Below are 50,191 nucleotides of genomic sequence, written 5' to 3' on the forward strand. Positions count from 1 at the left end.
CGGTCTGCCCCGGCGCCCCCGGCACCTGTCCGGGCGGACCCGGCGGGCCCGGCGGCGCTCCCCGGCCGAGCCCGCGGGCGGCGGCCCGGCCCTCCTCGACGCCGCGAGCGGCTACTGGGCCCGGCGCGGTCTGCCCGTGGAGCGCGAGCAGATCGCCGCCGCCCCCGGCGCACCGCCCCTGCTCCTCGCCCTCGCCGCGGCCGTCGGCGGCGACGTCCTGCTGCCCCGCCCCTGCCCCGCCTGGTGGGCGCCCCAGGCGCGGCTGCTCGGCAGCGGCGTCTACCACGTGCCGACACCCGCCGAGTGCGGCGGCGTCCCCGACCCGTACGCCCTCCTGGAGACCGTCCGCCGGGTCCGTGCCGAGGGCGGCAGACCCCGGCTCCTCGTGCTCTCCGTGGCCGACGACCCCACCGCCACCGTGCCGCCCCCCGACGTGCTGCACGAGGCCCTGGAGGCGGCCGCGGGCGAAGGCCTGCACATCGTCAGCGACGAGACCTGGCGCGACACCCTGCACCACCCCCGCGACACCGTCCTGGTCGGCCCCGCCGAGATGGACCACGAGCGGGTGACCGTCATCGGCGACCTGGCCGGGGCGCTCCTCCCGCCCGCACTGCCCGCCGCCGTCGCCCGCTTCCCCGCGACCGACGCGGGCGCCGCCCTGCGCGCCCGCACCCTGGACGTCCTCACCGCACTCGGCGCGACCCTCGCCGCCCCGGCCGCCGCCGCTGCCTCCTACGCACTCGGCGAACCGGACGAGATCACCGAACGGCTCGCCGCCGCCGTCCGCCTGCACGCGCGGGTGGCCGCCGCCGCGCACCGCGCCGTCCTCGCCGGGGGCGCCCTCGCCCGGCCCCCGCAGGCGGGCCGCCACCTCTACGCGGACCTGGGCCCCCTGCGGTCCGCGCTCGCCGCACGCGGCGTCGGGGACGCGCAGGACCTGGAGGACTTCCTCGCCGAACGGCTCGGCATGCCCGCACCGGGCGGCCACCGCTTCGGCGACGACATCGACGCCCTGCGCGTACGGCTGTCCACCGGGCCGCTGCTCGGCTCGACCCGGGCCGAACGCCTGGCAGCGCTCACCGCACCGGACCCGCTGGAACTGCCGCACGTGGAGCGGGCGTTGCGGACGTTCGGGGCGGCCTTCGACGATCTCCGCGCGGCAGACCGGCGATCGCAGCCCCCGCGGGCCCGGCCTGATCCAAACGAAAGGCTCTAGGTGTGCCGGACCCGGCGCCACACCGCGGGCGCCACGCTGAGCAGCACCGTCAGCGCGACCGCCACCACGACGCCCTCCCACGGCTCTCTGAAGAGGGACCCGCCCAGGATGCCGATCAGCTGGTACGTCACCGCCCACGCGAGGCACGCCGGAACGTCGCCGCGGGCGAACCGGCGCAGCGGCATGTCCGCCATCAGGCACGCCAGCATCACCGGAATCCGGCCCGCGGGCACGAGCCGCGACAGCACGAGGACCATCACACCGTGGTCCTCCAGCTTCGCCTGCGCCTGCGCGAGGCGCTCCTCGGGCGCCCGGTCACGGATCGCCGCGAGCCAGCGCGAACCGTTCTTCGACCGCATGCCGCGCCGCCCGAGCCAGTACAGGGCGACATCCCCGAGGAACGCGGCGAACGCCGCGACGCCGAAGACGACGAGCAGCGAGAACGGCGACGTCTGGTGGACGGCGACCACCGCCGCCGAACTGACCAGCGCGCCCGTCGGCACCACAGGCACCAGCGCGCCGATCACCACGAGGAGGAACAGCGACGGATAGGTGACCGCCTGCTGGGTGCTCTCCGGCGGCACCTGCGTCACCGCGGTGAGTATCACCGGGCCACCTCCGGCAGCACGCTCTCCCCGTGCCCGAGCCGGTGCACCGTCACCCCGGGGGCGAGCCGGGCCGCCTGCCGGACGAACTCGTGGCCCGGCGTGTGGAACTCGTGGGGGCGCACGGCGTCCATGCCGATCGGCCAGTACGTGCCGTAGTGCACCGGGATCGCGCTGCGCGGCGCGAGCCGGGCGAGCGCCTCGGCGGCACGGCCCGCGTCCAGGTGCCCCTGGCCCAGATAGGGGCCCCAGCCGCCCACCGGAAGCAGCGCCACGTCCACCTCGCCGACCTCGTCGGCCATTTCGTCGAACAGTCCGGTGTCCCCCGCGAAGTACGTGCGCGCCTCGCCGTCCACGACATACCCCAGAGCGGGCGAACGGTGCGGGCCGACCGGAAGGCGCCGCCCGTCGTGCCGCGCGGACACCACCCGTACGGCGACCTCGCCGACCGGGACCGTATCGCCCGGCACGACCTCGGTGAAGCGCAGGTGGGGCAGGCGCCGGGTCAGGCCGGGCAGCGCGCGGGCCGTCCCGCGCGGGACCAGCGCGCGGGTGCCGGGCGCGAGCCGGGCGAGCGAGGGCACGTGCAGGTGGTCGGCGTGCAGATGGGACAGGAGCACGACATCGGCGACCGCCGCGCCGGGTGGCGGCAGCGCGCCCCTGCGGCGCCGCAGATGCGCCAGGCGGCGGGCGAACAGGGGGTCGGTCAGTACGCGGACGCCCGAGTCCTCGACCGTGCAAGTGGCGTGACCCCACCATGTGACCTCGACGGGCACCCGGTTCCTCCTTCGTGCGACTGTCTCCGAGCCTACGGCCAGGAGTAGGGTCGGCGGCCTACGCCGAGGGTGAGGGGAGACTCCATGGGAGAGATCGTGCGCGCCGCGGCGATCGCCAGCCTGACGCCCCTGGAGGAGCTCGACGCCGACCCCTTCCTGGTCGACTCGCGCAGCCAGCACGCGATGTGCGCGCGGTGGGCGGCCGCGCACGGGTACGTGATCACTCGGGAGTTCGTCGTACGAGGCCTGCGCGCCGACCACGCGATGCTGTGGGGCGACGTCGAGGCGGGCCTGGTGGACCTCTTCGTGGTGCCGAGCCGCAGGGTTCTGGAGCGGGCGCTGCGGTCTGCCGACGAGTTCACCGCGGAGTGCGCGCGGCGGGGGGTGCGGGTGGAGACGGCCGGGCTCGCCGAACCGGCGTACGACTCGCAGATGAAGGCGCGGGTGCATCGGCGGCTTTCGATGCCGACCGCGGGGTACGACGGGCGCTGACGCCTGTCGGCGGGGGTGCGGGTGGGTGTGTGGGCCTGCACCTCTGAGGGGCCGGATGGCGGGGTGTGGCACGCTGGTGTCCGGTTCGGGGGGAAACGTGAAAGGTCTTGGCGTGGGGCAAGGGCGATGGCGGAGAGTCGGCAGCGCGCTGTGGCGGGTGGTCGCCGTATGGGCCGTCAGCACGCTGACGATGCTCGTCCTCGCCGGCATCCTGCCGGACTTCAAGCTCCAGTCGGACAACGGCGACAGCGCCACCCGTATCGCGATCACCGCCGCCCTCGGCGCCGGTGCCTTCGGTCTGCTCTCCGTACTGGTGTGGCCGCTGCTCGTGCGGGCGCTGCTGCTCGTGCCCGCTCTCGTGCTCGGGCTGCTCGCCTTCTTCCTCAACGGGTCGCTGCTCCTGCTCGCCCTGAGCCTCATCCCTGAGGGGCGCGGTGAGGCGGGGGCCGAGACCGCCGTCGTCGTCGCCGCGGTGATGTCCGCCGTCGCCTCGGCCACCGGCGGCGCCCTCGCCGTGCGGGACGACGACGCCTACCGCCGACGCCTCTACCGGCTCGCCGACCGCCGCCGTCGGCGCGGGCCGGACGGTGCCCCGGGGCCCACGACGCCCGGCACCGTGTTCATCCAGCTCGACGGCGTCGGGCACGACGTACTCACCTCCGCCGTCGGCAAGGGCCTCATGCCCACCGTCGCCCGCTGGCTGGGAGAGCTTCCCACGCACCGGCTCACCCCCTGGCGTACCGACTGGTCCAGCCAGACCGGCGCCAGCCAGCTCGGCATCCTGCACGGCTCCAACCACGACGTGCCCGCGTTCCGGTGGTACGAGAAGGACACCGGCGAGGTCATGGTCAGCAACCGGCCCGCCTCCGCCGCGGAGCTGCAGCGGCGGGCCGTCCGGCGCACCGGCGACGGCGGGCTGCTCACCGTCGACGGTGCCAGCCGCGGCAACCTCTTCAGCGGCGGCGCCGAGCAGCTCGCCCTCGTGCTGTCGATCGCGGCCCGCCGCGGCAAGGAGAACCGGTCACGGGCCGGGTACTTCGCGTACTTCTCCGACCCCGCCAACGCCGTCCGCACCGCCCTCTCCTTCGTCGCCGAGGTCTTCCGGGAGATCGGCGAGTCCACCCGCGCCCGGTTCAAGCGGCGCCGCCCGCGGATCGGCCGCGGCGGCCTGTACCCGTTCATCCGCGCCTTCGCGACCGTCGTCGAGCGCGACGTCGTGGTCGCCGCCGTCATCGGCGACATGCTCGCCGGGCGCAGCGCGGTCTACGCCGACCTCGTCGCGTACGACGAGGTGGCACACCACTCCGGGCCCACCGGCAAGGACGTCGAGAAGGTGCTGCGGCGCTTGGACCGCTCGCTCGCGCTGCTCGACCAGGTGGCCGAGCACGCGCCGCGCGCCTACCGGATCGTGGTGCTCTCGGACCACGGGCAGAGTCCGGGCGAGACGTTCCGCGCCCGGTACGGCCTGACCCTCGGCGATCTGGTCCGGGCGGGCTGCGGGCTGCCCGTGCCGCGCAAGGCGCAGCGCACCCACAGCGGCGCCGAGGCCCGTTCGGCGGTGCGGGCCGCGCTGCGCAGGCCCGTTGAGGAGGGCGCCGACCAGCACCGTCCGGCCCGCCGCGCCGAGCCGATCGTGCTCGCTTCGGGCAACCTCGGGCTCATCTCGTTCCCGGACGTGCCGCACCGGATGACGCGTGAGGAGATCGACCGCCGCCATCCGGCGCTGCTCGCCACCCTCGCCAACCACCCGGGGATCGGCTTCCTCCTCGTACGCAGCGCGGAGCGGGGCCCGCTGGTGCTCGGGGCGCGGGGCGCCGAGGTGTATCTGGACGAGGATCCAGGACCGGCCGGTCTCGGGCCGCTCACCGACTTCGGGCCCGGCGCCGCGGACGCCGTGCGGCGCACCGACGGCTTCCCGCACGTCGCCGACATCATGGTCAACTCCTGGTACGACCCGGAGGAGGGCGAGGTGCTCGCCTTCGAGGAGCAGATCGGCTCGCACGGCGGGCTCGGCGGGGCGCAGGCCCGTCCCTTCCTCCTTTCGCCGCTCGTGCTCGGCGACCCGGTGGCGGACGGGACGGAACTGGTGGGCGCCGAGCAGCTGCACCGCGTCCTGCGCCGCTGGCTGGGGGAGGACCTGGGGCCGCAGATTCCGCTGGCCGTTCCCGTGCACGATTCGTTGTTCGACTCCCCGGACAGCACAGCATTTACGGCTTCCGGCCGCGCCGCACAGGACAAAACACACTGATTTGGAGCGGCGCCCGCCGTGCCCGACCATGGCTTCCGCCCGGCGGTCCCGGGCGCCAGGGCACGACGAGAGGCGCACCACCCCATGCACGACACCGGAACCGTGGCACCGTCGGCTCCGGCCTCCGACCAGGGAGAATCGGCGCGGTCCGCCGACCCGGGCGCCCAGAGCGAGCACGCACAGAGCAAGCACGCGCGGAGCTTCGGGCTCCCCGTCGCCATGTGCCTCGTCATGGGGAACGTCATCGGCGGCGGCATCTTCCTGCTGCCCGCCTCGGTCGCCCCGTTCGGCACCATCAGCCTCGTCGCGTTCGCCGTCCTGACCGCCGGCGCCATCGCCCTCGCGCTCGTCTTCGGGCGGCTCGCGGAGCGTGATCCGCGCACGGGTGGCCCCTACGTCTACGCCCGCGCCGCCTTCGGTGACTTCGCCGGGTTCCTGGCCGCCTGGTCGTACTGGATCACCACCTGGGTGTCCAACGCGGCCCTGGCCGTCGCCGCCGTCGGCTATCTCGACGTCCTCATGCCGGTCAACGACCACAAGTGGACCGCCTGCCTGGCCGCCCTGGTCCTGCAACTCCTGCCCGCGCTCGCGAACCTCGCGGGCACGCGATACGTCGGCGCCGTCCAACTGGTCGCCACCGTACTGAAGTTCCTGCCGCTGCTGCTCGTCGCGGTCGGCGGTCTCTTCTTCTTCGACAGCGCCAACCTCGGGCCGTTCCAGGCGAGCGACGACAGCCCGACGGGGGCCGTCTCCGCGGCCGCCGCGATCCTGCTCTTCTCGTATCTGGGCGTCGAGTCCGCCGCCGTCAGTGCGGGCGAGGTGCGCGACCCGCGGCGCAACGTCGGGCGCGCCACCATCTACGGCACCCTCGGCGCCGCCCTCGTCTACCTGCTCGGCACGCTCGCCGTCTTCGGGACCGTCGCGCACGACAAGCTGGTGACCTCCACCGCGCCCTTCTCGGACGCCGTCGACGTGATGTTCGGTGGCTCCTGGGGCGGCACCGCGGTCGCCGTCGCCGCACTGATCTCGATGGTCGGCGCGCTCAACGGCTGGACGCTGCTCAGCGCCCAGACGCCGTACGCGGCGGCCCAGGACGGTCTCTTCCCGAGTGCGTTCGGCAGGAAGAAGCGCGGCGTGCCGACCGTCGGGGTCCTCGTCACCGTCGTCCTCGCCTCGCTGCTCACCGTCTACAACTACACGGCGGGTTCCGGCGGTGTCTTCGAGTCCCTGGTCCTGATCACGACGTTCACGGCCACCGTGCCCTACCTCCTGGCCACCGCCGCGCAGATCTACTTCCTGCTCTCCGGGCAGCGCGAGCGCGTCGTCCGCGGGCGGCTGGTGCGGGACGCGGTCCTCGCGGGTGCGGCGTTCGCGTTCTCGATGTGGCTGGTCGCGGGCTCCGGGTACGCGGCCGTCTACCAGGGCGTGCTCTTCCTCTTCGTGGGCGTGCTCTGCTACGCGTGGATGGCGGCCCGCAAGCAGCGGGCCGCCACCGTCGACGACCGGTCCGGTTCCGGCTCCTGACTACCGCGCGAGCGGTGCGACGACCCAGCGGCGGGTCTTGAACATGCTGCCCTGCGCGCCGATCTCGATCAGCTTGCGGGCCGCCGGGTAGGCCTCGTTGCCCTCCATCTCGTAGCCGACCTCGAACGTGCCGGGGACGTCCGAGACCTGGGGCGGACGCTGTGCCGCCGCGCCCGGCGCCGCCGCGTCGGCGGTCTCCGCCGCGAGGTGGGCGAGCAGCTTGCGCTGTGCCGCGTCGAGCGCCTTGCGCGGGTCGCGCTCCAGCGGCGCCGCCGTGGCCTTGCCGCCCTTGGGCGGCGGCGGCGACACCTCGGTGCTCGGCTCGCGGGTGACGCCGGTGGCCTGGCGGGTGGCGATCTGCGCCTGGACGGGGGTGCCGTCGTTGTCGAGGCCGACGCGGATGAGGCCGCGGCCCGGAGTGATGACGGGGACGCCGTCGAAGACCTGCCGGAACGTCACGTGGGTCTGCAGCGAGACCGGGCGCCCGATCTCCGAGCCGTCCTTCGTGCCGGAGTTCTGCATCAGGTCGTGCACGCTGTCGACGACGAGGTCGGCGCCCTCTGCGTAGCGCTCGGCGATGCCGCGTGCCGTCTCGACCGCGCGGTCGGTGGACAGCTGCTGGGTGTTGCGGTGGTTGGGCTCGGCGAGCCTGATCCAGCGGTTGCCCTGCGGGCCTGTGGAGATGACGCGGTCGCCGGAGGTCGCGCTCAGCACGCCGAGGCGCTCGACCGACACGTCCTGCAGCGCCGCCGACGGTATGTCGGCCAGCTCCCCGAGCCGGCTGAGTTCCGCGCTCGGGTCACGGGGCGCCAATTGGACGATCTTCTGCTGGCCGGGCAGTTGGGTGAGCAGTTCCCGGACGCCCTGGCGGGCGTAGTACCAGCGCCACGCGTACCAGTTGTCCGGCACGTGGTCGCGGTAGAAGTTGCGTTCGGTGTTGAGGCGGTTGGTGGCCTCGGCCTGGGTGGATCCGACGGCGCACACCGAGGGTGCCTGGCCGTGGTAGATGTCCCAGCTGGCGTTGAGCCACGCGTCGCAGTACGTCTGCCCGGCCCGCCACTTCTCCCAGAACTTCTTGCCGTAGTCGCCGCTGTCGATGGAGGTGGTCTCGAACCCGAAGATCATCCGGAAGCCGATGTTGGGTCCGGCCCAGGTGCGGATCGGGGAGTGGCCGCCGGTGACCTTCAGCGAGTCACAGGTCGACCAGAAGACGTAGTTGGCCTTCTCGTTGCCGAGCGCCATCCGGTTGGAGATGGCGTCGCTGCGGCCGTCCCAGGCGGCGCCGAGCGGCGCGAAGAAGACGCCGTTGCCGTCCATGCCGCCGTGGCCCGAGTGGTAGACGGCGACGACCGCGTCCATGCCGTAGCGGTCCTGCCAGTTGTCGTACGTCTCCTCGTACGCCCACACCTGCGCGCCGCCGTCGGCGAACCAGAAGTTGCGGTCGTAGAACTGCTGGAGGTACGCCAGCCAGCCGGTGGCGTCCTCGTGCGTGTGGTAGAGCGTCGCCTGGTTGACGAACTTCTGGATGCTGAAGGCACCCCACCAGCCGAAGGTCGAGTCCCGGTCGCCGGCCGCTCCGGGCTTCTCCGGTTCGAGTGGAGAGGGACCGCGGTCCGAGTAGTTGATGCGCATGGCCATACCCCCTGAGACGGTCTCCTCGCTCTGTGCGCGAGGGGGCCTCAAAGTGTCACCGCGGACGCGCCTTGCCCAGTTGTCATTCCGGCCATAGGCCCCCTGTCACGCGCCTGTTCCCGCACCTCACAGGCCCCTGTGGCGCGGCGGCGCACACAACTTGTTCGTATCGGCCGACGCGCACCTGCGGCCCCCGCTCGAACACCACCCGGGCCCCGCGCGGCCCGTTTCCACCCAAGTCCTCCAGACGGAGCCGGGGTGCGGGGCCCGCGGGTGAACGGCGTAGCGTCTGCACTTCAAAGTCGGTGGCGAGGAGCGGAGTTACCCATGAACAGCGCGGACGGTCGGATCGATACGTCGACCGCACACTCGGCCCGGGTGTACGACTACATCCTGGGAGGCAAGGACCACTACCTTGTCGACGTCGAGGCGGGCGACGCCATGTGCAGCCACTGGCCGGCGCTGCCCGTGCACATGCTGGAGAACAGGCGGTTCATGCACCGCGCCGGGCGGTACCTCGCCCAGGAGCAGGGCATCCGGCAGTTCCTCGACATCGGCACCGGGCTGCCCACCGCCCCCAACCTGCACGAGGTGGTGCAGGACGTGGCGCCGGAGTCCCGTGTGGTCTACGTCGACAACGACCCCATCGTGCTCGCCCACGCCCGTGCCCTGCTGCAGAGCTCCCCCGAGGGGGCGACCGCCTATGTCGACGCCGACATGCACGATCCCGACGCCATCCTGGACAGCCCCGAGTTCCGCGCGCTGATAGATCTGGACGAGCCGGTCGGCCTGATGGTCATCGGGATCCTGCACTTCATCCTGCCGCCGGACGACCAGAGCCTGGTGCGGCGGCTGCTCGAACCGCTGCCGTCGGGCAGCTTCCTGGCACTCACGATCGGCACCGCCGACTTCGCGCCCGAGGAGGTCGGCCGGGTGGCCGAGGAGTACGCGCAGCAGGGCATGCCCATGGTGCTGCGTGACCTGCCGACCGCCACGTCCTTCTTCGACGGCATGGATCTGGTCGACCCGGGCGTCACCCAGGTGCACACGTGGCGTCCGGGCCCCTTGCAGGACGGCGTCGACGACCGGGCGATCGCCATGTACGGGGCGGTGGCCCGCAAGCGCTGACGGGCGGCCGCCGGAAGTGATCGGCCTTTGGCCGGTCGGCGATCCACCCGTGCCCCGATTCCGCCCGGAGTGTGATCGGATGGCGGCATCGGGACCTCCGAACACACAACCGCACTGAAGGGAACTGCATCGTGGCAACCACGCGCTCCGCGCACACGGTCTGGGAAGGCTCTCTGGCAGAGGGCTCGGGCACCGTCACCTTCGACTCCTCCGGCATCGCGGAGCAGCCGGTGTCCTGGCCGTCGCGCGCCGAGGAGGCGAACGGCAAGACCAGCCCGGAGGAGCTCATCGCCGCCGCGCACGCCAGCTGCTTCGCCATGGCGCTGTCGCACACCCTGACCGGCGCGGGCAACCAGCCCACCCGCCTCGTCACCTCCGCCGACGTGACCTTGACGCCCGGTACCGGCATCACCGGCATCCACCTCACCGTCGAGGGCACCGTGCCCGGCATCGACGAGGCCGCCTTCGTCGAGGCGGCCGAGAAGGCCAAGGGCGGCTGCCCCGTGAGCCAGGCCCTCACGGGCACGACCATCACGCTTTCGGCCAAGCTGGCCTGAGCGCACGTGGGTTGACGATGCCGCCGCCCCGGTCGGGGTGGCGGCTTTGTCATGCGCGGCATTGACAAGAGCCCGCTCAAGTTTTGTGATGGAGAACGGAGTAGACCTGGAGACGGGGGACGTGAGCTCGCGGCGGAAGGGACTGGACCATGGCACGTGCGGTCGGAATCGATCTCGGTACGACGAACTCAGTGGTGGCCGTACTGGAGGGCGGTGAGCCCACCGTCGTCGCCAACGCGGAGGGCGCGCGCACCACGCCCTCGGTCGTCGCCTTCGCGAAGAGCGGCGACGTCCTGGTGGGCGAGGTCGCCAAGCGGCAGGCGGTCACCAACGTGGAGCGCACCGCGCGCTCCGTCAAACGCCATATGGGCGACGGTGGTTGGCGCTTCCCGGAAAGCGGCTCCGTGGACGGCACCCGCTACACCGCGCAGGAGCTGTCCGCGCGCGTCCTGCAGAAACTCAAGCGCGACGCCGAGTCCTACCTCGGCGAGGACGTCACCGACGCGGTGGTCACCGTGCCCGCGTACTTCGACGACACCCAGCGCCAGGCCACCAAGGAGGCCGGGGAGATCGCCGGGCTCAACGTCCTGCGCATCATCAACGAACCGACGGCGGCGGCCCTCGCGTACGGCCTCGACAAGGGCGACGACGAGACCGTCCTCGTCTTCGACCTCGGCGGCGGCACCTTCGACGTCTCGCTCCTGGAGATGGGCGAGGGCGTCATCGAGGTCAAGGCCACCAACGGTGACACACAGCTCGGCGGCGACGACTGGGACCAGCGGATCGTCGAACACCTGGTGCGCCAGTTCAAGAACGGGCACGGCGTCGACCTCGGCAAGGACAAGATGGCCCTCCAGCGGCTGCGCGAAGCGGCCGAGAAGGCGAAGATCGAGCTGTCCTCGTCGAGCGAGACCGACGTCAACCTGCCCTACATCACGGCCTCGGCGGCGGGCCCGCTGCACCTCGCGGAGAAGCTGACGCGGGCCCAGTTCCAGGAGCTCACCGCGGACCTCCTCGACCGCTGCAAGGAGCCCTTCCACCAGGCGGTGAAGGACGCGGGCGTCAAGCTGTCGGCCGTGGACCACGTGATCCTGGTGGGCGGCTCGACGCGGATGCCCGCGGTGACGGATCTGGTCAGGGAGCTCACCGGCAAGGACCCGCACAAGGGCGTCAACCCCGACGAGGTGGTCGCGCTCGGCGCCGCCCTGCAGGCCGGTGTGATCCGCGGCGACGTCAAGGACGTCCTCCTGCTCGACGTGACACCGCTGTCCCTGGGCATCGAGACCAAGGGCGGCATCATGACCAAGCTCATCGAACGCAACACCACGATCCCCACCCGCCGTTCGGAGACGTTCTCCACCGCCGAGGACAACCAGCCCTCCGTCGGCATCCAGGTCTTCCAGGGCGAGCGGGAGATCGCCGCGTACAACAAGAAGCTCGGCGTCTTCGATCTGACCGGCCTGCCGCCCGCCCCGCGCGGCGTCCCCAAGATCGAGGTCACCTTCGACATCGACGCCAACGGGATCATGCACGTCTCGGCGAAGGACGAGGCCACGGGCCGCGAGCAGCGCATGACGGTGACCGGCGGTTCCGCGCTGCCCAAGGACGACATCAACCGCATGGTGCGGGAGGCCGAGGAGCACGCGGAGGAGGACCGCAAGCGCCGCGAGGCGGCGGAGACCCGGAACCAGGCGGAGCAGCTCGTCTACCAGACGGAGCGGTTCCTGCGGGACAACGGCGACAAGGTGCCCGCCGACACCAAGGCCGAAGTGGAGTCCGCGGCCGAGGAGTTGAAGGGGCTGCTCAAGGACCGGGCCGACGACACGGCGGCCCTGCGCACCGGCGCCGAGAAGCTCGCCGCGGTGAGCCAGAAGATGGGCCAGGCGATGTACGCGGCCTCCGACGGGGCCGCCCAGGAGCAGACGTCCACCGAGGCCGCCCCCGAGGACGGCGTGGTGGACGCCGAGATCGTGGACGAGGACGACCGGAACAAGGGCGGTGATACGTAGGTGACATGGGGGCGGACGGGTTCAGGAACCCGTCCGCTCCCAGCCCCGCCGGTCGGGCCGTGCCCCTACCCGCTTCGGGTCCCGGGTGCGGTAGACCACGTACGGCCGGAACAGGTACTGCACCGGCGCGCTGAACATGTGGATGAGCCGGGTGAAGGGCAGCAGCGCGAAGAGCAGCATGCCGATGACCGCGTGGATCTGGAAGGTGAGCGGGACGCCCACCATGCGGTCCACGTCCGGCTGGAGGGTGAACAGGCTGCGGGACCAGGGGGCGATGGACTCGCGGTAGTTGTACCCCTCCTCCAGACCGGAGTTGGTGAGCTTGGCCCACATGCCCATCACGATCGCCGCGAGCAGCACGACGTACATCACCTTGTCGTTGGCGGTGGTCGCCCGGAACACCGGCGCGTTGGTGCGGCGGCGGTAGAGCAGCATCAGGATGCCGAGGACCGCGACCGCGCCCGCCGCGGTGCCGCCCCACAGCGACAGCTTGTGGTACGTGCTCTCGGTGAGGCCGACCTTGTCCGTCCAGGACTCCGGCACGAACAGGCCCATCAGATGGCCGACGAGCACGAAGAGGATGCCGTAGTGGAACATCGGCGACGCGATGTTGAGGAGCTTCGACTCGTAGACCTGTGAGGAGCGCGTGGTCCAGCCGAACTTGTCGTAGCGGTAGCGCCAGATGATGCCCGCGACGAGCAGGACGAAGGCGACGTAGGGAAGCACGCCCCACAGCAGCGTTTTCATGAGGGTCGCTCCCCGATGAGTGCGAAGGGTTGCAGTCCGACGTCCTCGCGCGGCGGACCGGAGCGGGCGAGGGCCAGCGCCTCCGCGCGGTCCTTGGGCGAGGGTCCTGGCAGCGTCGCGCAGACCGCCTCGACGACCGCCGCGTACGGCGTGCCGCAGTCGGCCAGCGCGATCCGCAGCAGTTCGAGGCCGCTGCGGTGCTCCGTGAGGAGTACCGGGCCCGCCTGCGCGGAGAACTCCAGGACGGCGGGCAGGAAGTCCGGCAGCTCCTCGCCGGTGAACTCCAGGCCGTGCTCCCGGTAGACCTCCTTGAAGCGCACCAGGGCCATGCCGCGCCGCCGCGTGTCGCCGTCCCGCCACCAGCTCAGATACAGGCTGTGGCGGTTCTTGAAGTCGAAGACCTGGACGTAGTGCGCGGCGAGTTCGCGGGGTTCGGCCGCCGTGGCGTACTCCAGGAAGCCGCGGAGCTCAGAGGGCGCCGCCGCCGTGAGCAGGGGCAGCCGCTCGCGGAACTCGTCGTCGGGGTAGGCCAGGCAGAGCGCGGCGGCCTGGTAGAGCAGGGCGTGCCGGGTCACGTCTCGTCCTCCTTGGGCGCGTGGGCCTTCTCGACGGCGCTGGGTTCCTCGTCGGCGGTCTGCCGGGCCCGCAGCGCGTGGAAGTTCTCGATGGTGACCAGCGGCAGCTGCCTGCGGCCCGAGTCCTGTCCGAACGGCCCGTCGTCGCCCATGCCGGGCCCGCCCTCGTAGTCGAGGCTGCAGGAGTCCGGGAGCGCCGACTCCTCCAGGCGCTGCGCGTCCGCGACGGCCGCGGTCGGGATGACGTACCGGTCCTCGTACTTCGCGATGGCGAGCAGCCGGTACATCTCCTCGATCTCGGACCCCGACATCCCCACCGCCTCCGCGGTCGAACCGTCCGGCCGGTCACCGAGGTTGATGGCCCGCATGTGGGCGCGCATCGCCGCCAGCTTCTCCAGGGAGGAGCGCACGGGCCCGACGTCGCCGGCCGTGAAGATCTCCGCGAGGTATTCGAGGGGGATGCGCAGCGTGTCGATCGCGCCGAACAGATTGCCCAGGTCCTCGCCGTCGTGGCCGGTCTCGGTCAGCGCGTCCACCACGGGGGAGAGCGGCGGGATGTACCAGACCATCGGCATGGTGCGGTACTCCGGGTGCAGCGGGAGCGCCACCTTGTACTTGCTGATCAGTGCGTGCACGGGGGAGCGGCGGGCCGCCTCCAGCCAGTCATGGCTGATCCCGGACCGCTCCGCGTCGCGGCGCACCTCGGGGTCGTCGGGGTCGAGGAAAACCCCCAACTGCGCCTCGTACAGCTTGTGTTCGTCGGGCTCGGAAGCCGCTTCCGTCACCTTGTCGGGGTCGTAGAGGATCACTCCGAGATAGCGCAGGCGTCCCACGCACGTCTCCGAGCAGACGGTGGGCAGGCCCACCTCGACGCGCGGGTAACACATCGTGCACTTCTCGGCCTTGCCGGTGCGGTGGTTGAAGTAGACCTTCTTGTACGGGCAGCCGGTCACGCACTTGCGCCAGCCGCGGCACTGGTCCTGGTCGACGAGGACGATGCCGTCCTCCGCGCGCTTGTACATCGCTCCGGACGGGCAGGACGCCACGCACGCCGGGTTCAGGCAGTGCTCGCAGATGCGCGGCAGATAGAACATGAAGGTCTGCTCGAACGCGAACTTGACCTTGTCGGCGGCCTGTTCGCGGGTCTTGGCGACCATCGGGTCCAGATCGCCGTGTTCGGTGGCGCCGCCGAGGTTGTCGTCCCAGTTCGAGGACCACTCGATCTTCATGGGCTTGCCGGAGATCAGGGAGCGGGGTTCGGCCACCGGGTAGTCGTCGCCGAGCGGGGCGTCGGTGAGGTTCCGGTACTCGTACGTCCAGGGCTCGTAGTAGTCCTTGATCTCCGGGAGCTTGGGGTTGGAGAAGATCTCCAGGAGGGACTTGATCCGCCCGCCGTTCTTCAGCTTCAGGGCGCCGCGCTTGTTCAGCTCCCAGCCGCCGCGCCACTTCTCCTGGTCCTCGTAGCGGCGCGGATAGCCCTGCCCGGGGCGGGTCTCGACGTTGTTGAACCAGACGTACTCCATGCCGTCGCGGTTGGTCCACGCCTGCTTGCAGGTGACCGAGCACGTGTGGCACCCGATGCACTTGTCGAGGTTCATGACCATCGCGATCTGTGCCATCACTCGTCCATGAGTGACTCCGTCACGGGGCATCAGTAGGTGACCTCCTGGTCGCGGCGGCGGATGACCGTCACCTCGTCGCGCTGGTTGCCCGTCGGGCCCAGATAGTTGAACGCCCAGGACAACTGCGCGTAACCGCCGATGAGATGGGACGGCTTGAGGATCAGCCGGGTCAGCGAGTTGTGGATGCCGCCGCGCTTGCCGGTGGTCTCCGCCTTGGGGACGTTCACGGTGCGTTCCTGCGCGTGGTGCATGAAGACGGTGCCGGCCGGCATGCGGTGCGAGACGATCGCGCGGGCCACCACCACGCCGTTCCTGTTGACGGCCTCGATCCAGTCGTTGTCCTTCACGCCGATGGCGTCCGCGTCCTGCGGCGCCATCCAGATGCACTGGCCGCCGCGCGAGAGCGACAGCATGAAGAGGTTGTCCTGGTACTCGGAGTGGATCGACCACTTGTTGTGCGGTGTGAGGTAACGGACCGTCACCTCCTTCTCGCCGTCCGGGCCGATCCGCGGTTCTCCGAAGAGGCGGTTCATGTCCAGCGGAGGCCGGTAGACGGGCATCGCCTCGCCCAGCTCGTGCATCCAGTCGTGGTCGATGAAGAAGTGCTGGCGCCCGGTGAGGGTGTGCCAGGGCTTGAGGTGCTCGGTGTTGAGCGTGAACGCCGTGTACCGACGGCCGCCGGACTCGCTGCCGCTCCACTCCGGCGAGGTGATCACCGGCACGGGCGCGGCCTGCGTGTCGGCGTACGTGATGCGCTTGCCCTCGTGCTCGGCGGCCAGGTGAGCCATCTCCTGGCCGGTGCGCGCCTCCAGGGTGTGGAAGCCCTGGGTGGCGAGGCGGCCGTTCGTCGTGCCGGACAGGGCGAGGATGGTGTTGGCCGCCTTCACCGCCGTGTCCAGGGCGGGGCGGCCGTCCGCGGGCCCGCCGCGCACGACGCCGTTGCGCTCGCGCAGCTCGTCCACCTCCTGGTCGGGGTGGAGGGCGATGCCCTTCGCGGGCAGCCCCAGCTGCTCCACCAGCGGGCCGAGGGCGGCGAACTTCGCGCCGATCGCGGTGTAGTCGCGCTCCACCACGGTCAGGATCGGCATGGTCTTCCCGGGGAGCGCCTCGCACTCGCCCTTGCGCCAGTCAAGGACGACCCCGCCGGGCTGCGCGGTCTCGCCGGGAGTGTCGTGCTGCAGCGCGGTGGCGACGACGTCCTTGCGCACGCCCAGGTGGTCCACGGCCAGCTCGCTGAGCCGGTCGGCGATGACGCGGAAGGTGTCGAAGTCGGTACGGGCCTGCCAGGGCGGGTCGACGGCCGGGGTGAAGGAGTGCACGTAGGGGTGCATGTCGGTGGTCGACAGATCGTGCTTCTCGTACCAGGTGGCCGCGGGGAGCACGACGTCGGAGAGCAGCGTCGACGAGGTCTGGCGGAAGTCGAGGGAGACGAGCAGGTCGAGCTTGCCCTCGGGCGCCTCGTCGCGCCAGGTCACCGTCGAGGGCCGCTCGTCCGGCGAGGCCTCCTCGGCGCGCAGCGAGGAGTGCGTGCCGAGCAGGTGCTTGGTGAAGTACTCGGCGCCCTTCGCCGATGAGCCGAGGAGGTTGGCGCGCCACAGGGTCAGCACGCGCGGCCAGTTCTCGGGGGCGTCCGGATCCTCGCAGGCGAAGTTGAGGGTGCCCGCCTTGAGTTCGTCGACGACGCCCGCCACCGGGTCGTCCGCCTCGCCCAGGTCGAGGGGGTTGCGGTCGAAGGTCGGGTACGACGGCATCCAGCCGGTGCGTGCGGACAGCGCGAGACAGTCGGCGCCCGTCATCCCGGCGAAGCGGCCCTCGCCAAGGGGTGAGGCGAGCACGTCCGCGGCGAACCTGTCGTAGCGCCACTGGTCGGTGTTGAGGAACCAGTACGCCGCGCCGATCATCTGCCGCGGCGGCCTGCTCCAGTCGTTGGCGCTCGCGAGCGTCGCCCAGCCGGTCGCCGGGCGGCACTTCTCCTGGCCCACGTAGTGCGCCCAGCCGCCGCCGTTGCGGCCCTGGCAGCCGGTGAGCTGCAGCAGTGCGAGGAAGGCCCGGTAGATCGTCTCCGAGTGGAACCAGTGGTTGGTGCCCGCACCCATGAGGATCATGCAGCGCCCGCGCGACTTCTCGGCGGTCCGCGCGAACTCCCGCGCGATCTTCACCGCTTTCGCGGCCGGGACCGAGGTGTGCGCCTCCTGCCAGGCCGGGGTGCCGGGCGCCTCGGCATCCTCGTACGACGAAGGCCACTCGCCCGGCAAGCCCTCGCGCCCCACGCCGTACTGCGCGAGCAGCAGGTCGAAGACCGTCGTGACCAGCGGTCCGTCCTGGCCGCCCAGCCGGGTGGCGGGCACCCCGCGCCGCACGATCTCACCGCGGCCCTGGCCGTGCGTGCCGCCCTCGGTGTCGAAGCGGGGGAGCAGCACCTCGACGCCGGTCGCGACCGCTGAGCCCCGCAGCGTCAGCATCGGCTTGATGTCACCGAGATCCAGGTTCCACTTGCCCTTGCCCGAATCGGTCCAGCGGAAGCCGAGCGAGCCGTTCGGCACGGCGGGCCGCCCGGTGTTCTCGTCGAGGACGGCCGTCTTCCAGTCGCCGCCCTCGCCGTCCTGCCCGAGGTCCGTGGCGCGCAGGAACTTCGAGGGCACGTACGCGCCGTCGCGCTCGGTGAGCGTCACGAGGAACGGCAGGTCGGTGAACTTGCGCACGTAGTCGGTGAAGAACTCCGTCTGCCGGTCGACGAAGAACTCCTTCAGGATCACGTGGCCCATCGCGATGGCAAGCGCCCCGTCCGTGCCCGGGTGCGGATGCAGCCACTCGTCGGCGAACTTGGCGTTGTCGGCGTAGTCGGGCGCCACCACCACGACCTTCTGGCCGCGGTAGCGGGCCTCGGCCATCCAGTGCGCGTCGGGCGTCCGCGTCACCGGCACGTTCGAGCCCCACATCATCAGATACGCGGCGTCCCACCAGTCACCCGACTCCGGCACGTCCGTCTGGTCGCCGAACACCTGCGGCGAGGCCACCGGCAGGTCCGCGTACCAGTCGTAGAAGGACAGCATGGGCGCGCCGATCAGCGACATGAAGCGGGCGCCCGCCGCGTGCGACACCATCGACATCGCGGGGATGGGGGAGAAGCCCGCGACCCGGTCCGGCCCGAACGTCCGAATCGTGTGGACGTGCGCGGCCGCGATGATCTCGACGGCCTCGTCCCAGGACGCCCGCACCAACCCGCCCTTGCCGCGCGCCTGTTGATAGGCGCGACGCCGCTCGGAGTCGCCCTGGATGTCCGCCCAGGCGAGCACCGGGTCCTTCAGGCGGGCCTTGGCCTCCCGGTACATGTCCAGCAGGACGCCGCGCAGATACGGGTAGCGGACGCGCGTGGGGGAGTACGTGTACCAGGAGAACGCGGCGCCCCGCGGGCAGCCGCGCGGCTCGTACTCGGGGCGGTCGGGGCCGACGCTCGGGTAGTCCGTCGCCTGCGTCTCCCACGTGATGATGCCGTCCTTGACGTACACCTTCCAGCGGCACGAGCCGGTGCAGTTCACGCCGTGCGTGGAGTGCACGACCTTGTCGTGGCTCCACCGGTCGCGGTAGAAGGCGTCCGCGTCGCGGCCACCGGTCAGCCGGACGCTGTGCAGGTCAGGGGCGGCAGTACCGCGCCGGAAGAACTTCCCCGCCCGCAGCAGGGCGGCGGCGGGCTCGGTCGTCTCTGTCACCGTGCAGCTCCCTAGGTGTGCCTCCCACCGAACCTAGGTGCGTGGGCCACGGGACACCTGTCGGCCGCCGCCGTACGGGTTGCCGGGCGGGCGCGCGGCATTACCCCGCACGTAATCGACCAGGTCACGGGCGCCCGGCAGAGTGATGTCAACGGATCCGGTCCGGCGCACTCCGGACCGGATCCGGGTCCCGAAACCGCTCCCCCTCTCCTACGAAAGGCACCCCGCCATGGCCACGTCCACGTACCCGCTCACCGCTCTGGCCCGCACCACCGACCCGCGGACGATGCTGCGCCGCTTCCTCGGCCTCGACGCGGTCGTGACCGCGGGCAACGGCATCGCGTACGCCGCCGCCTCGGGGCCCCTCGGTGACTTCCTCGGCGTCGACTCCACGCTGCTGTTCGGCATCGGTGTCTTCCTCACCCTGTACGGGGTCGGCGTCGGCCTCCTCGCCACCCGCAGGAGGCCGCCGACGCCCGCCGTGCAGGCGGTCGTCGAGGCGAACGCGGCCTGGGCGGTGCTCAGCGTCGTCGCGCTCTTCGCCTGGCTCTCGCCCGGCACGGCGGGAACGGTGTGGATACCGCTCCAGGCCGCGGTCGTCGGCGGCTTCGCCGCGCTGCAATACGCGGCGCTGCGGGCGCTCAGGGGCTGACTCGCGACTGCACGTACTTGACCGTCGCCGGGTCGGCCGGGAGCAGCGTCTCGATGGCCAGCTCGGCGACCGTCACGTCCATCGGCGTATTGAACGTCGAGATCGAGGAGATGAAGGACAGCACGTGTCCGTCGTGCTCGATCCGCAGGGGCAGCGCGAAATAGGGCACGTCCGTCCCCGCCTCGAAGGCGTCCACGCCGGGGTCCGCCACCGGATACGCGGCCACCTCCTCGTACACCGCCCGCAGCGCGTCGGAGCGCTGCAGCGCGATCTGCCGCTCCATCTGGTGCAGCAGGTGCCCCCGCCACTCCCGCAGATTGCGGATCCTGGGCGCGAGGCCCTCCGGGTGCAGAGTGAGGCGCATCGCGTTCGGGGACGACAGAAGGTGCTCGGGGACGCCGTCGAGGATCATCGCGATGCCGCGGTTCGCCGCGACCACGCCGTACGTCGCGTCGACGACCAGGGCCGGATACGGCTCGTAGCCGGCGAGCAGCCGTTCCAGGCCCTCGCGCAGGGTGCCCATGGAGGGGTCGTCCAGTGGGGTCTCGCGGAAGCGCGGCGCGTAACCGGCGGCCAGGAGCAGCGAGTTGCGGTCCCGCACCGGCACGTCGAGGTGGTCGGCGAGACGCAGCAGGAACTCCTCGCTCGGCCGCGACCGGCCCGTCTCGACGAAGCTGATGTGCCGGGCGGAGGAGTCGGCGCGCAGGGCCAGCTCCAGCTGGCTCACCCGGCGCCGCTCGCGCCAGCTCCGCAGCAGCGGACCCGCTCCTGAGGCGTGCTCGTAAGTGGTCCCCTTGGCCTTGCCTCTGGCGTTCCCCTTGGCGGGCGCGGCGGTTGTCATACGTAGACGGTAGTCGAAACGGTTTGTGGCAAGGTGAGCCGCAGACCGCCTTCCCGTCGTGGAGGCGGCCCGCCCGGAAGGAGCCCCGCCCATGACCCCCGAACCGCTCTCGCAGAAGGAGATCGAGGACCGCCTCGCCGAACTGCCCGGCTGGTCCGTGGAGGGCGACAGGATCACCCGCACCTACCGGCTCGGTTCGCACTTCGCGGCGACCGGCCTGGTCGTCCACATCGCGCAGACGCAGGAAGAACTCGGCCACCACTCCGACCTGACGCTCGGCTACAACACCGTCGCGCTCGCCGTGCACACGCACAGCGCGGGCGGCGCGCTCACCGGCCTCGACTTCGAACTGGCCCGCAGGGTCGAGGAGTTGTCCGCCGCGCACGGCGCGGAGTGACGGCCGATGCTGGACTACAGCAAGGAAGCCGACCGGTACGACGTCTCGCGCGGCGGTGAGCCCCGCGCTGCCGCCGCCGCTGCCGCGGTCCTTGGCCTGGTGCCCCCCGACGCGGGCACGCTCCTCGATGTCGCCTGCGGAACCGGCCTGGTCACCCGGTGCCTCGCCGCGCGGCCGGGGCTGCGGGTGACCGGCGTCGACGCCGCCCACCGCATGGCCCGGCTGGCCGCGGGCCGGATGCCCGGAGCGGTCGTCCTCGGCGATAGCCGCCAACTCCCCTTCCCCGACCGGTCCTTCGACGCGGTGAGCACGGTGTGGCTGCTGCATCTGCTGTCCGGGCCCGAGGAGACCTCCTCGGTCGTCGCCGAGTGCGCGCGGGTGCTTCGGCCCGGCGGGGTCTACGTCACCACCGTGGACAAGGCCGCCTCGCACGACGTGCGCAGCGACATCGACGCCGTCCTCGCGCCGCGCCCCGTGGGGCCCGCCGTCGACCGGGCCGAGGCCGTCGACGCCTACGCCGCCGAGCACGCTCTCGCGCCGGAAGGCCGGGCCTCCTTCCGGGGCCACGGCCAGGGCCGCTCGCCGCGCTCCACCGTGGCGGACCTGCGGCGCGGCTGGTTCACCCGGATCCCGCCCGACGGACCGTTGGCCGCACGGTTCGAGGCCGGGCTCGCGGACCTGCCGGACCAGGACCTCGCACGCCCCGACCCGCAGTTCAGCGTGCGCGCGTACCGGAAGCGGCGCTGACCGAACTTTTTGCGATACCGGCAATACCGTTGGGCGGGAACCGGAAACGGGGAGCAGGCTGGCTCCGACGACGGACGAGGACGGCTTGACCGGAAGGCGGCAGAAGACGATGGGGCATCACCACGGGCATGGACATGGGCATGGGCACGGGCACGGGCACGAAGGCGACCTGGACTGGGCCGCCATGGAAGCCATGCTGGAGCGCTACGCACGGGTCGCCGCGCCCCTGTACGGCGAGACGGCCGACTGGCTGAAGCGCTGGGCCCCCGCTCCGGGTGTCGTCGTCGACGTCGGCTCAGGGCCGGGCGCCCTCTCCTTCCTGCTTGCCGACGCCTTTCCCGAGGCGCGGATCGTCGCGGCGGACCCCGAGGAGGCCCTGCTGGCGCGGGCCCGCGAGCGCGCGGGCAACGAGGGCCTCGCGGGCCGCTTCGGCACGGTCCGCGCGGCGCTCCCGGACGACATCGACGACGTGCCGCAGGCCGACCTGCTCTGGCTCTGCAAGTCCCTGCACCACGTGGGCGACCAGGGCGCCGCACTGTCGGCCCTCGCAGGCCGCCTCGCGCCCGGCGGCGCCATCGCCCTCCTGGAGGGCGGACTCGCCGCCCGCTATCTGCCCCGTGACATCGGCTTCGGCCGCCCGGGTCTCCTCGCCCGCATCGAGGCGGCCGACGAGGAGTGGTTCGCGGGGATGCGGGCGGGGCTCGACGGCGCGAAGGACGCGACCGAGGACTGGCCCGCCCTCCTCACCGGCGCGGGCCTGCGGTACGAGGCCACCCGCAGCTTCCTCCTCGACCTGCCCGCGCCGCTCTCGGCGGACGCCCGAGCCCATGTGGTCACCGAGTTCACCCGCCGCCGCGAGATGCACGCGGACCGGCTCGCCGCCGACGACCTCGCCGCCATCGACCGCCTCCTGGACGAGGACGACCCGCAGAGCCTGCACCGGCGCGCCGACCTGTTCCTGCTGACGGCGCAGACGGTGCACGTGGCGGTGAAGGACGACAGGCCCTGACGGCACGCATCAGCAGCCACCGGGGCGCGCGTACAAGATGACGCGTGCCCCGCGCGTGTGCCACGACCGGCACCGTGCGAAGCGGTCCTCGATCACCCGGCGCTTCACCGTCTCCCGGTCGATCGCGTCGAAGCCGCTGCCCGCCGGATCGGTGACAAGGACGATGCGCCGCTCCCCGCTCATGCGGTCGCGGATGACGCCCGCGGGCACCTCCCTGCCGTACAGGGTGTGCGAGGCGGCCGGACTGCGGTCAAGGGCGATGTCCCGCAGTCCCTCGACGGCAGCGGGTGACGACAGGGCCCACACCCTGCGGCGCGACGGCATGTACACCACCGCGTCCCCGGCGTGCCCGGCCGCCCGCACGGCGTGGGCGGCGCCGGTGGAGTTGTCGACGCGGCTCTCGGGCGTCCGCAGGTGCAGGGCCAGGGGGATCAGCGCGGCGAGGGCGGCGAGGACGGTCACCGAGGCGACGGCGGCGCGTCCGGGGCCACCGCGCAGGGACCGGTCGAGGACGCCTCCGGCGAGCAGGGCGAGACCGGCCCAGATGTACAGGACATAGCGGTCCACGAAGAGCGGCTTGACCGGCGCGAGGGCCATCAGCAGGCAGACGGGGGCGGTCAGCAGCGGCAGCGCCACCCGGACGAGCCCGACCGGCCCCGTCCGCCGGGACCCCCACCTCCTGAGGAGTGCGGCACAGCCCACCCCGACCAGGCACACACCGAGGGTCGCCGCGTACTGGCGGGTGTCGAACGAGAGCCACTGCACCTGAGCCTGCTGTCGCCGGCTCAGTACGGCGAGCGGCGCGAGCCCCACCACCGCCGCGCCCGCCGCCGCGGCCCACTGCCGACGCGCGGCGCGGGGAACCGCGAAGGCGTGCCCGGCGAGCGCGAACACCGCGAACTCGTGCAGCAGACACGCGGCCAGCACCAGCGCCGTGTACCGGCACCACAGGCGCCGCGCGCGGGGCCCCTCGGCGGCGACGGCGTCCACCAGGGCGGACGTCGCCCAGACGGTCAGCGCGCAGACCGCGGCGTACGAACGGCCCTCCTGCGCGAAGCGCTGGATCAGCGGGAACGCCGCGAACGCGACACCGGAGAGCAGCCCCGCGCGCGCTCCCGCGAGCCGTCTGCCGAGTAGCGCCACACCGGCGGCGGCCGCGCTCATGGCGAGGACGGAGGGGATCCGCATGACGAGGAGCGGGTCGGCGTCGCCCGTGATCCGGAACAGGCCGTGCATCAGGAGGTAGTAGAGCCCGTGCACCGCGTCCGCGTTGCCCAGCGTGTGCCAGAGATCGGCGAATCCGCGCCGCGAGACGTCGTACGTGACCGCTTCGTCCCGCCACATCGTGCCGCCGCGGCGGATGCCCCAGAGGCCGAGGCCGAGCGCCAGGAGCAGTCCCGGGAGGGCGGTGACGGCCCGCTGTGCGCGTCCGCCGGGCACGGGCCCGCGGGGGCCGCCCCGGGCGGGGCGGAGGGCTGAGCGGGTGGGCAGGGTGGTGGTGATGACGTACTCCCGTGGGTGCGCTGCGAAGGGCAGGAAGGACCCAGGAGCGGGCCCGAAAGGCCCAGTTCAGCGGCGCACGAATTGATGGGCAGCCCTGTTCCGCCGCGTCAATCAATTGCTAGCGTGGCTCGGGATCTTGACCGGGGGCGTCGGGCGGGGGTGTCGGCCGGACGTCGCAGGGCGCGGGGGAGGGATGGTCGGAGTGGGGCGTCGTGAGAAGCCGTTGGAGCCGTCCGCGGGCCCCGTGCAGCGCCTCGCGCACGGGCTCCGCAAGCTCCGCGTCGACGCGGGCGGTCCGACGTACCGGGTGATGGCGCAGCGCGTTCCGTACTCGGCGCCCACGCTCTCCGCGGCGGCCGCGGGCGAGCGGCTGCCGACGCTGCCCGTGCTGCTCGCCTATGTCGCCGCGTGCGAGGGGGACCCGGCGGAGTGGGAGCGGCACTGGTACGAGACGGTGGCCGAGGACGCCGGACGCGGCACCGACGAAGGCGAGTCGCCCTACCCGGGCCTCGCCCGGTTCGGCACCGGCGAGGCGGAGCGCTTCTTCGGCCGCGACGACCTCGTGGACGAGCTGGTGGGACTCACGGCCCGGCGGCGCGTGGCGGCGGTGATCGGCGCGTCGGGCAGCGGCAAATCGTCCCTGCTGCGGGCCGGACTGATCCCGGCGCTGCGGCGGTCGACCGGACCCGCGCGCCCCGCGGCGATCCGCATCCTGACCCCCGGCGAACGACCGGCCCGCACCCACCGGCACCTCTTCACGCCGGCCGACGGCGACGGCGACACGCTGCTCGTGGTCGACCAGTTCGAGGAGGTCTTCTCGCTCTGTCACGACCCGGCCGAACGGGACGCGTTCCTGCGCGGGTTGCTGGCCGCGCGCGACGCCGCCGCCCGGCTGCGCGTGATCCTCGCCGTGCGCGCGGACTTCTACGGCCGGTGTGCCGAACACGGCCCGCTCGCGGACGCGTTGGGCGACGCGAATCTGCTGGTCGGACCGATGCCGCCGAGCCGTTTGCGCGAGGCCATCGTCCGGCCCGCGGCGGCCGAACGGCTCGTCGTGGAACGCGCCTTGACCGCGCGGATCGTCGCCGACGTGGTGGACGAGCCCGGCGGCCTGCCGCTGATGGCCCACGCACTGCGCGAAGTGTGGCGTCGGCGCGGCGGCAGGACGCTCACCGAGGCGGCGTACGAGGCGATCGGAGGGGTGCGCGGCGCCGTCGCGCACACCGCCGAGGACGTCTACGGGCGCTTGGGTACGGCAGCGGCGTCGAAGGCGCGCACTCTGCTCCTGAGGCTGGTGGCGCCGGGCGACGGCACGCAGGACACCCGGTGCCCCGTCGACCGCACCGAGCTGCCGCCCGGCTGCGACGACGTCCTGGAACGGCTGGTCGCGGCCCGCCTCCTGACCGTGGACGGCACGTCTGTCGACCTCGCGCACGAGGCGCTGATCGGCGCATGGCCACGGCTGCGGGCCTGGATCGAGGAGGACAGGGAGCGGCTGCGCCTGCACCGGGCCCTGACCGAAGCCGCGCGCTCCTGGGCGGAGTTGGACCGGGACCCCGGCGCCCTGTACCGGGGGGAGAGGCTCAGGGCGGCGAGGGAGGCGTTCGAGGGCAGCAAGGGGGAGGATCAACTCACCGTGCGGGAGACTGAGTTCCTGCGGGCCGGGATCGCCGCACAGGAACAGGGCGTACGGGCACGCACGCGGGCCGCCCGCCGCACCCGCGTACTCCTCGCCGCGCTCGCCGTGGTCCTCTGTCTCGCGACGGTCGCGGGCGCGGTCGCCTGGCAGCAGAACCGGAACGGACACCGGCAGAGCGCCGAGGCGCAGGCCCGCCGGATCGCCGGTGTCGCCGAGACGCTGCGGACCTCCGACCCGGTCACCTCGATGCGGCTGAGCGTGGCCGCCTGGCGGCTCGCGGATCTCCCGGAGACCCGGGAGGCGGTGCGCAGCGCCGCCGCACAGCGGGAGCGGGACGCCTTCTTCGGGGACGGCGGGGCGGCCCCGCCCGCGACGACGCGGTTCCTGAGCGCGGACGGCCGCACGCTGACCAGTGCCACCGGGCGACGGGTGACGCGCCGGGAGCTGAACGGCGGACGGCGGATCAGTACGTACGACAGGCCGGGCTCCTTCGACTCCTCCGGCTACGACGCGGACGTCAGCGCGGACGGGCGGCTGATCGCACGGGCGACCCGGCGCGGGTTCCAGATCTGGGATCTGCGGAGCGAACGTGTGGTGGGGCGGCCGTTGGCAGGCGGCGAAGACGAGAACATGGGGACGGCCGGCAGGTTCGCTCCCAGCGGGCGGATGTTCATCGTCCAGCACGAGGCCCGGGGCGACGTCGAGGTGTGGGACGTGCGGGGGCACAAGGTCGTCACGAGGGTCCGTGGCGCGGACGCGGGCAGTGCGCCGTTCTCCGTCATGAGCCCCGACGACCGGCTCCTGGCCGTCTGTTCGGGGGACAAGGGCCCCCTTGCCGTACGGGAGGTGGGTACGGGGCGCGATCTGCCCAGGACGTGGCCGCGCGCGCTCGACCGGGCGTTCTGCGAGGCCCAGGAGGCGGTCTTCACACCGGACGGCCGTGCGCTGGTCGTCCCCGTGGAAGGGGGCGTACGGACCTGGGACGTACGGACCGGGGACGAGCGGCCGAGGCTCAAGCTGCCCGGCGCGTACGAACCGGACGTGGACCTCAGCGCCGACGGCACCCTGGCGGTCGCCCTGGGAAGCCGGGAGGTGGTCCTGTGGCGCACCGCCGATCCGGGGACTCCGCTGCTGCGGCACCCGGTGAGTGAGCTCACGGCGGACGGGGTCCGTCTGGACGAGGCGGCCGGGGTGGTCCGCGTGCAGGTGAGCACCAGGGTGGTCCGCACCCTCGACGTCCGTGACGCCCTGTCAGGTCCGCGCGGGACGCGGTCGCCCGACATCGAGAAGGCCCGCTTCAGCCCAAACGGCCGCACGCTGCTCACCCTGGAACGCCGAGGTAAGGAAGGGGTGTTCCGGCTGCGCGACGGCCGGGACGGCGCGGCCCTGCGCACGCTGCCCGGCCGGATGTGTGCGGACTGCGGCGACCCGGCCCTGGCGTTCTCCCCGGACAGCGGGACTCTCGCGTACGGCGTCGACCAGCCGAAGGGCACGACGATCCGGCGATGGGACCTGCGGCACGGCAAGGAAGAGGCGCCCCCGGCGGATGTGGCGTCGCGGGTGGACGGTGTCGTGCTGCCCGGGGGTGGCGGGCCGCCCGTCACGGTGGGCTCGCCGCCGACCGGTATGCAGGAGCTCGACGACTGGAAGGCCGACGTCTGGCGGCTCGGCGGGCAGAGCGAAGGCCTGGCCGCCACGCGCCTGCTGCACAGCAGGCGTCCCGGCACCGGTGCCTTGCTCCTCGCACCCGACGGGCGCGAACTCCTCTCCCTGGATGGTCGGATGACCGATGTCGGGACCGGGCGTACGAGGCCGGTTCTGCGCGGCGAGGACACGCTGTGGTCCGGCACGTTCAGTCCTGACGGCCGCTTCCTCGCTGTCGCCGACGACAACGGCAGGCTCACCCTGTGGGACGGCCGGGCCACCCGCGTCCTCGCCGTTCTGACGGAGGACGGACCGACACAGGACGGGCCGACGAGGGGCGGACCCGCGCGGTTCTTGGCCTTCTCCGCCGACGGCAGCTACCTCGCGGCGAGCGACGCCGACGGCTCCGTGCGGGTGTGGGAGACGGACACGCCGCGGCTCGTCGGCGCCCGGTACGCGGGGACGGGCGGTCCCGTTCTCGCGCTCGGCTTCACCGGCGACGCGTTGCGCGTCATGACCTCGCGCGGCGCGATCCGCACCGTCTCCGTCGCCGCGGGGCGCGCGGCGGACAGCGTGTGTGAGCGGGCGCGCGGCGGACTGAGCAGGGAGGAGTGGCGCACGTATCTGCCGGACTCCCCGTACCGGCAGACCTGTTGACCACGCCCGAGGGCCCCGGCGCGGTGGGAGGAGCCTGGCTCCTGGCCACCGTGCCGGGGCCCTCGGGGGAGGCTCAGACCACGTCGAACGTCGCCGGGTCCGGGCCGATCCGCCGGTCCTCGTTCAGGGCCGAGATCGCGGCCATGTCCTCGGGGTCGAGCTCGAACCCGAAGACGTCGATGTTCTCCTTGATCCGCGACGGCGTCACGGACTTGGGGATCACCACGTTGCCCAGCTGGATGTGCCAGCGCAGCACGATCTGCGCGGGCGAGCGCCCGTGCTTCTGCGCGATGGCGATGATCGCGGGGACCTCGAGGAGGCCCTTGCCGGAGCCGAGCGGCGACCACGCCTCGGTGGCGATGCCGTGCTCGGCGTGGATCTCGCGCGAGGCGCGCTGCTGCAGGTGCGGGTGGAGCTCGATCTGGTTGACGGCGGGGACGACCGACGTCTCGCCGAGCAGCCGCTCCAGGTGCTCGGGCAGGAAGTTCGAGACGCCGATGGACTTGGCGCGGCCGTCGGCGTGGATCTTCTCGAAGGCCTTGTACGAGTCGACGTAGCTGTCCTTGGAGGGCAGCGGCCAGTGGATGAGGTACAGGTCCACGTAGTCGAGGCCGAGCTTCTCCAGGGAGGTGTCGAAGGCGCGCAGAGTCGTGTCGTAGCCCTGGTCGCTGTTCCAGAGCTTCGTCGTGACGAACAGGTCCTCGCGGGCCACGCCGGAGGCCGCGATGGCCTTGCCGGTGCCTGTTTCGTTGCCGTAGATGGCCGCGGTGTCGATGCTGCGGTACCCGGCCTCCAGGGCCAGCGCGACGGCCTTCTCGGCCTCGTCGTCCGGAACCTGCCACACGCCGAAGCCGAGCTGGGGCATCTCGACGCCGTTGTTCAGGATGATCGGGGGAACCTTGCTCACGAGCTTTCGATCCTTAAGTCGGTCGGTTGGTATTCCCATGGTCAACGATCAGGGGCCGTGCTGCATTCCTGATCACCGATCGTCCCGTGAATTCATGGAGGCGGGATCGGTCCGGACCATTGGCGGTGGCCCGCCACGCCGCACTCGCCGTCCATGCGGGCGAGGGCCGCTGGTACCGCTGGCGGGACCTGCCCCCGGCCGTCCCGTACCGCTGAATGGCGGTTCCGAGGTCGGAGAGGTGCCGCATGGCCGCCGATGTCGTACGCCGTGTCTGGTCTGAGCCCCCTGGTCAACGTGCGTCGGTGGCCGGGGCCGTGCCCAGATACGCGTCGCGCACCCTCGGGTCCGCGCGCACCTCGGCCGCCGTGCCGTGCGCGAGGACCCGGCCCAGGTCGAGGACGACGACGCGGGCGCAGAGTTCCATGACGAAGGCGACGTTGTGCTCGACGAGCAGCACGGCGCAGCCCTCCTCGTCCGCGAGATGCCGTACGACGGCCGAAAGGCGGCGCCGCTCGTCGGCCGTCATCCCGGAAGCGGGCTCGTCAAGGAGCAGCACCCTGGGCGGGTCCGCGACCGCGCGCGCCAGCTCGACCATGCGGGCCTGCCCCACCGGCAGCGCGCCCGCGTACTGCCCGGCGAGCGCGTCGAGACCGCACGCGCGCAGCACCTCCGCGGCCCGCTCGCGCCGGGCGGCCTCGCGCGTACGCCGGGTCGGCGCGGCAAGCAGATCCGCGGCGAACCCGCCGCCCCCGCCCCGCCACTCCTGCGCCACGACGAGATTGTCGGCGACGGTGAGCTGCCCGAAGAGCTGCTGCCGCTGGAAGGTGCGGCGCATGCCGTGGCGGGCCCGCCACACGGGGGAGCGGCGCGTGACGTCGCGCCCGTCGACGAGGACCCGCCCCCGGTCCGGCCTGCGGATGCCGGACACGACGTCGAACAGCGTCGTCTTCCCCGCGCCGTTGGGGCCGATGAGTCCGCAGACCTCGCCCGGCCGGACGGCGAGGCCCACGCCGTCCAGGGCGCGGACGCCACCGAATCGCACGCCGATGTCCTCGGCCCGCAGGACGTGCTCCCGCTCGCTCATGGCCGCGCCATGCCCAGATACGCCTCGGTGAGCCGGTCGGCCCGCACCTCGGAGCGCGGACCGCACCAGGAGATCCGGCCCTGAGCCAGGTACGCCACCGTGTCGGCGACCCCGAGGATCTCCGCGGCCTTCTCCTCGACGAGCAGCAACCCGGCGCCCGCGTCCCGGAGTTCGACCAGGAGGCGGAACACGTCGTCGACCACGCGGGGCGCGAGGCCGAGGGACGGCTCGTCCGCGATCAGCACCTTTGGCGGGCGCTGCAGCAGCGGGGCGAGGGCGAGGAGCTGCTGCTCGCCGCCGGACAGGGAACCCGCGGGCACCCGGCGCCGGGCGGCGAGGCCCGGGAACCGCTCGTACACGGCGTCGCGCGCGTCCCGGTCCTTGAGGTACAGGGCGAGGTTCTCCTCGATGGTGAGGGCGGGGAAGATGCCGCGGCCCTCGGGGGCGAGGACGACGCCGGCGCGGGCGCGGTGGACGGCGTCCCAGCGGGTGGCGTCGCGTCCGTCGATGTACACCTGGCCGGTCAGGGGGCGGAGCTGTCCCGCCGCGGCGAGACAGGTGGTGGACTTGCCCGCGCCGTTCGGGCCGAGGAGGGCGACGATCTCGCCGGGGTGGACGGTGAGGTGTACGCCGTGCAGGGTGGGGGTGCGGTTGTATCCGGCGCGGAGGTTGTGGAGGGTGAGGGCGGGAGGGCCTTCCTCGCCGGGCCCGGCCCTCACCGAACTGGGGCGCTGCCCCAGACCCCGCTCCTCAATCGCCGGAGGGGCTGGAATCTCTGCCGGAGGGGCGGGAATCTCTGCCGGAGGGACCGGAATCTCTGCCGGAGGGGCTGGAATCTCTGCAGGAGGGGCGTAAGTCGCACCGCGCTTCTGCCGCCTCCGGTGCATCCGTACCGGCACCGCCGCGCAGTACCCGTCCGGGTCGTTGGCGAGTGCCAGGCCCGCGAGGCCGAAGAGGATCACCGGGAGGTGCACGGACTCCGTGACGTAGTCCGCGACGAGGTGCGGCACGATCGCGAAGACCAGGCCCGCCACCACCGCGAACTGCGCCCTGCGCACCCCCGCCGCGACCGCCACCGCCAGCCAGATCAGTCCGGTCATCGCGGTGAAGTCGGTAGCGGTGATGCGGGTGTTGAAGGACGCGTACATCACGCCGCCGAACCCCGCGAGCCCCGCCGACAGGGTGAACAGGAGCAGCTTCGTGCGCACCACGGACACCCCCGAGGCCATCGCCGCCGCGGGCGCGGACCGTACCGCCAGCATCGCGCGCCCCGAGGGCGAGTCGCGCAGCGCGCCGAGCGCGGCGACGGCCGCCGAGACGAGGACGATCATCGCGACGCCCATGGCGCGGTCGTCCGAGAGGTCGACGGGGCCGAAGACCGGGCGGGGGATCTCCCAGCCGGTGTCGCCGTTGCGCAACCACCCCATCTGGAACAGGACTTGATCGGCGAGAAAGGCTAGCGCCAGGGTCGCGAGGGCCAGCGAGCGGCCGCCGAGCCGCAGCGCGGGCAGCGCCACGAGCGCGCCGAGCGCCGCCGCCGCGCAGGTACCGGCAAGCGCCGCGGCGAAGAACGGCCAGCCGTGGCTCATCAGCAGCCCGGCGACGAGCGCGGCGCCCGTGACGAACGTGGCCTGCGCGAGGGACACCATCGCGCCGAGCCCCGTCACCACGGTGAAGGAGACGAACACCAGGGAGATCGCGAGCCCTTGGGTGAGGATACCGCTCCAGAAGGGGGTCGTGACCGTGTAGAGGGCGAGGGCCATGAGGACGGCCGCCGCCGTCCACGGACCCCACCTGCGCGTCCACGACCGCCCCGCGAGGTAGTCGACGGGCGGCGCGTCGACCGCCGCCGTGCCCGCGGTCCGCTGCCGCCGCGTGAGCAGGAGCAGCCCGGCGAACAGGATCAGGAAGGGCACGGCCGTACGGAATCCGGTGATCTTCTCGGCGAAATCGGCGTACCCCGCGACGAGGTTCTGTAGCACGCCGAGCCCGAGACCCCCGGCGAAGGCCAGCGGGATCGACAGGAAGCGCCCGAGCACGGCGGCCGTCGCGGAGACGAACAGGAACAGGGTGAAGTCGTGCGAGGAGAGGCCGAGGAGGGGGGTGGCGAGCACGCCCGCCAGGCCCGCGAGGGCGGACGACAGCATCCACGCCACCGACGAGAGGCGGTCCGCGCTGATGCCGCGCAGCTCCACGAGCGAGCGGTTGTCGACGGCGGCGCGGAGCCGGAGGCCGAGCGGCGTGTGGCGCATCAGGATCCACAGGCCGACCGCTACCACCGCCGTGGTCACCCAGGTGATCAGCTGGTCGGAGTCGACGCCGACGCCGTCCGTCAGCTGCCAGCTCCTGGCCGGGCTCGGCCCGACGCCCGGCAGCCCGAACTGGTTCTCCGCCGGTTCGACGGAGGCGCCCGCCTCGTCGAGGAGCTCCACCACCCACAGGCCGAGCGCGGGCAGCGCGACGAGCAGCCCGATCGTCGCGACGATCTGCGCGGTCTCACCGACCCGTGCCAGCTTGCGGAACATCAGCCGGTCCAGGCCCCAGCCGAGCGCCGGGGCCGCCACGACGACAAGGAGCAGCGCCGTCGGTACGGCGGGCCAGCCGAAGCCGGAGTGCAGTTCGTAGAAGGCGAGGGCGCAGAGGTAGGCGGTCGCGCCGTGCGCGAAGTTGAAGAGGCCCGACGCCGAGTAGGAGAGGACGAGCCCCGTGGCGAGGAGGGCGTACAGGGCTCCGGAGACGAGACCGCTCAGCACGAATCCCAGCAGGTCCGACATGGCGGCCCGCCCCTACTTGAAGGGGATCGGTTCGTAGCACTTGAAGGGGGATGAGACGGTGTACTTCCCGCCCCTCAGCTGGACGAGGGCGCCGCAGCCGAACGACTCCTTGCGCCCGTCGGGCAGTCGGCGGTCGCCGACCATGGTGCCGGTGTCGGAGTAGCCGTCGGCCGCCGCCTGGAAGGAACCGACGGTGAGGTCCTTGCCCGCCTTCCCGGCGACGGCGAGGAAGAGGTCGGCGGACATGTAGCCCGTCATCATGTGCATGTTGAGCGGCACGTCCTTGCCCGCCGTCTTCCTGATGTCCGCCTTGAACCGCCGCATGTCCGCGGTGTTCTGCTCGAACGGCTGGAACGACAGCAGGATGTGCACGCCGTCCAGGGCCTTCCGCGTCGCGCTCTTGGCGAGCAGGCCGGGGTCGTAGTCGGTGGGGTCGGTGAGCACGCCCTTGAACCCGGCGCGCTTGACGGCCGTGAACAGGCCGATGTTGTACGGGGTCTGCATGACGGAGACGACGGCGTCCGGCGCCTTCCCGCCGTCGGAGCGCAGGATCTCCTTCGTGTACGCCGACCAGTCGCTCGGCACCGAGGTGGCGGGCACCATCGACTTGGCGTACGTCACCTCGTACCCGGCCGCCGCGAAGCTCTGCTTGTAGGTGCGGATGGCGAACGTGCCCGCGTCGTTGTCGTTGGCGAGGATGGCCACCGACTTGCCCCGGGCGCCGTCCGTGACTTTCTTCAGGCCCTCGGGCCAGCTCTGGGTGATCGTGCCGCCGGGCATCGGCACCATGCAGCCGCCGAAGCCGTACATGTACGTCGGACCGCAGAAGGGCGGGATGGTGCCCCAGCCGAAGGTGGGGACCTTCTGCTTCTGCAGGAAGTCGGCGCCGGAGAAGGTGACCGAGCTCATCGGGGCGATGGCGAAGACCTTCTTCTGCTGGACGAGCTTGCGGGCCGCCGCGAGGTTCTTGCCGGGGTCCTGCCCGTCGTCCTCCGCGCCCAGGTAGTCGATCTTCCGCCCGTGCACGCCGCCCCCGGCGTTGGCGCGGTCGAAGCGGGCCCTGGCGCCGAGGTCGGTGTCCTTCTTGCTGTAGCCGCTGGCCGTCGTCATGGAGACGATCCCGCCCACCTTGATGGAGTCGTCGGTCACTCCGCGCGCCGAACTGCCGCCCTTCTCTCCGTCGTCCTCGCCCGAACCGCCGCTGTTGGAGGCGGAGTTGCAGGACGTGGCGAGCAGCAGGGCCGCAGCGGCGGCGGTGATGGTGCGGATCGATCGCGACACGGTCGAGCCCCCTGAAGTCGAAGTGGGGCTGATTCTGTGCGTGACCTGATGAACCGTCAATAAGGGGCGCAGGGAGAATTGATGACCCGTCAGATAGGCTCATGGGGCCGGATCCGGGCACGACCTAGCTGCGGTACAGCGCCTCGACCTCCGTCGAGTACGCCGTCTCGATCGCCTTCCGCTTCAGCTTCAGCGACGGCGTGAGCAGGCCGTGCTCCTCGGTGAACTGATGCGCCAGTATGCGGAACGTACGGATCGACTCGGCCTGGGAGACCAGGGTGTTGGCGGCCACGACGGCCCGGCGCACCTCGGTCTCCAGATCCGGGTCGCGCACCAGATCGCCCGGCGCCATCATGGGCTTGCGGCGCATGGTCAGCCAGTGCTCCACGGCCTCCGCGTCCAGCGTCACGAGCGCCGCGATGTAGGGGCGGTCGTTGCCCACGACGATGCACTGCGCCACCAGCGGATGGTCGCGCACCCGCTCCTCCAGCTGTGCCGGTGAGACGCTCTTGCCGCCGGACGTCACCAGGATCTCCTTCTTGCGCCCGGTGATCGTCAGATAGCCGTCCTCGTCAAGCGCCCCCAGATCACCGGTGGCCAGCCAGCCGTCGTGCAGCGTGGCGTCGGTGGCCTTGGGGTCGTTGAGGTAGCCCTGGAAGACGTTGCCGCCGCGCAGCCAGACCTCGCTGTCCTCCGCGATGTGCACGGTCATGCCGGGGATGGCCTGGCCGACGGTGCCGTAGCGGGTGCGCTCGGGCGGGTTGGCGGTCGCGGCGGCGGTCGTCTCCGTCAGGCCGTACCCCTCGTAGATCGCCACTCCGGCGCCCGCGAAGAACAGGCCGAGGCGCCGGTCCATCCCGGAGCCGCCGGACATCGCGTGCCGCACCCGGCCGCCCATCGCCTCGCGCACCTTGGAGTAGACGAGCTTCTCGAAGAGCTGGTGCTGCATGCGCAGCCCCGCCGCGGGCCCGGGGCCCGTCCCGAACGCCTTCGCCTCCAGCGCGTCGGCGTACCGCACGGCGCACTCGACGGCCTTGTCGAACGGGCCGCTCTTGCCGTCCTTCTCCGCCTTGCGCCGCGCCGCGTTGAAGACCTTCTCGAAGATGTACGGCACGGCGAGGATGAACGTGGGGCGGAAGGCGGCGAGGTCGGGCAGCAGCGCCGCCGCGTTGAGGTTCGGCTGGTGCCCCATCTTGACCCGGCCGCGCACCGCCGCGATCTGCACCATGCGGCCGAAGACGTGCGCCAGCGGCAGGAAGAGCAGCGTGGTGGCCTCGCTGTCCCGCTTGGAGGCGAAGACCGGCTCCCAGCGCGCGACCATCACGTCCGCCTCGAACATGAAGTTCGCGTGGGAGATCAGACAGCCCTTGGGGCGGCCCGTGGTGCCGGAGGTGTAGATGATCGTGGCGATCGAGTCGGGCGTGACCGCGCGCCGGTGGCGGTGCACCACCTCGTCGTCGATGTCCCGCCCCGCGGCGCCCAGTTCACCCACCGCGTCGGTGTCCAGCTGCCAGAGCTTGCGCAACTGCGGCAGGCGGTCGATGACCGAGCCGATCGTCATGGCGTGGTCCTCGTGCTCGACCATCGCGGCCGACACCTGCGCGTCGTGGAGCATCCAGAAGACCTGATCGGCCGACGACGTCGGGTAGACCGGCACGACCTGGGCGCCGATGCTCCAGAGCGCGAAGTCGAAGAGCGTCCACTCGTACCGGGTGCGGGACATGATGGCCACGCGGTCGCCGAACCGTACGCCCTGCGCGATCAGGCCCTTGGCCAGCGCGAGCACCTCGTCGCGGAACTCGGCCGAGGTGACGTCGGTCCAGCGCCCGTCGGTCTTGCGGCCGAACGCGATGCGCGACGGGTCCTCGAGGGCATGATCGAACACGGCGTCGGCAAGGCCGCCCACCAGCGGCGCCGACGCCATCGGAGGATTCGTGAACTCGCGCAATGATGCTCCTTGTGGCGCTCCGCACAGCGCCGTGACCGTACCCCACCCCGAGCGCCTTCGGGAGGGGGTCCAGGCGCGCTCGGTACGGACCATCGGCACAGGTCAGCCGGGGTAAATGCGGCCACAAGGGTAAGGGCCGGACAACTTACTTACGCTGGAGTAAGTTTCGGTGGCGTAATCTCCACCGAATCTGTACGCGGCACACAGATGTCTTCCTCCGGGGCCGTGACCCCGGATACCCACACGCAACAAGATCATGCACACCCGCGCCCGGCCGGGCCACCCGGGCCCGCCTCACCCCCGCACAGGCGCCGCGGCCGCCTGGGCGGCAGCGGTGGCAGCGGCGTCGGCTGCGGCAGGGGCGCCCGAGCCCACCACCACCTCCGTCGGCCGCCGAGGCGCCCGCACCATCACGAGCACCAGGACACCGGCGACCACACCCGCCACACCCGCCGCCAGCGACGCCCCGTTGAGCCCCGAGGCGAAGGCCGCGCGCACCGCGTGCTCGGACACCGTGCCGTGCAGGGCCGAGGCGCCACCGCCCGCGACGGCGTGCGCCGCGTCATGGCCGAGCGAGGCGTTCATACGGGAAGTGAGCACCGTCCCGAACAGGGCGACCGCGACCGCGTATCCGAGCTGGCGGAACGTGTTGACCGCGCCGCCCGCCATCCCGGCGTTCCCGGCCGGCACCGCGGCGAGCGCGGCCCCCGCCAGCCCCGGCGCCACAAGACCCGCGCCGACCCCCGTGAGCGCGAGCCCCGGCGTGAGCGCCGCCCAGGACGAGTCGGCGTCGAGCACCGCCATGCACAGCCCGCCCGCACCGATGAGCAGCAGCCCGACGCCGATGACCAGACGCGGCGCCACCCCGTGCAGCAGCCGCCCGGCGAGCAGCGCCACCACGAACGACGTCGTGGCGAGCGGCAGCAGCACCAGGCTGCCCTTCACCGGGCTCATGCCGAGCACGGTCTGCAGCCAGATGGAGACGTACGGGACGACGCCGAAGGCCGCCCCGTTGTAGCCGATCGCGCCGATCAGCACGCCGGTGAAGGCGGGCTTGCGCAGCAGCCGCAGGTCGAGGAGCGGCTGTGCCACGCGCCGCTCGACCAGGACGAAGCAGAGCAGCGCGAGCGCCGAGACCGCGAAGGACGTACCGGCGGTCGCCGACGTCCAGCCGTCCGCCCCGCCGCGCAGCACCCCGTACGTCCCCGCGCCCGCGAAGCTCGCGAACGCCACCGTGCCCGCCCAGTCGACCCGGCGCCCGGCCGGACCCCTCGCCTCCGGCACCACGCGCAGCGTCAGCCACACCGACACCACGCTCACCGGCAGGTTCACGAAGAAGATCCAGCGCCAGCCCGGCCCCTCGGTGAGCAGCCCGCCCACGATCGGGCCGAGCGCGGCCGACGCGCCGCTCACCGCGCCCCACACCCCGAGCGCCGTCGACCGGTCGCGCCCCTGATAGGCGGCGCCGAGCAGCGGCAGCGTCGTCGCGAGCATCGCGGCGGCGCCCAGGCCCTGCACGGCGCGGGCCGCCACAAGGACATCCGCGTCCGAGGCGAGCCCGCAGCCCAGCGAGGCGAGGGCGAACAGCGCGGTGCCGAGCACATTGAGCCGCCGCCTGCCGAGCACGTCGGCCGCGGCGCCGACGCCGAGCAGCAGCGCGGCAAGCGCGAGCGCGTAGCCGTCGATGACCCTTCCCCAAGCTCTTAATGAGCAGGGGAGACCCCATCCAGATCGCTCAGCGAGGCGTCGAGCGCCCGCGCCATGTCGGGCAGCGCCACGATCACGATCGACACGTCCAGCAGCAGCATGAACGTTCCCAGAGACACCGCGGTCAGCGGCCCCCATGTACGCATCTCTCTGTTCCTCCGACTCGTCGTCCCCACGGATGCCCGTGTCCTCGTACGATGAGGCGGCGGCGGACGATTCAGGTGCCGAGGGCTGTCTGAGCGCCGTAATTCGACATGGGGGCGGGTCGCAATGGTGGAATCCGATGTCTTCGACGAGCTGGACCTCAAGCTGCTGCACGCGCTTGAGGTCGACGGCAGGGCCCCCTTCAGCCGGATCGCAGGCGTCCTCGGCGTCTCCGACCAGACCGTCGCCCGCCGCTACCGCCGTCTGCGGGCCGAGGCGGGGCTGCGCGTCATCGGCGTGCGCGACACGCGACGGCTCGGCCGCGACGAGTGGATGCTGCGGCTGCGCTGCGCGCCCGACGGCGCCGAGGCCATCGCGGCCGCCCTGGCCCGCCGCCCCGACACGGCGTGGGTGCACCTCACCTCGGCGGGCACCGAAGTGGTCTGCATGACGCTGCCTCGCAGCCCCGGCGACTACGACGACCTGCTCTTCGGCAAGCTCCTGCGCAGCCGCAAGCTCGTCGAGATCACCGCGCACCAGATGATGCACCGCTTCTACGGCGGCCGCACCGGCTGGATCGGCAAACACCGGCCGCTCTCCGGGGAACAGGTCGCCGCACTGAGCGCCGGGCTGCCTCCGCCCGTCCCCGGCCCGGCCCGCATCTCCCCGGACGACGAGCCCCTGGTCGCCGCCCTGAAGTCCGACGGCCGCGCCGGCTACCCCGAACTGCAGCGGATCACGGGCCGCTCCGAGTCCTCCGTCAAGCGCCGCATCGCCGCCCTGCTCGGCTCGGGCGCCCTCTACATCGACGCCGAGTACGACACCGCCCGCTTCGGCTTCACCACCGCCGCGCTGCTCTGGATCACCGTCACCCCCGGGGCGCTCGACGAGGTGGGCCGGGCGATGGCCGAGCACCCCGAGATCGCCCACGTCTCCGCGATCACCGGCCGCGCCAACCTGATGGCGAGCGTCCTGACCCGCGACACCGACGAGCTCTACGCGTATCTGAGCGGCAGGCTCGGCTCACTCGACGGAGTGCGACACGTCGAATCGGCCCCCTACTTGCGCCGCTTCAAGGAGCTCACCTACCCGCGGCCGCTGCACTAGGGCCGGTCGGCACGCCCCTGCCTGCCCCGGTGCAGCCGGTCGCCGCCCGCCAGGATCGATGCCGCGAGGGCGTCCGCTGCCTCCTCCGCCGAAGCGCGCCGCTCGCCGTGCAGCAGCACGAAGTCGACCGGACCGAGCTCCGGCAGGCCCGCCCGGTCGGGGACGCGGACGAGGCCCGGCGGGATCAGGCCCCGTGAGTGCGCCATCACGCCGAGCCCCGCGCGGGCCGCCGCCACCAGGCCGTTGAGGCTGCCGCTCGTGCAGGCCACGCGCCAGGCACGGCCCCGCCGTTCCAGTGCCTCGAAGGCGAGGGCGCGGGTGATGCCCGGCGGGGGGTAGACGATCAGCGGCACCGGGCGCTCGGGGTCGAGGCGCAGCCGCTCGGCGCCGATCCAGACCAGGTCGTCCTGCCAGACGAGGTCGCCGCGCGGGTCCTCCGGGCGCCGCTTGGCGAGCACCAGGTCGAGCTTGCCCGCGTCCAGTTGTTTGTGCAGCGTCCCGGACAGCTCGACCGTCAACTCCAGGTCGACGTCGGGGTGGTCGTGGCGGAACGACTCCAGGATGTCGGTGAGCCGCGTCAGGACGAAGTCCTCCGAGGCCCCGAACCGCAGCCGCCCGCCGAGGCGCGTGCCGGTGAAGAACGCCGCCGCCTGCTCGTGCGCCGCCAGGATCCGGCGGGCGAAGCCGAGCATGGCCTCGCCGTCCTCGGTCAGCTCCACACTGTGGGTGTCGCGCGCGAACAGCTGCCGCCCGGTGGCGTCCTCCAGGCGGCGCACGTGCTGGCTGACGGTGGACTGGCGCAGGTTCAGCCGACGGGCGGCCCGCGTGAAGCTGAGCGTCTGGGCGACCGCGAGGAACGTGCGGAGCTGCGAGGGGTCGTACACACGGAGCAGCTTAGCGGCGCTCATCGCGAAACGTGATGACAGTCAGAGCGGTGTGCGGGATTCCCGATCACCTTGTTCGGGGGGATCATGGAGAGGCACCACCCCGCACCGAGAGCATGGAGCACCGTGAAACGCCTGAAGTGGCCGTCCTGGATGCCGGTCGACCCGTACATCGTGGCGTTGCTCGCAACCGTGGGGCTCGCGGCCCTGCTGCCCGCCCGCGACACCGCCGCCGATGTCGCCTCCGGCGCCTCCACCGCGGCCGTCTCCCTGCTCTTCTTCCTCTACGGGGCCCGCCTCTCCACCCGCGAGGCGCTCGACGGGCTCAAGCACTGGCGGCTCCACGTCACGGTCCTGGCCTGCACGTTCGTCGTCTTTCCGCTGCTCGGCCTCGCGGCGAAGGGACTCGTTCCGCATGTCCTGACGCCCGCGCTGTTCAGCGGCTTCCTCTTCCTCACCCTGGTGCCCTCGACGATCCAGTCGTCCATCGCCTTCACGTCGATGGCCCGCGGCAACGTCCCCGCGGCGATCTGCGCGGGCTCCTTCTCCTCGCTCGCCGGCATCCTGCTCACCCCGCTGCTCGCGGCCGCGCTGCTCGGCGGGGACGGGGGCGGCTTCTCCGGGGACTCGCTCCTCAAGATCGTGCTGCGGCTTCTCGTGCCGTTCCTCGCCGGGCAGCTCCTGCGCCGCTGGGTGGGCGGCTTCATCACGCGCCACAAGAAGATCCTCGGCCATGTCGACCGCGGATCGATCCTGCTCGTCGTCTACACCGCGTTCAGCGAGGGCATGGTGCAGGGCATCTGGGGCCAGGTCCACCCGCTGCGGCTGCTCGCGCTGCTCGGCGTCGAGGCGGTGCTGCTCGCGGCCATGCTGGCGCTCACCTGGTACGGCGCGAAGCGGCTCGGGTTCGGCCGGGCCGACCGCGTCGCGATCCAGTTCGCGGGCTCGAAGAAGTCCCTGGCCGCCGGACTGCCCATGGCGAGCGTGCTGTTCGGGGCGGACGCCTCGCTCGCCGTGCTGCCGCTGATGCTCTTCCACCAGATGCAGCTGATGGTCTGCGCGGTCATCGCCAAGCGCCGCTCGCGGGACCCGGAGCAGTTCGTCAGCGAGCCGCCGCGAGCCGCAGGGAAACGAACCGCGGTCGGTACAGCGACACGTTCCGGCTGATGTTGGCCTGCGCGTTCGCGGGCGTCGCGTTCAGCCAGTTGACGTCGTAGCTGAGCACGAGACGGCCGTCGCCGCCGAGCGCCGGGTGGGCCTGCGGGTTGTAGGCGGCGGTCTCCTGCCGCGGTGCGCCGTCCTTGGGCAGGGGCGCCTCGAAGGCCTTGGCGGGGCCGTGCCAGGGGCCGGTGGGGGAGCAGGACCAGTACGACGTGACGGTGGTCAGGCCCTCGGTGCCCGCGGCCATGGTGAACAGCACGTACGTCCCCTCCTCCCGCACCACCGTGAACGCGCTGCCCACCCCCGTGCGCCTGCCGTCCCCCAGCACGGGCCGCGGCGTGACGTCTGGCCCCCACTCCTCGCCGTCCCAGTACTCCCACGCCGCCGTCTCGGCGAGCCTGCCGTGCGGGACGCGGGCGACGTACGCGTGGGAGGAGGGGCGCGAGGTCGCCTGCGCGTCCGTGCCGCCGAAGACGTACGTCCAGTCGGCGTCGTCGACCGTGGTCGTGCCGTACAGGACCCGCTTCTCCGGATCGCCGACCGACCGCTGGTCGGAGACCTTCACGATGGACTCGACGCGCAGGTCGGGCAGCGCGAGCGTGGCGACCTCGGTGGCGACGGGGACGCCGTAGATCCAGGGGCCCTGGCTGGCCATGCGGTTCCACAGCAGGACCCGCACGACCCGCTCGTCCGCGCCGGGCGAGCGGGGCTCCACGCGGGCCGCCACCGGCCAGCGCCACTGCTGGGGCGCCGGGTCGGGGAAGAGCGGCGCGGCGAGGGTGCGCCGCGGTGCGCCCGAACGGGACGTCACCACCGCCGAGTTGCGGACCATCGGCGTGTTCGCGTCGCGCCAGGTGTGCGGCTGCCCCGCCGGGTTCGGGGGCGCGTGGACCTGGCCGAGGAAGGTGTCGGAGAACAGCCACAGCAGGCGCCCGTCCGGCAGGCGCACCGAGTGGGTGCCGTCGCCGCCGGTCCAGTCGTCGGTGCGCGCCGCGTCGTCGCCGTAGCGCGCGAACTCCCCGGTGGCCCTGTCGTCGGCGGCCCAGGAGGCGACGGTGCGGGGCCCGCATGCCGCATCGCCCTCCCGGTCGTCTTCCGGGAGGGCGATGAGCAGCACGGCCGCGCAGGCCAGGACGAGGAGCAGGACCGGCCAGATCCTGCGCGGCCCCGTCGCGGGGCGTTCGCGGACGGACACGCCCGGGACGTTAGTTGCTGTCGCGCACGTGGTCCATGGGGAGTCGCACGACGGTGTCCCGTGTCACAGGAGCATCACCCGTGCGCAGGTCCTCCACCTCCGCGTCCTCCAACGCCCGGCCGTACACGCGTACTTCGTCGAGGTCACCCGCGAAGTAGGCCCGGCTGTCCAGGCGTTGACCCACGTGCACACCGAAGGGCGAGGTGCGGCTGACCGAACCAGGCACGTCGGCGGCGCCGGTCTGGATGCCGTCGAGGAACAGCGTCAGACGTCCGGCGCCGCGGCGCAGCGCGATGTGGTGCCACTGGCCGTCGTTGTACGCGCTCGTCGTGCGCACGGAGGCGGACCTCGGGGGCGCCGCACCCTCGCGCGTGGTGATCAGGCCCGTGACGCGGTTGCTCGCGGGCTCGCCGCGCAGCCACACCTGCGGCTGATTGGTGCCGATGCCGCCCATCCACAGCAGGGGCTGCTCGCCGGTCGTGGCGGAGTAGCGGAACCACAGCGAGGCGGTGAAGTCCCGTGTGCCGAGAGGCAGTCGGTCACGGAAGGGCAGTCGTACGGCGTCATCGGTGCCGTCGAAGGCGAGCGCCCCGCCGAAGCGTCCCTCGGTCTCGCGGGGCCCGCCGAGCACCGCGGCGGGGCGCGCGCCCGGTGCCCGGTCGCGGGTCGTCGGATCCGGGCCGCGGCGCGGCCGCAGCCAGTCTTCGGTGAAGCGCGCGAAGCGGATCTCGTCGCGCGCGTCGACGGCGCCGCCCTCGTAGAGGAGCCCGACGTGCGCGCCGTCGGCCCGCACCAGATCGGAGTAGCCCGACCAGTCGGTGGTCACCGTCGTGCCGCGGTCGACGCTGTCCCAGGTGCGGCCGCCGTCGTAGGAGGAGCGGATCTGCATCGTGCGGCGGCGGTCGGGGTCGGCGGGGCAGGCGAGCAGCAGCCGTCCGCCGAACTGCAGGGTGGCGCCCTGGACTTGGGGCGCGTAGAGGTCGGGGATGGCCCGGAAGGGGGCGACGAAAGAGTCGCCGCCGTCGCGGCTGACCGTGTGGGTGCGGTGGCCCAGGTCGGTGCCGTCCTGCTCGCGGCCGCTGACGTAGACCGCACCGTCGGGCCGCTCGGTGATCGTCATCTCGGACGGTTTCTGACGGTACGTGCCGTCAGGAGGTATCGGGTACGAGTCCGTGGCGCCGACCTTCCAGTGGTCGCCGCCGTCGTCGCTGACGATCAGCGCGGCGTGGTTGGCGCTCACCCGGCTGCCGTCCCACGTCTCGGCGTTGACGGCGAAGGCGAGCCGTCCGGCGTGCTTGCCGCGGGTCAGCTGGATGCCGTGCACGGGGCCGGTCGCGTACCAGGAGTTCCAGGCCTTCGGCAGGATCTCGTCGCTCAGGTCGCGCGGCGCCGACCAGCTGCGGCCGTCGTCGTCGCTGTACTGCAGATGGGGGGTGCGGTCGCACGGCACGTCGCAGTTCTTGCCGTCCGTGCGGCCGGTGTTGAACGTCTCCGCAAGCAGGATGCGGCCGCTCTCGCGGTCCACGACCGGCGCGGGGTTGCCGTGGGTGTCGCCCGCGCCCTCGTCGATGACCTGGAGCGGGCCCCAGGTCCGGCCGCCGTCCTGCGACCGCTTCAGCACGAGATCTATGTCGCCCGCGTCGCTGCAGTCGTTGACCCGGCCCTCCGCGAAGGCGAGCAGGGTGCCCTTCGTCGTCCGCACCACGGCCGGGATGCGGAAGCAGGCGTACCCGGGATCCTGAGAGGCCTTGAACAGCACCTGCTGCTCGAACGGCGGTGTCGGGGCGGGCGCCGCACGCTCCGCCTGCACCGGGGGCGCGGGCAGCAGGGCGCCGACGGCGGCGGCGGAGACGACGGCGACGGCGGTGACGGCGGTGCGGATCGATCTGAGGCGTGTTCGGAGGCTCGATGGCATGGTGCGGTCCGCCTTTCATGGCGACGGCGACTCATGGTGCTGACGGCTCAGGTGATGGCAGCTCAGGTGACGACGTGACGGCGGCTCAGGTGATGACGGCTCAGGTGTTGGCGGCTCAGGTGACGACGGCTCAGATGACGAATATACGACCGGACATCCTGACATCCCACGTCCGACATACGTCTCACAGACGCTACGTCGGCCCTCGGAGCCCCACAAGAACCGCGCATCAAGGGATCAGGACGACCTTGCCCCGGTTGCTCCGCGCCTCGATCACCCGGTGCGCCCGCGCCGCCTCGTCCAGCGGGAACTCAGCGTGCACGGCGGGCCGCAGATCGCCCGAGGCGTGCAACTGCCACAGCTCCCGCCGCCACGCCTCGTACAGCTCGGGCCGCCCGCGCGCGATCAGCGCCATCTGGAACCCGACGACGGATTTGGCGCCGACGAGCAGGTCGTACGCGGCCACGGTCCCGCCGCCCGAGCTGTAGGCCACCAGGCGGCCGTGCGGGGCGAGGGCCCGGACGGCGGGTGCGAGCAGGTCGCCGCCGACCGCGTCGAGCACGTAGTCGACGGGCTCGCCCCACTCCGCGCGGTCGTACGTGATGACCTCGTCGGCACCGAGACCGCGCACGAAGTCCGCCTTGCCCGCCTCGGACACGGCGGCCACGACCCGCCCGGCACCCTTTAGCCGGGCCAGTTGCAGAGCGAGGTGGCCCACCCCGCTCGCGGCAGCGGTGACGAGCGCGGACTCGCCGGGCGCGGGACGGGCCGCTTCGAGCGCGCCGTACGCGACGAGCCCGGAGCGGACCAGCGCGACGGCGTCGACGGCGCTCGCCCCGTCGGGAACGGGCGAGGCCATCGCGGCGAGGAGCAGGGCGTACTCGGCGTACCCGGGCCCGAAGACGAGGCCGGTGACGCGGTCGCCCGGCGCGTGGCCGGTGACGCCCTCGCCGACCGCGACGACCGCACCGGCGATCTCGCCGCCGAGCGCGATCGGATCGCGGTCCTCGCGGACCTTGCGGACGACGGGCAGCGTCACGCCGACCGCCTCGACGCGCACGAGGAGCTCGCCGGGTCCCGGCTCGGGGACGGGGACGTCCTCCAGGAACAGGACCTCGGGACCACCGCTGCGCTCGTACCGGACACGACGCATCCGTACCACCTCCGAACGTCGGAAACCATTGGGAACACCAACGATAAATAGTCAATCATTGGGAAGTCCAACGAATACTCGTTACGCTGCTCCCATGGCCTCGACACCGCCCGCCCCCAGCGCGATCCGCACCCTCCCCAGCTGGCTCCTCGGCCGCGCCGCGGCCCGTGGCCGCGCCCTGGTCGCCGACGCGCTGATCCGCGAGGGCCTGAAGATGTGGCACCACGTGGTCCTGTCCGCCGTCGCCGACCTCGGCCCGGTCGCCCAGGCGGAGCTCGGCCGCAGCGTCTCGCTCGACCCGAAGGACATGGTCGGCGTCCTGAACGACCTGCAGGCCGACGGACTCGTCGAGCGCGCACCCGACCCACGGGACCGCCGCAAGAACGCGATCACGATCACGGCGCGCGGCAGGCGCACCGTCGAGCGGTGCACGGAAGCGGCCGCCCGCGCCAACGCCGAACTCCTCGCGCCCCTGTCCGCCGCGGAGCGGGAGCGGTTCCTTGAGATGCTCGGCCGGATCTCGGGGGTCGGCACGCCGGAGGCTGAGGCAGTGGGCCCGGCCGAGGGCTGAGGCGGTGGGCCCGGGTCAGCCCTGGGCGGCCGCGGCCCGCAGGGCGACGCGGTGCTCGCCCGCGTATACGTTCATGGAGGAGCCGCGCAGGAACCCGATCAGCGTGAGCCCGGTCTCGGCGGCCAGGTCGACGGCGAGCGAGGACGGTGCGGAGACCGCGGCGAGGACCGGGACGCCCGCCATCACGGCCTTCTGCGCGAGCTCGAAGGACGCGCGGCCCGAGACGAGCAGGACCGCGCGCGAGAGCGGCAGGCGCCCGTCCTGCAGGGCCCGCCCGACGAGCTTGTCGACGGCGTTGTGCCGCCCCACGTCCTCCCGTATGTCGAGCAGCTCGCCCTCCTCGGAGAAGAGCGCGGCGCCGTGCAGCCCCCCGGTCCGATCGAAGACCCGCTGGGCGGCGCGCAGCCGGTCGGGGAGGTTCGCGAGCAGCTCGGTCCCGAGCCGGACCGGGGGAGCGTCGGCGATCGGGAAGCGCGCCGTGGTCCGGACGGCGTCCAGGCTCGCCTTGCCGCACAGGCCGCAGGAAGAGGTGGTGTACACGTTGCGTTCGAGCGTGATGTCGGGGATCACGACGCCCGGGGTGGTCTTCACGTCGACGACGTTGTACGTGTTCGAGCCGTCCGCCGTCGCCCCCGCGCAGTAGACGATGGACTGCAGCTCGTCGGCCGCCCCCAGCACGCCCTCGCTCACCAGGAACCCGGCCGCGAGCGCGAAGTCGTCACCGGGGGTGCGCATCGTGATGGCGAGCGGTCTGCCGTTGAGGCGGATCTCCAGGGGTTCCTCGGCGACCAGGGTGTCGGGCCGCTCCGAGACGTGCCCGTCCCGGATCCGGATCACCTTGCGTCGCTCAGTGACTCGTCCCATGTCGTGATCAGTCCCGGTTCTGTACGTGCTGGTGGCCGAAGCGGCCCTAGTTGCGGAGGTTGCCGTGGGTCACCGGGTCGTCGTGCGGCGAGGTGACCTCCACGATGTCATTGTCCTGCACGTGCGGGGTCACGTTGCAGCCGACTCCGCAGTACGCGCACACGGTCGTCGTCGCGGTCCGCGCGGACTCGTCCCAGTCGCCTCGTTCAGGCGGGCCGCGTCGGGGCCGAACCGGCCGGTCCTCGCCTCGTACCCCCCTCATTTACTCGGCGACCTTCGGTGTGGTCGACAAGTCGACCGATGAGGCGAGCAGTTCGAGGACGACCCCGCGGCTGTGCCGGGTGCGCTCGGTGTCCGTACGGACGCTCATGCCCGGCCCGGCCCGGCCCGGCGCGAGCAGGCCGGGGCGAGGGTACGGGCGCCCTCCACCTTGGGGGTGAGGGTGTCGCCAGCGCAGAGCGTCGGTACGTCCTTTCCCGCGGCGCGACAGGCGTCGAGGACCGTGGACCCTTCGGGAACCCGGGCAGGCTCCCCGTCCAGGGTGAACTCCACGAGGCGGCGCGGTGGTTGGAGCGGGATGGTGCCCATGTCGCCGCCGCCCCGCACGTGGTTCTGGCCGCGCAGCGGCTGCAGGCCGGAGCCGTGGCGGCCCACGTGGCCGGTCAGGAGCGACAGGTTGATCGGTGCGCGCACGTTGTCGGTGCCGTTGTGGTGCTCGGTGATGCCGAGGGTCCAGCACAGCTGGGCCCGCTCGGCGCGCGTGTAGGCGTGCGCCAACCCGGCGACGGCGGCCGGTACGCCCGTCACCTTCTCGGCGAGCGACAAGCGACAGCGCCCACGGCTCGACGAGGGCTGCGTACTCCTCGAATCTTGTCGTCGCCCGCGCGGTGAACGCGTGGTTGGCCAGGCCCGCGTGGATGATCTCGTGGCCGATCGCGTGCGCCATCGGGATGTCCGTGCCGACGTTGAGGCCGAGCCAGTTGTCCGCCCACTCCGCGGTCTTCGTGCGGCGCGGGTCGACCGCGTACATCCACGCGCCGTGGGCGAGACGGGTGTACGTCTTGGGGGCGCGGTCGCGTTCGCTCATGCGGCGGTCCTCACTGAGAGCAGGTCCGAGATGGCGTGGACGGTGCGCAGCGTCGGCACGGGGACGCCGGTGACGTCCGCCAGTTCGACGAGGGCCGCGAGCAGCACGTCGAGCTCCAGCGGCTTGCCGCGCTCCAGGTCCTGGAGGGTGGAGGTGCGGTGGTCGCCGACCCGTTCGGCGCCGGCCAGGCGGCGCTCCACCGAGATGTCCGGCCTGAGCCGAGGACCGCGGCGACGGCGAGGGTCTCGTTTGAGGGAACGTATGGAGAGCGCGTCGACGGAATATTGCCTACAGTATGGAAGTTGACGCTTGGCGCAGCCAGGGTTCACGCACGCTTCCCCATCACCGTTCCCACGGCCGGTGCTCCCGCCCGGTTACGGACTGTGCGAACCCGTACACAAGGTCACGCGCCTCTGCGGAGGGTGACCGGATCATGAGAAGCATCCAAACACCGCGCTCCTTTCCTGTCGTATTACGCGCATCGTTACTCATCAGTCGCTGACCAGACTGGAGGGTCCCGCATCGTCGGCAACGTCGGCACCAAGCGTCTTCGGCAACAAATATTCTCGGCAACGAGGGGGACCCGTACATGCACGGCTCGCGCATCGCCGCTGTCGGCCACTACCAGCCCGCCAAGATCCTCACCAATGAGGACCTGGCAGGCCTGGTCGACACCAGCGACGAGTGGATCCGGTCCCGGGTGGGCATTCGCACCCGCCACGTCGCGGGCCCGGAGGAGCCGGTCGACGAGCTGGCCGCGCACGCGGGCGGCAAGGCCCTCGCGGCCGCGGGCCTGACCCCGGACGCGATCGACCTGGTCCTGGTCGCCACCTCCACGGCCATCGACCGCTCGCCCAACATGGCCGCCCGGGTGGCGGCCCGCCTCGGCATCCCGGGGCCCTGCGCGATGGACGTCAACGTCGTGTGCGCGGGCTTCACGCACGCCCTCGCCACCGCCGATCACACCGTACGGGCCGGGGCCGCCACCCGCGCCCTGGTCATCGGCGCGGACAAGATGACCGAGGTCACCGACTGGACGGACCGCACCACCTGCGTGCTGACCGGCGACGGCGCGGGAGCGGCCGTCATCGAGGCGTGCGGGCCCGACGAGGAGCCCGGCATCGGCCCGGTGCTGTGGGGCTCGGTGCCCGAGATGGGCAACGCCGTCCGCATCGAGGGCACGCCGCCGCGCTTCTCCCAGGAGGGCCAGAGCGTCTACCGCTGGGCGACGACCCAGCTGCCCCCGCTCGCCCGCGCGGCCTGCGAGCGCGCCGGGCTCACCCCGGCCGACCTCGCCGGTGTCGTCCTGCACCAGGCCAACCTGCGCATCATCGAGCCGCTCGCCGAGCGCATCGGCGCGGTGAACGCCGTCGTCGCGCGCGATGTCGTCGACTCCGGGAACACCTCGGCGGGAAGCATCCCCATGGCGCTGTCCAAGCTGGTGGAACGCGGGGAGCTCCGCTCCGGCGACCCGGTCCTGCTCTTCGGCTTCGGCGGCAACCTCTCGTACGCGGGAATGGTCGTGCGCTGCCCCTGATCGGCCCAGGCCCGCTGAACGGGCTCAATGGTTCCCAAGTTCGGGTCATGCGATACCCATGAATGAGTCACGTCGAGCGGTGTGATCGGCTCAACTTCTCCTGGTACTGGCCCCCACGGCTCGTAGACTGTAGACAAAAGGCAATCTTGGAGGAGGGGGCCGCGATGTTGTCCACAGGACTGCCTGCGGGGGCGGTACCCAAGCTCGAACGCCCCGGGCCGCTCAGGGAGCGGGTCTACGAGGCGCTGCTCGAACTGATCACGACCCGTTCGCTACAGCCGGGCCAGCACCTGGTCGAGAGCGAACTGGCCGGACATCTGGGGGTCTCGCGGCAGCCGGTGCGTGAGGCGTTGCAGCGCCTCAACACCGAGGGGTGGGTGGACCTGCGGCCCGCCCAAGGCGCGTTCGTGCACGAGCCGACCGAGGAGGAGGCGGACCAACTCCTCACCGTCCGGACCCTGTTGGAGGCGGAGGCCGCCCGGCTCGCCGCCGCGAACACCGGCACCGCGGGCATCACGGCCCTCGACGAGCTCTGCACCCGGGGCGAACAGGCCGTGGCCGACGGCGACGTGGACCAAGTGGTCACCCTCAACGCCGCCTTCCACGCCAAGGTGATGGAGCTCGCGGGCAACGTGGTCCTCGCCGAGCTCGCCGGACAGGTGGACCGCCGGGTCCGCTGGTACTACACGCCGGTGGCCCGGCAGCGCGGCAGCCAGTCCTGGCTGGAGCACCGCGAACTGATCGCGGCGATCGCCGAGCGCGACGAACAGCGCGCCACGGAGATCATGCGCGCCCACACCGAGCACACCCGGCAGACGTACCACCAGCGCGAGAAGACCCTGGAGTCCTAGGGGGTGTCTGACAATTCCGGTCTGATCAGCGAGATTCGGCTGAGCTGGCAATCCGGAGGTGCGCCGATCGGCTGGGGGGACTGGGCAGTGG

Annotated in this window: 36 protein-coding genes and 4 pseudogenes; 17 read left to right on the forward strand and 23 right to left on the reverse strand. The window is 72.3% G+C overall.

The genetic code is table 11. The features are described 5' to 3' along the window. On the forward strand, positions 1-1,216 hold a 1,216-nt coding region (locus ABZ953_RS36515), incomplete at its 5' end, for an aminotransferase class I/II-fold pyridoxal phosphate-dependent enzyme (protein ID WP_361733326.1). On the opposite strand, the gene ABZ953_RS36520 is transcribed toward ABZ953_RS36515, so the two are convergent. Both ABZ953_RS36520 and ABZ953_RS36525 read right to left on the reverse strand, forming a co-directional pair. After that, positions 1,213-1,809, reverse strand: coding sequence for a VTT domain-containing protein (locus ABZ953_RS36520; protein ID WP_361733328.1), 597 nt, complete (start codon positions 1,807-1,809; stop codon positions 1,213-1,215). The genes ABZ953_RS36515 and ABZ953_RS36520 overlap by 4 nt on opposite strands. Positions 1,810-1,820: 11 nt before the next feature. After that, the gene (locus tag ABZ953_RS36525) at positions 1,821-2,597 is read right to left on the reverse strand and encodes an MBL fold metallo-hydrolase (protein ID WP_361733330.1); all 777 of its coding nucleotides are present in this window, start codon (positions 2,595-2,597) and stop codon (positions 1,821-1,823) included. Between the two features lie 84 nt (positions 2,598-2,681). On the opposite strand from ABZ953_RS36525, the gene ABZ953_RS36530 reads away from it, so the two are divergent. The 3 genes from ABZ953_RS36530 (at position 2,682) to ABZ953_RS36540 (ending at position 6,861) form a co-directional block, all read left to right on the forward strand. Then, positions 2,682-3,089, forward strand: coding sequence for a hypothetical protein (locus ABZ953_RS36530; RefSeq protein WP_361733331.1), 408 nt, complete (start codon positions 2,682-2,684; stop codon positions 3,087-3,089). Positions 3,090-3,144: 55 nt separating this feature from the next. After that, positions 3,145-5,337 (forward strand): phage holin family protein, encoded by a 2,193-nt coding sequence (locus ABZ953_RS36535; protein ID WP_361733333.1) that lies wholly within the window; start codon positions 3,145-3,147, stop codon positions 5,335-5,337. Between the two features lie 84 nt (positions 5,338-5,421). Further along, positions 5,422-6,861, forward strand: a complete 1,440-nt coding sequence (locus ABZ953_RS36540; protein ID WP_361733334.1) for an amino acid permease — start codon at positions 5,422-5,424, stop codon at positions 6,859-6,861. On the opposite strand, the gene ABZ953_RS36545 is transcribed toward ABZ953_RS36540, so the two are convergent. After that, the gene (locus ABZ953_RS36545; RefSeq protein WP_361733336.1) at positions 6,862-8,493 is read right to left on the reverse strand and encodes a DUF6345 domain-containing protein; all 1,632 of its coding nucleotides are present in this window, start codon (positions 8,491-8,493) and stop codon (positions 6,862-6,864) included. It lies immediately after the preceding gene. A 327-nt stretch (positions 8,494-8,820) separates the two neighbouring features. Between ABZ953_RS36545 and ABZ953_RS36550 the strand changes: the two genes are divergently transcribed. The 3 genes from ABZ953_RS36550 (at position 8,821) to dnaK (ending at position 12,187) form a co-directional block, all read left to right on the forward strand. Then, positions 8,821-9,621: an SAM-dependent methyltransferase gene (locus tag ABZ953_RS36550; RefSeq protein WP_361733337.1), complete on the forward strand. Its 801-nt coding sequence runs from the start codon at positions 8,821-8,823 to the stop codon at positions 9,619-9,621. A gap of 131 nt (positions 9,622-9,752) precedes the next feature. Next, the gene (locus ABZ953_RS36555; RefSeq protein ID WP_361733339.1) at positions 9,753-10,178 is read left to right on the forward strand and encodes an OsmC family protein; all 426 of its coding nucleotides are present in this window, start codon (positions 9,753-9,755) and stop codon (positions 10,176-10,178) included. A 149-nt stretch (positions 10,179-10,327) separates the two neighbouring features. Continuing rightward, a complete protein-coding gene (gene dnaK, locus ABZ953_RS36560; RefSeq protein WP_361733341.1) occupies positions 10,328-12,187 on the forward strand; it encodes a molecular chaperone DnaK in 1,860 nt (619 codons plus the stop codon). Positions 12,188-12,208: 21 nt separating this feature from the next. Here the strand turns inward: dnaK and narI are convergent, their stop codons facing one another. Genes narI through ABZ953_RS36580 form a run of 4 tightly spaced genes read right to left on the reverse strand, consistent with a single transcriptional unit; the run spans position 12,209 to position 18,841 of the window. Then, the gene (narI, locus tag ABZ953_RS36565; RefSeq protein ID WP_361733343.1) at positions 12,209-12,934 is read right to left on the reverse strand and encodes a respiratory nitrate reductase subunit gamma; all 726 of its coding nucleotides are present in this window, start codon (positions 12,932-12,934) and stop codon (positions 12,209-12,211) included. Next, positions 12,931-13,509, reverse strand: coding sequence for a nitrate reductase molybdenum cofactor assembly chaperone (narJ, locus tag ABZ953_RS36570; protein ID WP_361733345.1), 579 nt, complete (start codon positions 13,507-13,509; stop codon positions 12,931-12,933). The genes narI and narJ overlap by 4 nt, the downstream gene beginning before the upstream one ends. Next, positions 13,506-15,128 (reverse strand): nitrate reductase subunit beta, encoded by a 1,623-nt coding sequence (gene narH, locus ABZ953_RS36575; protein ID WP_361733347.1) that lies wholly within the window; start codon positions 15,126-15,128, stop codon positions 13,506-13,508. Before narH ends, narJ begins: the two co-directional genes overlap by 4 nt. Before the next feature lie 32 nt (positions 15,129-15,160). Beyond that, complete coding sequence (locus ABZ953_RS36580; RefSeq protein WP_361733348.1) at positions 15,161-18,841, reverse strand: nitrate reductase subunit alpha; 3,681 nt, start codon at positions 18,839-18,841, stop codon at positions 15,161-15,163. Between the two features lie 229 nt (positions 18,842-19,070). Here ABZ953_RS36580 and ABZ953_RS36585 point away from each other — a divergent pair, with 229 nt between their 5' ends. Next, the gene (locus ABZ953_RS36585) at positions 19,071-19,493 is read left to right on the forward strand and encodes a hypothetical protein (protein WP_361733350.1); all 423 of its coding nucleotides are present in this window, start codon (positions 19,071-19,073) and stop codon (positions 19,491-19,493) included. Here ABZ953_RS36585 and ABZ953_RS36590 read toward each other — a convergent pair. After that, positions 19,483-20,334, reverse strand: a complete 852-nt coding sequence (locus ABZ953_RS36590) for a helix-turn-helix transcriptional regulator (RefSeq protein ID WP_361733352.1) — start codon at positions 20,332-20,334, stop codon at positions 19,483-19,485. The genes ABZ953_RS36585 and ABZ953_RS36590 overlap by 11 nt on opposite strands. A gap of 91 nt (positions 20,335-20,425) precedes the next feature. On the opposite strand from ABZ953_RS36590, the gene ABZ953_RS36595 reads away from it, so the two are divergent. The 3 genes from ABZ953_RS36595 (at position 20,426) to ABZ953_RS36605 (ending at position 22,487) form a co-directional block, all read left to right on the forward strand. Then, entirely contained in the window at positions 20,426-20,731 is a 306-nt protein-coding gene (locus ABZ953_RS36595; protein ID WP_361733354.1) for a 4a-hydroxytetrahydrobiopterin dehydratase, read from the forward strand. Between the two features lie 6 nt (positions 20,732-20,737). Continuing rightward, entirely contained in the window at positions 20,738-21,478 is a 741-nt protein-coding gene (locus ABZ953_RS36600; RefSeq protein ID WP_361733356.1) for a class I SAM-dependent methyltransferase, read from the forward strand. Positions 21,479-21,662: 184 nt separating this feature from the next. Further along, complete coding sequence (locus ABZ953_RS36605; protein ID WP_361733357.1) at positions 21,663-22,487, forward strand: class I SAM-dependent methyltransferase; 825 nt, start codon at positions 21,663-21,665, stop codon at positions 22,485-22,487. Positions 22,488-22,496: 9 nt separating this feature from the next. Here the strand turns inward: ABZ953_RS36605 and ABZ953_RS36610 are convergent, their stop codons facing one another. After that, positions 22,497-23,927, reverse strand: coding sequence for a glycosyltransferase family 39 protein (locus ABZ953_RS36610; RefSeq protein WP_361733359.1), 1,431 nt, complete (start codon positions 23,925-23,927; stop codon positions 22,497-22,499). A gap of 265 nt (positions 23,928-24,192) precedes the next feature. Here ABZ953_RS36610 and ABZ953_RS36615 point away from each other — a divergent pair, with 265 nt between their 5' ends. Next, entirely contained in the window at positions 24,193-27,930 is a 3,738-nt protein-coding gene (locus ABZ953_RS36615) for a WD40 repeat domain-containing protein (RefSeq protein WP_361733361.1), read from the forward strand. Positions 27,931-28,003: 73 nt separating this feature from the next. Here the strand turns inward: ABZ953_RS36615 and ABZ953_RS36620 are convergent, their stop codons facing one another. The 6 genes and pseudogenes from ABZ953_RS36620 to ABZ953_RS36645 all read right to left on the reverse strand — a co-directional run bounded on the left by ABZ953_RS36620 (position 28,004) and on the right by ABZ953_RS36645 (position 37,777). Then, positions 28,004-28,876 (reverse strand): aldo/keto reductase, encoded by an 873-nt coding sequence (locus ABZ953_RS36620; protein WP_361733363.1) that lies wholly within the window; start codon positions 28,874-28,876, stop codon positions 28,004-28,006. A gap of 250 nt (positions 28,877-29,126) precedes the next feature. Then, complete coding sequence (locus ABZ953_RS36625; RefSeq protein WP_361733365.1) at positions 29,127-29,921, reverse strand: ABC transporter ATP-binding protein; 795 nt, start codon at positions 29,919-29,921, stop codon at positions 29,127-29,129. Then, positions 29,918-32,695 carry an ATP-binding cassette domain-containing protein gene (locus ABZ953_RS36630; protein WP_361733367.1) on the reverse strand — a complete coding sequence of 926 codons (2,778 nt, stop codon included), beginning with the start codon at positions 32,693-32,695 and terminating at the stop codon, positions 29,918-29,920. The genes ABZ953_RS36625 and ABZ953_RS36630 overlap by 4 nt, the downstream gene beginning before the upstream one ends. Positions 32,696-32,707: 12 nt before the next feature. Continuing rightward, positions 32,708-33,976: an ABC transporter substrate-binding protein gene (locus ABZ953_RS36635; protein WP_361733369.1), complete on the reverse strand. Its 1,269-nt coding sequence runs from the start codon at positions 33,974-33,976 to the stop codon at positions 32,708-32,710. A gap of 124 nt (positions 33,977-34,100) precedes the next feature. Beyond that, the gene (locus tag ABZ953_RS36640; protein ID WP_361733371.1) at positions 34,101-35,924 is read right to left on the reverse strand and encodes an AMP-binding protein; all 1,824 of its coding nucleotides are present in this window, start codon (positions 35,922-35,924) and stop codon (positions 34,101-34,103) included. Positions 35,925-36,218: 294 nt separating this feature from the next. Further along, positions 36,219-37,777 (reverse strand): annotated as a pseudogene (locus ABZ953_RS36645) (MFS transporter). Between the two features lie 124 nt (positions 37,778-37,901). Here ABZ953_RS36645 and ABZ953_RS36650 point away from each other — a divergent pair. Then, the gene (locus ABZ953_RS36650) at positions 37,902-38,882 is read left to right on the forward strand and encodes an AsnC family transcriptional regulator (RefSeq protein WP_361733373.1); all 981 of its coding nucleotides are present in this window, start codon (positions 37,902-37,904) and stop codon (positions 38,880-38,882) included. On the opposite strand, the gene ABZ953_RS36655 is transcribed toward ABZ953_RS36650, so the two are convergent. Beyond that, the gene (locus ABZ953_RS36655) at positions 38,879-39,766 is read right to left on the reverse strand and encodes a LysR substrate-binding domain-containing protein (protein ID WP_361733391.1); all 888 of its coding nucleotides are present in this window, start codon (positions 39,764-39,766) and stop codon (positions 38,879-38,881) included. The two genes, ABZ953_RS36650 and ABZ953_RS36655, sit on opposite strands and share 4 nt — an antisense overlap. A 126-nt stretch (positions 39,767-39,892) precedes the next feature. Here ABZ953_RS36655 and ABZ953_RS36660 point away from each other — a divergent pair, with 126 nt between their 5' ends. Next, positions 39,893-40,933 (forward strand): bile acid:sodium symporter family protein, encoded by a 1,041-nt coding sequence (locus ABZ953_RS36660; RefSeq protein ID WP_361733375.1) that lies wholly within the window; start codon positions 39,893-39,895, stop codon positions 40,931-40,933. Here ABZ953_RS36660 and ABZ953_RS36665 read toward each other — a convergent pair. The 3 genes from ABZ953_RS36665 to ABZ953_RS36675 all read right to left on the reverse strand — a co-directional run bounded on the left by ABZ953_RS36665 (position 40,869) and on the right by ABZ953_RS36675 (position 45,190). Then, on the reverse strand, positions 40,869-42,122 hold the full coding sequence (locus ABZ953_RS36665; RefSeq protein ID WP_361733377.1) for a DUF4185 domain-containing protein: 1,254 nt from the start codon (positions 42,120-42,122) through the stop codon (positions 40,869-40,871). The genes ABZ953_RS36660 and ABZ953_RS36665 overlap by 65 nt on opposite strands. Positions 42,123-42,132: 10 nt before the next feature. Continuing rightward, positions 42,133-44,037 carry a sialidase family protein gene (locus ABZ953_RS36670; protein ID WP_361733379.1) on the reverse strand — a complete coding sequence of 635 codons (1,905 nt, stop codon included), beginning with the start codon at positions 44,035-44,037 and terminating at the stop codon, positions 42,133-42,135. 229 nt (positions 44,038-44,266) lie between these two features. Beyond that, the gene (locus tag ABZ953_RS36675; protein ID WP_361733381.1) at positions 44,267-45,190 is read right to left on the reverse strand and encodes a zinc-binding dehydrogenase; all 924 of its coding nucleotides are present in this window, start codon (positions 45,188-45,190) and stop codon (positions 44,267-44,269) included. Between the two features lie 94 nt (positions 45,191-45,284). On the opposite strand from ABZ953_RS36675, the gene ABZ953_RS36680 reads away from it, so the two are divergent. Further along, the gene (locus tag ABZ953_RS36680) at positions 45,285-45,761 is read left to right on the forward strand and encodes a MarR family winged helix-turn-helix transcriptional regulator (RefSeq protein ID WP_361733383.1); all 477 of its coding nucleotides are present in this window, start codon (positions 45,285-45,287) and stop codon (positions 45,759-45,761) included. A 15-nt stretch (positions 45,762-45,776) separates the two neighbouring features. Here ABZ953_RS36680 and fdhD read toward each other — a convergent pair whose 3' ends face one another. From fdhD to ABZ953_RS36700, 4 genes and pseudogenes are all read right to left on the reverse strand, one after another. After that, positions 45,777-46,625 carry a formate dehydrogenase accessory sulfurtransferase FdhD gene (gene fdhD, locus ABZ953_RS36685; protein WP_361733385.1) on the reverse strand — a complete coding sequence of 283 codons (849 nt, stop codon included), beginning with the start codon at positions 46,623-46,625 and terminating at the stop codon, positions 45,777-45,779. A 46-nt stretch (positions 46,626-46,671) separates the two neighbouring features. After that, a pseudogene (locus tag ABZ953_RS36690) lies at positions 46,672-47,213 on the reverse strand (2Fe-2S iron-sulfur cluster-binding protein). Beyond that, positions 47,199-47,664: pseudogene (locus ABZ953_RS36695) on the reverse strand (molybdopterin-dependent oxidoreductase); the annotation flags it as partial. The pseudogenes ABZ953_RS36690 and ABZ953_RS36695, both read right to left, overlap by 15 nt. Positions 47,665-47,708: 44 nt before the next feature. Beyond that, positions 47,709-47,918 (reverse strand): annotated as a pseudogene (locus tag ABZ953_RS36700) (ketopantoate reductase C-terminal domain-containing protein); the annotation flags it as partial. A 383-nt stretch (positions 47,919-48,301) separates the two neighbouring features. Here ABZ953_RS36700 and ABZ953_RS36705 point away from each other — a divergent pair. Further along, entirely contained in the window at positions 48,302-49,249 is a 948-nt protein-coding gene (locus ABZ953_RS36705) for a beta-ketoacyl-ACP synthase III (RefSeq protein ID WP_361733387.1), read from the forward strand. A 164-nt stretch (positions 49,250-49,413) separates the two neighbouring features. Continuing rightward, positions 49,414-50,100 carry a GntR family transcriptional regulator gene (locus tag ABZ953_RS36710; protein WP_361733389.1) on the forward strand — a complete coding sequence of 229 codons (687 nt, stop codon included), beginning with the start codon at positions 49,414-49,416 and terminating at the stop codon, positions 50,098-50,100. The last annotated feature ends 91 nt before the right edge of the window (positions 50,101-50,191 follow it).

The organism is Streptomyces sp. NPDC046465 (genome assembly GCF_040646035.1).
GTDB lineage: Bacteria > Actinomycetota > Actinomycetes > Streptomycetales > Streptomycetaceae > Streptomyces.

What these genes read in the sequence shown, in the direction of transcription:
- ABZ953_RS36530 (WP_361733331.1), top strand. Translation starts at nt 2,682, where the DNA reads ATGGGAGAGATCGTGCGCGCCGCGGCGATCGCCAGCCTGACGCCCCTG.
- ABZ953_RS36535 (WP_361733333.1), top strand. Translation starts at nt 3,145, where the DNA reads ATGGCGGGGTGTGGCACGCTGGTGTCCGGTTCGGGGGGAAACGTGAAA.
- ABZ953_RS36540 (WP_361733334.1), top strand. Translation starts at nt 5,422, where the DNA reads ATGCACGACACCGGAACCGTGGCACCGTCGGCTCCGGCCTCCGACCAG.
- ABZ953_RS36545 (WP_361733336.1), bottom strand. Translation starts at nt 8,493, where the DNA reads ATGCGCATCAACTACTCGGACCGCGGTCCCTCTCCACTCGAACCGGAG.
- ABZ953_RS36550 (WP_361733337.1), top strand. Translation starts at nt 8,821, where the DNA reads ATGAACAGCGCGGACGGTCGGATCGATACGTCGACCGCACACTCGGCC.
- dnaK (WP_361733341.1), top strand. Translation starts at nt 10,328, where the DNA reads ATGGCACGTGCGGTCGGAATCGATCTCGGTACGACGAACTCAGTGGTG.
- narI (WP_361733343.1), bottom strand. Translation starts at nt 12,934, where the DNA reads ATGAAAACGCTGCTGTGGGGCGTGCTTCCCTACGTCGCCTTCGTCCTG.
- narH (WP_361733347.1), bottom strand. Translation starts at nt 15,128, where the DNA reads ATGGCACAGATCGCGATGGTCATGAACCTCGACAAGTGCATCGGGTGC.
- ABZ953_RS36585 (WP_361733350.1), top strand. Translation starts at nt 19,071, where the DNA reads ATGGCCACGTCCACGTACCCGCTCACCGCTCTGGCCCGCACCACCGAC.
- ABZ953_RS36590 (WP_361733352.1), bottom strand. Translation starts at nt 20,334, where the DNA reads ATGACAACCGCCGCGCCCGCCAAGGGGAACGCCAGAGGCAAGGCCAAG.
- ABZ953_RS36595 (WP_361733354.1), top strand. Translation starts at nt 20,426, where the DNA reads ATGACCCCCGAACCGCTCTCGCAGAAGGAGATCGAGGACCGCCTCGCC.
- ABZ953_RS36600 (WP_361733356.1), top strand. Translation starts at nt 20,738, where the DNA reads ATGCTGGACTACAGCAAGGAAGCCGACCGGTACGACGTCTCGCGCGGC.
- ABZ953_RS36605 (WP_361733357.1), top strand. Translation starts at nt 21,663, where the DNA reads ATGGAAGCCATGCTGGAGCGCTACGCACGGGTCGCCGCGCCCCTGTAC.
- ABZ953_RS36620 (WP_361733363.1), bottom strand. Translation starts at nt 28,876, where the DNA reads ATGGGAATACCAACCGACCGACTTAAGGATCGAAAGCTCGTGAGCAAG.
- ABZ953_RS36625 (WP_361733365.1), bottom strand. Translation starts at nt 29,921, where the DNA reads ATGAGCGAGCGGGAGCACGTCCTGCGGGCCGAGGACATCGGCGTGCGA.
- ABZ953_RS36630 (WP_361733367.1), bottom strand. Translation starts at nt 32,695, where the DNA reads ATGTCGGACCTGCTGGGATTCGTGCTGAGCGGTCTCGTCTCCGGAGCC.
- ABZ953_RS36650 (WP_361733373.1), top strand. Translation starts at nt 37,902, where the DNA reads ATGGTGGAATCCGATGTCTTCGACGAGCTGGACCTCAAGCTGCTGCAC.
- ABZ953_RS36670 (WP_361733379.1), bottom strand. Translation starts at nt 44,037, where the DNA reads ATGCCATCGAGCCTCCGAACACGCCTCAGATCGATCCGCACCGCCGTC.
- ABZ953_RS36675 (WP_361733381.1), bottom strand. Translation starts at nt 45,190, where the DNA reads ATGCGTCGTGTCCGGTACGAGCGCAGCGGTGGTCCCGAGGTCCTGTTC.
- ABZ953_RS36680 (WP_361733383.1), top strand. Translation starts at nt 45,285, where the DNA reads ATGGCCTCGACACCGCCCGCCCCCAGCGCGATCCGCACCCTCCCCAGC.
- fdhD (WP_361733385.1), bottom strand. Translation starts at nt 46,625, where the DNA reads ATGGGACGAGTCACTGAGCGACGCAAGGTGATCCGGATCCGGGACGGG.
- ABZ953_RS36705 (WP_361733387.1), top strand. Translation starts at nt 48,302, where the DNA reads ATGCACGGCTCGCGCATCGCCGCTGTCGGCCACTACCAGCCCGCCAAG.
- ABZ953_RS36710 (WP_361733389.1), top strand. Translation starts at nt 49,414, where the DNA reads ATGTTGTCCACAGGACTGCCTGCGGGGGCGGTACCCAAGCTCGAACGC.